Below are 57,671 nucleotides of genomic sequence, written 5' to 3'. Positions count from 1 at the left end.
AAAAATGTTGCTTGATTAACGAAGCCATCCAAAGCCCCATCGGTCTCGATAGTCGCTCATCCCCCCGATACTTCCATTGCTGAACAACTAAGCGCGCCCAATGGTTATACTCGACACAACTCATATTTACAACTCTTTCAAACTCAGGAGTCCGCAAGCAATCGTAGCAAAAGGAATCGTCAATCGAATTCGGTTTCCCACAAATCTTGCACTGTGGGTATGCTAAAATCTTGCGTTTCTCCGTACAACCTGCACATAACTGTTCCCAAATAGGATTGCCTATCACCCTAGGACGAGGAGACTGACAAAACCAACAAGATGCAGACGAATCACCCAATAATTTCGACCACCAACTCCTCATCCGCCAAACTCCTTGCATGCCTCTCGATTTAAGAGTTGTATCTCCCGAATCGCTTGGCAAATAGGTTCTGTTTTATGATTGGATAAAAACCACACTTTTCCTGCTTGGTACTGCAAACTTCTTCCAACCCTCCCTGCAATTTGGACTAAAGAAGCCCGATCATATACGAAATGATCTGCACGTAGTACGATCACGTTACATTGTGGAACGGTAATACCACGTTCTAAAATAGTAGTCGTTACGAGATGAAGAATACTTCCATTCCGAAATCGCAAAATTTTACTCGTTCGGTTTTCATCTGTACTAGAGACAAAATCCACTTTTCCCTCATCACGTGGGAATCCTCTTTTTAACCATTCTGCTACTACCTTTACATCCTCTATACGGGGCACAAACCACAATGCTTGTCCATCTGTACTCGTAATCTCACCTAAGATTCGTTGTATGGTTCCGTTCATCGTATGAGATTTGATCTGTCTCCACAGATTCGTCTCCCTTTTCCAAATCGGGCACGGCATCGGTTTGCCGTGAAATCTACATGGTAGTAGGACGGTAGGGAGTTCCCCTTTTCTCATCTTACGAATCCATGAATCCGTCGGCGTCGCAGTTAAGAGAATCATCGTACCTCCCGTTCTTTTGGATCTCTGGATCGAATATTCTAATGCCGGGTTCCCCTCGAGCGGAAAAGCATCCGCTTCATCCACGATGACTAGATCAAAGAGGTGAGCCATTCGAATCGTCTGATGTGCCGTTGCAATCATCAGCGGGCTTAGCATCCATTCGTCTGGGCTTCCTGCATAATGTTCCGAAACCAGCCCATCTGGAAACATTCTTTTCAACCGCGGGGCTAATTCCTTTACCACATCTTGTCTAGGCGTACACCATAGTACCGACTTCCCTTGCCGAATCAACAGTTCGATCACCGGGATCATCGTCTCCGTCTTACCCGCTCCCGTAACAGCCCAAAACAAGACAGTAGGCGCTTGTTGCTTCACATAAACAGATAACTTCTGCGCTGCGACCAATTGCTTCGCCGTTAATTGGATCGAAGGCGGCGTTACAATTCGAGGGATTGGCGCTCTGTCCGGCTCCTCTCGAACAAACTGGTACAATTGATGACAACTCCTTGCTCGTCCGAGTAGTAGACAATGTTTGCAGCTAGCACAAGTGTCTCGTTCACACCTCCCACAAGGAGTGAAGAAGATAAGCTCTTGATCTGCACCGCAACGAAGACACTTCCATCTCCCGCTCCGACGCTGAATAGCGGGAAACACAGAAAGCCAATTTTTCTCTCTCCATTGCTGAATCATTTCCTGCCACTCATCCTCCGATTTTTGAGGAAAATGGAGCGTTCGAAATCGTTCCACTTCCTGATCTAGTAGCAAACGTCCTTCCCAAAATGAATAAACATACTCGCTTTCCTGTTTCATGTTCACCGATCACATCACCCCACACCCAATAAAAAAACCAGACACGCACACGGAGTCTGGTGATATTACGATGCTGACCACTTTCCTTTATCTGTATCCTCTTCATACGAAACTCGTAGATCCATCACAATAAATCGCTCGCCAACCTTCTGATTGGCTTTCATCCATCGTTCGACAGCTCCATCATCAGATGGCATATGAATAAACTCCAATTCCACGTATCTACGATTTAGCTTCTCCAGTAATCGATCTGCCTCTTCTGTGTGGCCAATTAACAGGCAGCTCACCTTTCCATGACTCCCTGAAATACGACGATTCGTATAGTAAGATCGAATCCACCATTCTAATTGCTGTTCTGTATTATCTGCAATGACGACCAAGTGCGATGCTTTATTATGATAATAACTTCCGTATAGCCAATTGGATCTCTTGACTAACATCCAGACGACAAAATAGGTAATCACCCCTGCTAAACAAACCCACACCATCATAATCACAAACCCCCTTTTCCCATCTCAACTGGATTTCTATATTAATTGAACCCATCCGTATTTGATAGCAAGCAATACAGCTTGTGTACGATCTTGGACATCTAATTTATATAAGATTTTGCTTACATGATTCTTAACGGTCTTCTCACTAATAAATAAATGCTCTCCAATCGCCCTGTTATTTTTTCCTTGTGACAGCAGGCGTAAAACCTCCATCTCGCGATTGGTTAGAATCTCTTGCCAATTCACTATATGATACGAAGTATGAATTCGACTAAAAGCACCTTCTTGCCGGCTTAATCTCCGAAGTTCACTCGCCATCCTGCCTATCAATACTGGATGTATATAGGTGCCACCACAGACAATCACTCTTAAGGCCTCGATGAGTTGTTGCGGTTCCATTCCCTTTAATAGATAGCCAGTCGCTCCATTACGGATGGCTTCCACTGCATACTGATCTGCTTGATCTGTCAGGATGAGGACTTTTGTTTGAGGAGTCACTCGATTAATGTGATACGTTACCTCCACTGCATCCATTCTAGGAAGATATAGATCCATCACAACGACTTGTGGTGTAAGAGTTTCACATACATGCGCTACCTCTGATCCATCTACACAAGATGCTACAATTTGCAACTCAGGATAATAAGAAAATATATTTTTATATCTATTCAGATAAATATCACTAGAATCTGCTAATAAGACACGGATGGGGGATATATGGGAAGGCTCGCCTAATTTGGCATTTCGCTGGTGAAGAAACGGACTCTCAATCAAAACGTTCACCTCACTCCCTTGATGAATATCCAAAATCGCCTGACATCTCTTTTTATTCTATCATGAATCCTTTTTTGTTTAAACAAAAAGAGCCATCCTTTGTTGGATGACTCTTCGTGATTCGCTTATAAGCCTGCGTCTGTTTTTAACGCTTCTACTTTATCTGTACGCTCCCATGGGAGGTCGATATCCGTACGACCGAAGTGACCGTAAGCAGCAGTTTGGCGGTAGAGTGGACGACGTAGGTCTAGTTGGCGAATGATTCCGGCTGGGCGGAGGTCGAAATGTTTGTTTACCAATTCAACTAGAACCGCTTCATCAACTTTACCAGTACCAAATGTCTCAACGCGAACGGACATAGGGCGAGCTACTCCGATTGCGTAAGCCAATTGCACTTCACACTTCTCAGCAAGACCAGCAGCGACTAGGTTCTTCGCTACATAACGTGCCGCATATGCAGCAGAACGGTCTACTTTCGTAGGATCTTTACCAGAGAATGCTCCACCACCATGGCGAGCATATCCACCGTAAGTATCTACGATAATTTTACGACCCGTAAGTCCAGCATCCCCAAGAGGTCCACCGATTACGAATCGACCGGTCGGATTGATAAAGTACTTTGTATTTTCATCGATCATATCTTTTGGAACAATTGGACCAAAGACATGCTCTCGTATATCGCTCTGAATTTGTTCGAGTGTAGCATCCTCAGCGTGTTGAGTTGAGCATACAAGTGCATCAATCCGTACTGGCTTGTCGTCTTCATACTCAACTGTTACTTGGATTTTCCCGTCCGGACGTAAGTATTTGAGCGTTCCATCGACACGTACTTCATGAAGCCTTCTAGCTAGTTGATGTGCCAATGAAATGGGAAGCGGCATCAATTCTGGAGTCTCATTACAAGCAAAGCCGAACATGAGTCCTTGATCCCCTGCACCAATCGCTTCAATCTCTTCTTCCGTCATAGAACCTTCACGAGCTTCTAACGCTTGATCGACACCTTGGGCGATATCCGCAGACTGCTCATCAATCGATGTCAAAACAGCACAAGTTTGAGCATCAAAGCCAAATTTTGCACGAGTGTATCCGATATCACTTACTGTTTTACGTACAATTTTTGGGATATCAACATAGCAATTAGTTGTAATTTCACCCGCAACTAAAACCAAGCCAGTCGTAACAGAAGTTTCTGCTGCGACACGAGCATTTGGATCCTTTTCCAAAATAGCATCCAAAATAGCATCCGAAATCTGGTCACAAATCTTATCTGGATGACCCGCTGTTACGGATTCGGAAGTAAACAACGCACGCTTCTTTTCAGACATGGATTCTCCCCCTAAATAACCATTATATGTAAATAAAAAAACCTCTCCTCTCTTGGAAAGGTGTTTCTACTCTTCAGCTTGATGACAAACTTCTCGTGTGAACACCTAGTAAAAAGAGGCTACTTAATTCCAGTCAATCACTATATCACCACTAAGAATACAAGATTATACACATAAACACAAGCAATATTCGGTATTCATATAGTTGTATTTTCCGACTAAATAAATATTCCACCACCTCCCACACATATCCCAAGTCTCCATGCATTTTTGAGGATTTTGTGTACCTTGCTTACTAATAATGTTAAAAAAGTAGAAAAGGTGATAGGATGAAGTAAAAAATTATACAAATAAGTGAGGGCTAGTTATGCAAGATGGCTTTAAGCCCCTAGATTCGGATAAACAACCCACTCAGAAAAAGAGTAGGAAAAAAAAGATTCTCATCTGGACCTCTGTGATTCTCTCCTCTCTTCTTGTTACAGCTGGTATTTACGCCTATAATCTCTATACAACCGTAACCAGCAGTCAAGACTCTACCGCAGGAAAATCTTCCTTAAGAGAAGAGCAAGTCAATGTAAAGAAAGAACCTTTTACTATCCTATTCATCGGAGCGGATCAATACGACTCCAAAAAAGAATCTAGAGAAGGTTGGCGTCCTGATGTGATGATGCTCGCTGTCATCAATCCAGAAAAAAAGAACATACACATGGTAAGTATCCCTCGTGATACCTATTTTCAAATCCATGGAACGAAGACTCAAACCAAAATCAACGCTTCTGCCGCTTCCATATATACGAGTGTAAATAAGCTTACTCCAATCAACTCTGTACGCGAAACCGCTCAAGATTTTTTGAATCGACAAATCCCCATTGATTATTATGCTAAAATCAACTTTAGCGGATTTATGGACCTTGTCGACCAAGTGGGTGGAGTTGACGTAGAAGTTCCATATGACTTTAAAATGCAGACATTTGGCGGGAAATATCTCCACTTTAAAAAAGGAAACCAACATTTAAATGGGGAAGAAGCACTTGTTTTTGTACGACAACGAAAACAGGATCCTGAAGGGGATCTCGGGCGTAACAAACGACAACAACAGGCCGTAAGGCAAGTTTTAGATAAAATGCTTAGCTTCAAAAGCTTAACGCAGTTTACCGATATCACCAAAGTGATCGGGAATAACTTCCAGTACAGTTTTGGGTTTTCTGATATATTACCTCTAATGAGTATCTATGCGGATATCCCCAAAGAAAATAACCAAGTTATTAAATTAAATACTTATTCTAGAACTTTACCACCACATGGGGATTGTCAGATCACGACAGAGGGCGAACGCAAACGAGTCGTCGCAGAACTGCTAAAAGCAATGGATAAACCATACAATGCGACAGATCTCGCATACGATTTCGAACAAGATCTCAAGAACCCGGATCGTAAGCCAAAAACCACGAAGTCAAACGAGACAAATACAGCCAAACGCTAACAAATATGACTCGAGAATCATATCTGAAAGGAGCATGATGAATGAACTCTCAACGCAATCGACAACAACGAGTAGAGCGTCGTAAAAAGAAGAAGAAAAAAAGAATCATTATTATCAGTTCGATCTTAGCTCTTTTTATTGGTATAGCAGGCTATTATGCGACGAATCTTATTAGTGCATTTTCAAACTCGCATGACGAAAACCTAAAAACAGATGCCAAGAAAGTAGACGTAAAGCAAGAGCCTTTTACCATGCTTTTAGTGGGTATTGACCAGTATGATCTTGAAAATGAAAACAAAAGTGGAGGACGTCCTGACGTCTTAATGGTAGCTACCGTAAACCCAAAGGAAAAATCTGTACGAACCATGAGTATTCCTCGTGATACGTATGTGAAATTCTATAATTCGACTAGCAAGGGCAAGATTACGGAGACCTTATCTGCCCTCCACTCTGGTTCGGATGCAAAAGCAAAAAACCAACAAATCGTGAAACAGGTAGAGCAGTTCTTAGATAACAAGATCCAAATCAATTACGTAGCACAGATTAACTTCTCAGGATTTATGGATTTAGTAGATGCAGTAGGTGGCATTACGGTAGATAACAAATATAAATTCCAAGTTCCGTTCTATGGTGGAAAATTGCTGAAATACGAACCAGGACAAATCAAATTAGATGGTGAAAAAGCTCTTATGTATGTAAGGACTCGTAAAGAGCATAAAGGCACTGGCTCAAGAGTTCCTCCAGAAATGGAAGATGATAATGACCGAAATCGCCGTCAGCAAGAAGTCATTAATTTGATTTTAAATAAGATGATTGGATTTACTGGAGTTACACAGTTTAGCGACATCACCAAAGCAGTCGGCAAAAACTTCCGTTATAGCTTTGATATGGGTGAGGTACTTCCATTATTTAATGTGTATCGCGAAGCACAACACAACAAAGAATCAATAACCCTATTTAATTATGAGGTTAGAGATGGTAAGTCATATCAAACGGTTCCAGAAGGGGAGCGCCAGCGTGCCATCGCTGAGTTACTGAAACATCTAGGGAAAGACTACGACAAGCACGCACTCTTATATGATCATACTCTGGACCCTTTTCAGGCAAAAACGCTTGAGCAGATTACAACGCAAATCTCTCCAAGGGCATACCGGAATTCAGAAGGTACAGGTTCTAATCAATCCAATCAACCTAATAACAACCAGCCTAAACAACCTAATGGTCAATCTAACCATTCTCAAAACTCCTCCAACAAAGGAAACAAATCAACCACGACAACTCCATAATTTCCAAGAAAAAATACCTGATCCATTCAGGTATTTTTTCTTTTTCTCTCCTAAGCTTGATCCTAATATTTCCCAAATGATAGTATAAGAGCAATTCGTTTTCCAAAGCTTCTAATGAAATGAGGAATCATTTGGTGAAGAATCAACGCTCAGAGCAACGAGCAACTCGAAGGAAAAAGAGGAATCGGATACTCTTCGTATGCTTGGCGCTTTTCGCTCTAATTGGTAGCTTTTATATATATCAAATGTGGACTGCTCTAGCAAAAGGGCATGATTCAAATGCAACAAAGTCAGACCTCAGGCAAAAGCAGGTAGAGATTGGGAAAGAACCCTTTACCGTCCTTCTCATGGGCGTCGATTCACGCACTGCCAAAGGGGAAAAGGAGTCGTGGCGCTCGGATGTCCTCATGGTTGCCGCCATTAATCCAGAAAAAAAATCGGCATCCATCGTCAGTATCCCCCGCGATACGCAGACGACGATCTCCCATACAAATGGTCGGAAAGATAAGATTAACTCAGCGGCTACATGGGGAAGAGAAAAAGGAGTCGATCCCGTTTCTAATGTACGACTTACGGTTGAGAGCTTTCTAGGAGGCGTCCCCATCGATTACTATGCGAAGATTAACTTCCAAGGCTTTATGGATGTAGTCAATCAACTGAATGGAGTCGATGTAGATGTCAAAAGAGCTTTCACGTATCACTCCTTTAACGATAAAATCATCCACTTCCGCCTTGGACCCATGCACTTAAACGGGGAAGAAGCACTAGCCTATGTACGCATGCGAAAACAAGACCCTGAGGGAGATCACGGCCGCAATCGAAGGCAACAAGAAGTCATTAATCAGCTTTTAGACAAATTAACAGGCGTTCAAGTACTGACCAAATTTACTTCGCTCACGGAAATCGTAGGGAATAACTTTGCCTATAGCTTTAGTCCCTCTGAAATACCTACTCTAGCTAGCGTCTACCGTGGCATTCCGAAAGAATCTTTCAAACACATCACGATTCAAGCTCCTTCTGAAAGAATCAACGGAATCTGGTATGATTTAGTTAGCCAAAAAGAGCGTGATCGCGTTAGCAATCTACTTAAAAAAGAATTGGACCTTCCGTATGATCAAAATAAAATCGAGGTCCCTTCACCGAAAAAGACAAATTAACAACACCTCAAGACGGCGCCTATAGCCGTCTTTTCTTTGGGAGAGGAGCCCTCACATCATGAAGACACCATTATCGTATCTAACTATTGCTGGATATGGCGAAACGGAAATCATCATTCAAAAATCCCGTTTTATCTGCCAAGCTAGCCCTGTTAAAACCGAAGAAGAAGCCCAGAAGTTTATCGCCGACATCGCTAAAAAATACTGGGATGCGAGCCATAACTGCTCTGCCTACCTCGTCACCGATCTAATCCAAAAAGCATCCGACGATGGCGAACCCTCCGGCACAGCAGGCAAACCCATGCTTGAAGTCCTACATGTCAAGAAAGTTCAATATACCGCAGTCGTGATTACCCGATACTTCGGAGGCATCAAACTAGGGGCTGGCGGTCTCGTCCGAGCTTATAGCCAAGGAACCTCCGCCGCCCTAGAAGCCGCAGGAATCGTTCAACCCGTCCTCCATCAGTCTATCACCATCACATTTGACTACGCCCACATCGGAAAACTCGAACACGAACTACGCCAAACCCCCTACTTCCTCGACCAACCCGTGTTTACTGAGCACATAAGCTGGACTCTATGGGTACCCGTAGACGAAGTAGCACAGATCCAAGCACAGATCATTGATTGGACCCATGGTCAAGTGAAGGTAGAGCTGGGAGAGTTGGAGTATCGAGTGAAGTAGAAACAAATACGGAACCAACTTTGTTAACTCAACATGAATACCGTAATCCCACATTGTGGTCTTGTTACCGCTGTTGCAGCTAAGTTGGAAACGGTCACAAGTCCAGGAGGGCCTGCAGGCACTTCAATAATCGTTGATGCAGTGTGAGGAGCATTTGAGTTATTGGTAACTTGCGTTTGGGTTCCTTGAACCAGAGCCCCATTGAAAAGTAGGTTAAATATAAGGTTGTTCGTAACAGGACCTACTGTATAAATGACTAAGTAAAAATGTCCTCCTACTAAAGAGACCGCTCCAGTAGCGGGATCGAGAGTTATATTAGAACCTACCTGAGCTAGAACCGTATCGTAGGGTACCGTACTGTTTGCCGGAAGAACAGCAGTATTACCGGCACCGGCTATGGTAGCATATAAAAAGTTATTTGCTAGTGTTCCAGTAGCGCCTGTAGAACCTGTTACTCCATCAAGACCATCTCGCCCTCTGCCTCTACGCCCCCTGGGACCTCTAACCCCTTTAGGTCCCTGTGGTCCTTGAGGTCCACAACCAGGCTCATGTTTTCTACATCGGCTCATCTTCTCACTCCTAACTTTTGATATATAGATAGAATATGAATCTGTAACCATAATGGTATAGATAAAGAGACTATTTTGGATGCTTGTTCAAGAAAGAGGAATAAAAAACGCTCACGTATTCGCCATAGCTATCACGTGAGCGTTTTTTATTTATCTCAAATTTTTATTTATGATTCACAACTAGTTCAGAAAACCATTTCCTCCAACTCTGAGCATTATGACCGTTTGGATCTAACCCCTGATCCGTTAAGAAAGGTTCATAAGCCCAGATTTCGTTTCCTACACAGTGCAGTTTATTTAGCCTCTCTATAAAAGAATGAAATGAATCTGCTAGGTAAATAAGTTCATCTGTTTCATGATTCCAGTACACAACTGACGGTTCACCCATTACTTGCATATCAAAGGCAATAATATCTCCATTTGCCACATGCATAAATTGTAGCTTTCCGTGTAAGGGCGATCGATAATTTTCATCCTCAATTCCATAAATATGAAGAACATCCGCATCGAGGTCTCCAGCTAATTCGTCCAAATCCTCTATATCATCCATACGCCACTCAATTGTTCCAAAACCACCTTCTCTAAATTCCTTTGGCAGAGCTTGATCCAGTGGGTCTTTATAAAAATCCCATGACAGACTTACTGACTTTGAAAAATGCAACAACGTGTGTCGAAACATCGAAGGTAGCTGATAGCCAAGCCTATTTTCAATCTCTTCGATTTCTTGTTGAGTAGCAGGTTCTTTTATAATTGGTTGAGGTACAATTCCATCAGACCTTACTAAACGAACCTGTTCTAATATTGTATTCCATTCTAGAATCCACTGGTTATAATCATAGTTCATTTTGTTCATCCTCTTAGTTGTTAATAACGTGACATACATCTAAGTGTACCTTAATTCCCCTCATTCACGAGGAGACTTTTTTCAGTAGTTGATGGAGCTAACAAAACTTTCCCTTCGCTACTGATACTGGCATTAGGAGGGAGATTTTGTAGTTTTTCTTTTGTAAAACGATTCAATCCCTTCCCCAACTTTTTACTGTGAAACTCTTTTGGCATGTCTTTTATCAAATTGTTATAAAACTTCATGCCCTCTTCTCTAGCTTTTGTGTTCATATCAGATAAAAATATGGGCAGTAATTCCATTTTCCCACTATCATTCGCTTTTACGTTATTGAAGTTCCTAACTGGAATAGTAGCTAGACACACCGCAATGACACCCGATAATAATGCTTTTTTCATTAAAAACACCCTTCTACAACAAGTAGGAGAAAAGGGAATCCGCTTAACATGAATTCCTTTTTCTTACCACCAGCGATTATATTATTCCGGATCAAAAGAGTCATACAAGACAAAAACAGGGAAGAAAGAAGGATCAGTCTGCAGTCCCATACCTTCACCTTTTTCATTTTGATACATCACAAAATAATCACCGAAATGTGTATCATACTGGGCAGACTGAAATTGGAATCCTCGATTAAAATACTTAGTCGAAACATAAATATAAGTCGACCCAATCGCAATTGCTTTTTGAACGAAGTGAATCTGTGCCAGAAGGATCATCATATCAAGTTTATCCTATCATTCATGATAAAGACTGCAGTTTCTCGCAACAGAAACAGTAAAGGACTCGCTGTAGATGTTAAATGGGGAGGACGTCTTGGTAATTTTCAAGGTAGATAGTATATTATTGTACATCAACTTGAATGGAGTTTTTAAATATGGATAAATGGATGAACTATCTCTTGTTAACAGCAATATTAATAGGTCTACTGATTCTCATTTGCTTTACTATGAACCATTCTGTATTCCAAATTGTAGTAATTGTAGTCCTATCAGGAAGTATCATTGTTAACTTGGTACGTACGATCCGTGCATATTTGGGGACGAAGTAAAAACATTTTTAGTTGGATTGTAGGGGTTACTAAAGGACAAGTCTCATAGTTTAAGTGATTGATAACGAATGCTCCGCTTTATGGAGTGTTCTTTTTTAGCTTCTCGCCAGTCACCTTACATGAAAGGCTCCCACGACTTGTTGAATCGATCTATACTTACATTCAACTGCTTATGGATGAATCTTTAAATTGTTTACAACTCTGAAATAAGTCGTTTGTTACTTTGAAATAACCTCCCCCTATACTAATCCTTGTCACCAGGAGAAATAACAACAACATGTATGAATTTTGGTTGATTCACTATATTTTAGGGGGATATACAAATGAAGAAACCTGTATTTATTTTAGCGGGTGCGGTCTTATCTATCTCATTACTAGTTGGATGTAATGCACAAGCTGGTGCAAACATCCTTCCGAATAAGGGTCAACAAGTAGCGACTCAAGAGACTACACAACCTGCTACCGACAAACCAATGCAAGCCGTATTTTCATCAAATAAAGAAGAAGGTAAGCAAGGATCAAAGCCCGATACTCAAGAAGCTTTAGCGAAAAGGATACTCAGATCAGCTAAACAGGGAACTCTTCCTTATTTACCTAAAGATCTAGGGATTGGAACAAGTAATGAATTAATCTTTCAATTATGGGGAAGACCGAAGGATGGTTCATCTGGTCCAGTTCTGATGTATGAAAAATATCACACAGATATTTCGTTAGATTCCTTTGATAAAGTAGTGGAGATTACTTCTTACCGTCCTGATTACAAGAAGTTAAAAGTCGATCAGGTGATGAAAGAAATTGGAAAACCGACTAAAATCGAAGACACTTCTAAAGATGCTCCAAATACAGCTGAAGCCATCTATAACATCAAAGATCAGTTTGGAGACGAAATTCATCTCATTTTCTCGCACAATACGAAAACCAAACAAGTAATTTATGTAAGGTTATACGTTGAATCCAAAGCAGATAAAATCAAGAAATAAAAAAAAACTTGATTATACCTGCCACCTATCCAATACAGGTGGCAGGTGATTTTATTTTGTCTGGTCAGATAAGCCAAGCGATCGATGATTTGGCTTCGCGTATAATAGTTACGCTAAATAGACTATGCTGTAGAAAGAGTATATGAGAATATCGAGAAGTTGCAACTTAATATGAGGTCTTATCAACAAAGAGGGATGAGAACATGCAGGCAAAAATATTGGTAGCAGATGATGAAAAGAACATAACAAAAGCAATTGCTTATGCTCTTGAACGAGAGGGATATACGGTGGAGACTGCCTTTGATGGAGAAGAAGCATTACAAAAAATCTCCTTGTTCCATCCTCAACTGGTTATTTTAGATGTGATGATGCCGAAAAAGAATGGCTTCGATGTTTGTAAGGAACTACAGGGTTATAACGATTTAGGAATTATTTTATTGACCGCAAAGAATGATCTGGTTGATAAAATATTGGGTTTGGAGTTAGGAGCAGATGACTATGTCACTAAACCTTTTCATATCAAGGAGTTATTATCGCGAGTTAGGGTCATCTTAAGAAGACTAGATAAAAGTAAATCACTCATGAAAGACGAAGAAGAAATACAGGTCCATGATCTACGAATTCATACCAAGCAGAGAAAGGCTATTCTTTTTGGAAAACCGATAGATCTGACTTTAAAAGAGTTTGATTTGTTATTATTGCTATTTTCTAACTTAGAACGAGTATATACGAGAGAACAATTATTGAATGTAGTATGGGCGATGGATTATGCGGGAGGAACTCGTACGGTGGATATTCATATTCAACGATTGCGAAAAAAATTGGGTGATCCTTATCAAAAGCTCATCCAAACGGTATACAAAGTCGGATATAAGGCTTCTGGAGATCTAACATGAGAGTAAGTATAAAGATTAAGCTTAGTCTATTTCTTGCTATGCTTTTACTACTAACGGTAAGCGTATTAAGTATCTTAATTCTGCATGGGGTTCGAACCGATCAACAAAAGCATTATGAAGAAGAATTACGTCGGCAGGGTAAAGCTGCTAATCTATATATACGACAAGCTACTTTTACAGATCCTCGAGAGTCTAAACAGTATCTTACTGAGCGAGGAAAGGAACTAACAAGACAACTAGGATTAACAAGTGGAATGCATGTGATTTTATATGATCAAAATGGAAAAGAGATCGGTGATTCCCTTCCCACTGCTAGTAAAATCAATCTAACAAAAGTTCTACCTTACGCGTTAAAGGGGCAAACGGTTTATCAAATAACTGGAGATACTCTTTATTTTTTTACACCTCTACATGATATAAAGGAACAAATCGGTGTCATTCAGTTTCAGTATTCATTAAAAGAGAGTTTGGATTATTACAACAGAACCGAATCCCTTTTCTATCGTATAGGAAGCGGTGTTTTGATCTTTAGCTTTCTAGTAGGTTATATTTATTTTAATCGTCTAGCTGTTGGGATTTTGATGCTGGAAAAAACAACAGAACAAATTAAGATCGGTCAGTACATCTCTAAGCCACCGCTTAAAAGGAAAGATGAGTTAGGAACACTCAGTCAAGGGATTTATTTTATGAGTAACGAAATTGAAAAAAATATCTCTACCATGGAGGAAGAGCAAGAAAAACTGGAGTTAGCTGTAAACAAATTAAGAAGATTGGAAGAGCAACAAAAACAATTCATCGGTAATGTTACACATGAATTTAAAACACCTCTTACAGTGATCATGGCTTATTTAGAATTAATAGAAATGTATCCAGATGATCCAGGGTTATTGGAAGACGCTAAAAAGAACATTCAAAAAGAGACAATTCGTTTGGTTAAGATGGTCGAAAAAATCCTTCACCTAGCTACCTTAGAAAAATATGATTTTGAATCACAAATGGAACAGGTAGAGGTAAAAGAAATTCTCGAAGAGTTATGTAAACGAATTCGCATCAAAGCACAAAAGTATGGATTACGTTTGGACACCGACCTAGAGTCAGCCGTTATTTGGGCAGATCAAGAAAATCTCACTCATATTTTTATTAACTTATTAGATAACGCCATTAAATATAATGAGCCTCATGGGAAAATTGTTGTGAAAAGCTATGTAGATCATCAGAGGGTATGGATACAGGTAAGAGATACCGGAATCGGTATTCCCTTAGAGATGAAAGAAAAAGTGTTTGAGCCCTTTTATACAGTCAACAAGGATCGATCTAGGGAATTTGGAGGAACTGGGCTTGGACTGGCCTTAGTGAAAAAATTAGTAGAAAATCAAGCAGGAACGATTCACTTGATCGAAACAGAGGGAAAAGGAACGACGATTTGTGTTTCATTTCCTCTTTATACAAACGAGCACGTGCAAGGGAGTATCCACGATGAATCTTAAAAAAAGATGGCTCTATCTGATCTTTTTAGCGAGCGCATTCGCTTTTGCTGGTTGTGATATAGGAACGGCACCATCTGAGAATCAAATCAAAGTGATCGATTCTCCAGTAGATGAAAGCTCAACATCTATACAAACTGTAAAAGAGATCATTCAGTTAGCACGAATGGGAAAAGTAATCAATAGTGAATTTAGCATTCGTACGGAGAAAGCAACGATTATTCAGAAGTGGGGACAGCCCGTTACAGATCCTAATTACCCAGATGTTCTATTTTACACAAAAAGAGAGATCGAGTTTTCAGTTAACGATCAAAAGAAGGTAGTCCGGATCACTTGCGATGATCATCGCTTAGAACAGATTCCCTTGACCGATGTGATTCAAACGATGGGCAATCCTATAGATGAATATACAGAAGACGGGAAACATGTCTTATATTATCAGACAGGGAACTATCAGATTTACTTCGGCTTTGAAGTCCCGGACAAAACGGATTCAAATAATCCTCGAATGACATATTATTATATCGTTCCCATGTACGATATCAATACTCAAACAGATTTAGCGACAACCATACTCAGATCAGCTAAAAAGGGAACCCTCCCTTATTTACCTAAAGATCTAGGGATTGGAACAAGTAAAAAATTACTCTTTGAATTATGGGGAGAACCGAAAGATGGTTCGTCTGATCCATTTCTAATGTATGAAGAAAAATATCACACAGATATTTCGTTAGATTCCTTTGATAAAGTAGCGGAGATTACTTCTTACCGTCCTGATTACAAGAAGTTAAAAATCGATCAGGTGATGAAAGAAATTGGAAGACCAACTGAAATTGCAGACACTTCTAAAGATGTTCCACATACAGCTGACGCCATCTATACCATCAAAGATCAGTTTGGACAAGAAAATCATCTCATTTTCTCGCACAATACGAAAACCAAACAAATGATTTATGTACGCTTATACCATAAATCAGAAACAGATTAAATCATGAAATAAAGAAGAAAAATGGATTATACCTGCCACCTACTCAATACAGGTGGCAGGTTATTTTATTTTGTCTGGTCAGATAATCCAAGCAATCGATAATCTGTGATTTCTTATCATCCATCGTCAGCTACTTTTTTGAAACGGCTGAGTCTCTATTTTTTAGATTGTTTACAACTCTGAAATAAGTCGTTTGTTACTTTGAAATAACCTCCCCCTATACTGGTCCTTGTCACCAAGAGAAAAAACAACACCATGTATGAGTTTTAGTCGAATCGCAAGAAGAATGACTTCTGGTTGATAATGTTTCCACATGAAGGAAGTTGACGTAATGGAACGTAATATACAAAATTCATTTACTTTTTCAGACTGCATTACAGAAGAGGAATATAACGAATTTGTGAGACACCACTCTAAAAGCCACTTCCTACAAAGCGTCGAATGGGGAAAGTATAGAGAACAGAGTAGTACAGAGAAAATGTATTTAGTGGGACTTAAGGAAAATGGTCATCTGCGTGCAGCAGCTATGATTTTAGTTCGTTCTATGCCCGAACCGCTTATTTCTAAAAAAATGGCTATCTCCCCTAGAGGATTTGTAGTTGATTTTAAAAATAAAGATTACGTAAAGGCTTTTACACACTATCTTCGCTTGTTTTTAAAACGAAATCGCATTACCTTTCTTCGTATAGATCCTGATATTCGATTACATCCACGTACGATCGACGGTCATATCGAACGGGATAAGGATAATAATTATGACATAGTTGAAACGTTAAAAGGGATAGGCTATAAATCTCAAAAGATTAGGTCGTATTATAAGGGGCTTCAACCTCATTATACCTTTCGCTTAAACCTATCACGAACGGAAGAAGAGATACTGGGTCAGTTTTCTAAAAGTGCAAAATATAAGATACATCTGGCAGAAACACGGGGTATCGAAATGATAGAAGGAACAAAAGAACAACTAGACATCTATCATAAGTTACATTTGATTACCTCTCAACGGCAACATAGCTCCCCTCGTTCCTTGTCTTCCTTTCATCGTTTGTATGATTCCTTGTCTACGAATGGAAGTATAAAGATATATTTTGCTAAGTTAAATATAGATAAACACTTGAATTTTATAGTTGAGCAAATCAATAAGAAAGAGAATAGATTGTTACAGGTAAAGAAGAATGTGTTAGAAAAGAAGCTTAAGGCAAAACTTGAAAAAGTAAACTTGGAAGCGATCGAATTGAAAGAAAGCATAGATAAGCTCTTGATGCAAAAGGAAGAAATGAAAGAGTTAAAGAGTAGCAATCCAGATGGTCTTATTCTTTCAGGAGCTATTGCTATATTTCATAATCAAAAAACCTGGTATTTATATGGAGCAAGCTCTAATGAGTTCCGTCATCTCATGCCTAACTATTTAATCCAATGGCATATGATCAAAGAAGCGAAACGGAAAGGTTGTAACATGTATGATTTTTTTGGCATGCTTTCACGTGTAGCTAAATTTAAACCATTAGAGTGTCCTCTATATAGATTCAAAAGAAATTTTAACGGGGACTTTACCGAGTTTATAGGAGAATTCGATTTAGTAGCTTCTCCTCTATATTACTATATACATAAGCATCTCACTTTACATAAAAGAAGGATGCTAGCATGGAAAAGAAAGATTCATGCTGAAGAAGGATTTATAAATAAAAATCTATTATCTTTATTTAGGCGTGAGCAGAAAACAGAATTTTAGGATATCAACTTCATGAGAATAAGTCGCCAGGTTTATTGCTGATAAAGTCTATGATAAGGAGTAAGTGATCTAATTGAAAAGATGGACACGTATTGTTATGAACGGAATAATCTTATCAACTATTGCCATTGCGATAAAATCTTTACCAAATATAGATAAAAATCCTAATCTGTTCCATATGGATGTAAAAGAAAAATCGAGTGAACCCAGAACACAATACCAAATTCAAGCTGAGCTCGATCATCAACAGCATACCATTCGCGCAAGTGAAACGGTTTCACTTAAAAGTAAATCCTCTCAAGACCTGGATGATTTAGTCTTTCATTTATATCCCAATTCCTATAATCAAGTGGAGACTATGAGTAATATGCTGGCAAAACCAGATCCAAAGCTGATTGCAAAGGAGATCCAGAAGAATCCTTCACTAACAAAAAAAGACTTCCTTGGAGATATCGAAGTAAAGGATGTAAGCATTCGTGGTAAAAAAGTTACTTATACCCAAGAAAAACAAGTGCTTAAAATCCAACTACCTGATCCTATACAACCGAATGAGCATGTTGAAGTAAAAATCGATTTTGTCGTTAAAATACCCTATGGTTTTCAGCGCTTACACTACAGGGATGATTTTTATTCGATTACGAAGTGGTATCCCATTTTAGCCATGTATGATTCCAAAACAGGAAAATGGGATGAAAAGCCTTACTATCCTGATGGGGAATCCGATTTCAGTGAGTTATCCGACTATCATATGGAGCTTAAAGTTCCAAAAGAAATGACTGTCGCGGCTACAGGTACAGAAAAAGAAGATATCAATCAAAATGAAAAAATCATTCAAGTGAATGCTCCAAACGTGAGAGAATTCGTCTTTTTTGCTAGCCCACACTATGAAAAAGAAACCAGAAAAGTAGCCGGTATTACAGTGAATAGCTATTACGATAAACGAAACGCCCAGAGCAGGGAAATAGCAGTAAATGGGCTAAATATGGTAGAAAAAGCATTATCGTTTTTTAATGAAAAATTCGGACCATATGCTTACCCAGAATTTGATATTATGGAGACTCGAGTCCTTGGTGTAAATATGGAATACCCCACCATTATTCAAATGGGAGATTACTCGAACAAGGCTACAAAACTGTCATTTGTTCATGAATTAGCGCATCAGTGGTTTTATGGGATGATCGGAAATGATCCGTACCAAAATCCAGCATTAGACGAAGCATTTGCCGTTTTTGCAGATCAGTATTTTAATGAATACGACACAAAAGGCAAAAATGGATTTAAACATTATCTGTCCGATAAGAATGAGAGCATAGTCAGATTGCCAGGAGTTATCAATCGTCCACTAAATCAATATGGCCCTAATGAATACGGTAAATATATCTATGGCAAGGGTGGGATTGCGTTAATCGATTTATATTATAAAGTAGGCGAGCAAAAGTTTGATCAAATTATGAAAACTTATTTTGAGAAAAACAAGTTTACTAACGCAACCTTTGCAAACTTTTTTGATGTAGTAAGTCAAGTAGCCGGCAAAGAGAATGCAGATTATATAAAAAAGGCATTCTCTTTGCCAGATTATCATCCTACACATCTGCAAAAAAGGTAAAACAATAAAATATCCAGGATTTAACAAGACTTCGAATGGCGATAAGTTATGACGAATAGGACGCTCCACAGTAGTAAGATCAAGCCCCGTTTAGATTTGTTTAAAAAGAAGGATTCGATCTGAAATTGATAGATCGAATCCCTCATTATCCCTACGAAATCCAGTTGGTCTAAACCCATCCGAATCGTTTTACTACCCTTTTCAAATTGTAATAGATCTACTTCTTCTCCAGAGTGGCAATCACTTCTTTCGTTGCCTGTGCAATCAGCTCTTCGTTATAAGTAGCATCCTTCTGGTCTCGACTCGATAACAAAGCAATCACAATGGGCGCTCTGTTCGGAGGCCAGACAATGGCAATATCATTTCGGGTTCCGTAGCCACCTGATCCCGTTTTATCACCCACGATCCAGCCTTCCGGGACACCTGCACGAATGAGCTTATCTCCTGTCGTATTTCTCTTCATCCAATCGATCAACAAATTACGCTTGTCCGCCTGCAGGACATTCCCCAGTGTGAAAGCCTTTAGACTTGTCGCTAACGCTTTTGGTGTACTGGTATCACGAATATCTCCAGGAGTCGCCTCATTCAGCTCTGGCTCAAAGCGAGAAGGTTTCGTCGTATGATCGCCTATCTTCATTAATTCCTTTCTAGCCTCTTTCGGACCTCCAATTTTTTCAAGGATTAGATTAAGGGCAGCATTATCACTATAGCGAAGGGTAGCATCACAAAGCTCCCTAAGTGTCATTCCAGTATCTATATGCTTTTCAGTAATAGGTGCATACCCAGCTCGGGTTACGTCCTCTTTTGTATATGTAATCAACTCATTCAGCTGATCAATTGATTTTTGCTTCAACAACATACCTACGATGAGAGTCTTAAAAGTAGACGCATAGGCAAAACGCTCGTCCGATCGGTGCGTAACAGTACGCCCTGTTCCCGTATCAATTGCATAAACACCTAGCCGTGCATCAAACTTCTTCTCCAGATCGGTAAATGCTTGATTCACTCTATCATCACTTACACTGTGTTTCACTTTATTTTCTTCCGCTTGAACCATTTCACTTACACCTGTAAAACTAAAAAGACATAATCCAGCAAGCATTCCCATGGCCATTTTCATCTTCTTCAAGAGATATCATCCTTTTCTGTTATAGATTCGTAGATGGAGAATTTGGCATTCCCACATACTGCCTATTCAAATAGACACCTCCCTTAAGGGTACTTATTTCCCCTACAAAAACGAAAACAAACTCCTTTTTCCCTAGCAAAAATCCCCAATTTAGTGTCTCCCGTTTCTGGTTATGAGCATAAAAATAGTGAGCTACATTTCCCGCTCACTTATGATAAAAAGGTATGAATGAGTTCTAAACAATCTGCCACTACTTCATCCGTCACTTGCCCCTTTGTTTCAAATCTTCGTACATTCCAATCTAAACTCTTCACCTGATCCGTGAGAATTACTCCTTGAAATGGGAGCCCCTCAGGTAATTTCACTTCAAACGGATAACCTTTTTCTACACTGGTAATCGGGCAGACAACTGCAAATTTCGTGGTTTCATTAAAGATCTTCGGCGATAACACAATCGCAGGTCGTCTCCCTGCCTGCTCGTGCCCCGCTTGTGGGTTAAATTGGAGGTATACTAAGTCACCTCTCTCTGGTGCGGTCATTACAGAAGCTCAGCTCCTTCTGCTTCCCCAAAATCCACTTCATGATGTCGATTTTCCGGAGTCACTTTTGCTAATAGCTCCTCAAGTGTGGGTCTTTGCTTCATGGGAATCAATTTGATCTCTTGACCCTCTACTACCATTTCCATTTCCGATCCATTTTCAATCGATAACATCTCTGCAACGTGATTCGGAATCCGGATGGCAAGGCTGTTACCCCACTTAGACACTAATGTGGTCACGCTGATTCCTCCCTTGCTTGCCTTTGATTTCATTATATCGCCTCCCTATTTTCATGTATATACATTGTATCTACATTATGACCAAATTATTCACATTAACATCATACGGAAACCAAAATACTCCCCAGTACATCCTATTCGTTCATAGGTCTGCACTGGGGAGTTCGATTAAAACGCGGCTACTACTGCGCCTTTGTACTTCTCATCAATAAACTTTTTCACTTCTGGTGAGGTTAATACCTTCGACAATTTCTTCAGGGCGTCTTTGTTTTCGTTGCCCTGTTTTGCAGCAAGTATATTGACGTACGGTGAGTTTTTGTCCTCGATGAAAAGGGCATCCTTGATTGGATTTAGTTTTGCTTGTAATGCATAGTTTGTGTTGATAACCGCTAAATCTACCTCGCCTATGGTACGAGGGAGCATCGCAGCTTCTAGTTGCTTAAATTGAAGTTTCTTCGGATTTTCCTTGATGGATTGGAGCGTTTTCTCGCCATCTGGGCTATCTAATTTGATCAATCCTTTTGCTTCTAGCAACTGAAGGGATCGTTTGAAATTAGACGGATCATTCGGTAATGTGACCGTCGCGCCGTTTGGAATCTGTGCTACTTCTTTCCACTTCTTAGAATATGCACCCATTGGCTCAATGTGGACACCCGCAACCTTTACGATGTGGTACCCTTTTTCCTTATTGGTCGTCTCTAACCAAGGAACGTGTTGGAAGAAGTTCGCATCGAGTTGACCTTCTTCTACTGCTTTATTAGGCAATACATAGTCTTGGAATACTTTTACGTTCAGCTTTACACCTTCTTTTTCAAGTTGTGGTTTGATGTGCTCGAGAATCTCAGCATGTGGTACTTGGGACGCTCCTACTGTTAAGGTAGACTCTTCTTTCTTTCCTCCGCAAGCAACGGCAAGCAACGAAATAACCGTGATTAAGGCAACAAGCCATCTTTTTTTCATCTCTTATTCCTCCAATGTTAGATATGATTCTTTTCTTAACGGTGGTCGACTTTGCGACTGATCGCATCGCCAATCCACTGAACAACTTGAACAATCGCTACCAATATGAAGCTACATACGAGCAACATTTCATTATTAAACGACTGGAAACCTACTCGCAGAGCAACGTCTCCCAGTCCACCGCCGCCCACAATCCCAGCAAAGGCGGAGTAGCCAATGAGCGAGACACACGTTACGGTAATCCCAGAAATCATCGCTGGCATCGATTCAGCCAATAAAACTTTGCGAATGATGGTAAATCGATTCGCTCCCATCGCATGAGCGGCTTCCAAGGTGCCTCGATCCACTTCTAATAATGCTGTTTCTACCATTCGGGCAAAGAATGGTGCGGCTGCTACGGTTAATGGAATTGTGGCAGCAGTTGGTCCTAAGCTGGTGCCGATGAGAAACGTCGATAAAGGAAATAACAATAAAATAAGGACAATAAACGGTACACCCCGGAAGACATTCACTACAACGGCTAAGCTTTTATGAATCACTTGGTTCTCCCATAGATGACCACGATTCGTAATCACGAGGAGTACACCGAGCGGTAAACCCAATAGTACTGTGAACAGCGTCGAAATCCCGACCATTTGCAATGTATCTAACGTAGCTTGCCAGACAGTCACCCAGTCTACTTGATCAAGCACTGTGCCCACCTCCCAAACCTTCTGTAAAACGCTTGGTCACTTCATGTTGCGGATCCCGAAACACTTGTTGTACCTCGCCTAATTCCACAATCGATCCCGTCTCCATCACTGCTACTTTGTTACAAATCGCATCTACTACGCTCATCTCGTGTGTGATCAAGGCTACGGTAATCCCCATCTCTTGATTGATCTCTTTTACTAACTGCAAGATGGAAGTCGTCGTCTCTGGATCGAGGGCGGAAGTAGCTTCGTCACATAGTAACAAAAAGGGATCATTGGCGAGCGCACGTGCGATCCCAACACGTTGCTTTTGCCCACCGCTTAGTTCGGATGGATACGCATCTCTCCGTTCCCATAGCCCGACACGACGTAATAATTCTTCGGTTCGTTGCTCGATTTCGTGCTTTGCTTTCCCTGCTATCTCAAGTGGAAAGGCTACATTTTCTCTTACGGTACGGGACCAGAGCAGATGATAATGTTGAAAGATCATGCCAATCTTCTGTCTCAGCAACCTAAGCTCTCCATCGGACAAAACAGCTATATCTTTGCCATTCACATGGATCGAACCACTTGTTGGCTTTTCTAATCCGTTTAGTATGCGAAGTAAGGTGCTTTTACCAGCACCGCTGTAACCGACGATCCCGAAGATATCCCCCTTTTCGATCTGAAGGGTAATCTCTTGCAATGCGATGACTTCTTGCTCTCGTTGCTTGGCTGGGTATCGTTTCGTAACTTGCTCGATATGGATCAATGGGTTCACCTTCCTTATTTCAAAATAAAAAATCCCCTTTCTGCAGATGATTGCAGAAAGGGGATATGTATATAGACAAAGATCCACTTTCCTCTCATCTACCAGAACAAAAAGCTCTGCAGGAATTGGCACCTTGTTTGTATATTTACACATACAAACTGGTTGCCGAGGTATCATAGGGCCTGTCCCTCAACCTCTCTGGATAAGAGAAAATCTCAAGATATTCATTTTTAAATTTAGTATCGCAACGAACTAACGCTTATACTAGATCAATTTATTTAATATGTCAATGATTTTATTTTATCATAGCACTCGATCAATTGATTCGCATTTTGCTCCAAAGAAAAGCCACGTGAAGCTACATAGGCTTGTTTTCCTAGCTCTTCTCGCATATCGTCCATTGTTATCATTTCATGTAAACATTGCGCGATATGCTCTGCATCTTTGGGACGGGCAAGCCTTCCTGTCACACCATCTTGCAGGACTTCTTTGATTCCTCCCACGTCTGTTGCCACCATAGGTCGTCCACAACCCATTGATTCGAGCAGGATGGAGGGTAATCCCTCGCTGAGACTGGTTAACGCAATCACATCCGCACTATTCATCCATAGTGGCATTTCATCATAGGGTCTTCTGCCCATCAAATGAACCCGATTGGAGAGATTAAGCTCTTCGATCTCTTTTTCTAGGCTACTTTGAAGGGGTCCTGCTCCTACTAAATATAGATCTAGACCTTCGTGCTGATTATCCTGAACGAGGCTGTGAAATGCTTGTAGCAAATAGCCTACTCCCTTTACAGGCAGTAAATTCCCTATAAATACCATCTTTTTACCCTCGGATGGAATCCCAAGACGAAGACGAGCTTCTTCACAATCGATTGGATAAAATCGATTCGGATCAAAGCCATTATAGATCGTGGATACAGGTAATCCTGGAACCATTTGATCCACCTCATCACGAAGCCGATCGCTTACCGTGATGAGATGATCGCTTCCCTTTAATGCTTCGATCGTTCGCTCAAAAATCTTTTTATTTTTCTTTGGATAAAGCATGATATCAGAGCCATGAATCGTGCTAATAACAGGGACTCCTAGTGCCTCTTTTAACTGGCCACCTGCATATCCATCTGGAAAAATCGTGTGACAATGAAGTAGCTCATACGGGAACTCCTGCTTAATTTGGTGCAAGATCGTTTTTAGTGATCGTATATAAAACGCTCCATAGCGATGGAAAAAGAAACCACCCGGAAACATCCTTGTAGGCACATAGTAGACAGGGATTCCATCTCGTTCTGTCTGACTAGGTAAGTCTGAGTAACTTTTCCACTTTTTATACAGAGGAAAGTTTGGAATCGGTACGACTACCCGCACTTCGCATCCTGCATCTCGCAGTGCCTTTGTCTGATTATGTACAAAGATCCCTGATTGCGGATTTACGTCACTTGGGTACATATGCGATACAACCAGAACTTTTTTCGTCAATTCATTCACTTCCTTGTGCAACAGCCTGTTTCTTTCTCTCCAATTCGCCTATTCCAACCACAGCTAATCCGATTCCAATCGTAATCCACATCGGTGTATAGTGAATACAGCTACTAGGCGCCATTCCGCCAAAGAAGAAGCCGACCAAACTAGCAAGCGTAGCAAAAGCGCTCCAGCGAACCACGGGGCTCGTTGATGCTCCACGCTTTAAGGACGCAAGCTTCCATAAACGCCACAGCAACCAGAAGTATACAGCCATATACATCACAAAGATGAGAACCCCAAAGTTGACGAGAACTTCTAGCCACCAGTTGTGGATATTCTTTTTATCTACGTGTGGTGCACCTTCCATTAACGGCTCAATATTACCCGGTCCCACCCCCAAGTAGTGTGACTTATGTAAGAAATGGAATCCATTGATAATAAGAAACTTACGAACAGTAGCACTCCGCCCCGTTTCTCCTTCAATGACACCTTCTCCCTCTGCATCCCAGCCACCTTTTTGGAAATCACCTAGAAAGCCGAAGATCGAAGCCAATTTCGCATTATTTGCAGCCCTCGCCTTGTCAGATAACAGAACAAAGCCAACTGCATTAGCCAAAATAATAGCCGCTATGACCGCTATAATCGCTGTGGTTATGTTTTTCTTCGTCCATTTCTCGCGCTTCACAACGAAAAAAGCTCCTAGTAATAGCACCGCACAAGCAAGCGGCAAAGCGAACATCACATTACTCCGTGAACCGGTTGCGAAAAGAGTGTAGAGACTAAAAATACATCCAATGTAAAGGAGCCATTTATATTTTTTATGTACTGGCAACATAAAGATAGCCGTAATCAGAAATGGCAGCGCCAACGTAATAAACGTAGCTAAGTCATTTTGATTCGTAAAAACAGAAGTGACTACACTTACAAGCTCAGAATTGTAACCCCTAGAAGCGGGTAAATGGATAAAGGTCATCGACTCAAAAACAGCATAACCAATAATCATGGCATATACTGCTACAAGTACCTTTGCTGTCTTCCAAAGGGTTTCATATGTACGGATAAAAAACGGGAATGAGAACGTGAGTGCAAGCATCATTCCAAGAAAGATCAAATACCGGATGCCATCTTTCAAGCTAACCGACCAAGTGAGTGAAATGAGTGCATAGAGAAGCCAAAAGCAGAAGAAGGCTCCAACTAAGCGAACTTGATAGATGGTGGCTATCTCCCTATTTTGCTTACGATTCCTGTATTCTTTGTTCCAAACAAGTTGTACCACCGTTCCGATAGCTAAAACGAAAAAAGCGATCCGAAAAAAGGTAAGCCGAAAGTCCCCTGTACCGATTCCAAGTGTCGGACCGATCAGCGCAAATGCAATCATAAAGAAAAAAATATTTACCAATCGATCTTGTTTTCGAAACAACAATTGATCCACCAAGTCCTCACTCTTTTCATTCATCAATATCAAGCTTATGTTACTTGCAGATTACATTTTGTTAACAAGTTCGACAAATGTAACTAAAGGAGTATACCGTGGCGTATAATAAGTTTATAAAGCGAAAACGGAGGTGCCTCACATGGAATATCCAGTCGTTGGTAAATCATTTTGGATTGGTGTCATGAATGCCGCTGGGATCAGTGTACCATTTTGGTTGCTGATGTATGCAGGACTTCGTCTGGTATTCTAATGTGGGTCACGGTCATATAAAAAGAAAGCACGGATCATCATGATGAGATGGTATCCGTGTTTTCTTTTTATCTTGCGCCGCTTCCTGATAAAACAACCCAAACTGTACGTAATAAAATTCGCAGATCCATGGAAATCGACCGGTTTTGAATGTAATACATATCTTGTTCCCACTTTTCACGCGGGGTCACTTCATAACCACCTGTTACCTGCGCCCATCCAGTCAGACCTGGTTTCACTAACAAGCGTTTCTTAAATCCAGGAATCTCTTTTTCAAATTGCTCCGTAAAACAATCACGCTCGGGACGAGGTCCGATTAAGCTCATATCCCCATTTAATACGTTAAGAATCTGAGGAAGCTCATCGATTCGTGTTTTGCGAATAAATTTACCTACCTGTGTAACACGAGGATCATTTTTAGCTGCCCATTGCGGACCGTTTTTCTCAGCATCCGTACGCATGGAGCGCAACTTATAAATCCAAAATCCCTTCCCTTGTAGCCCAACTCGCTCTTGCTTATAGAAAACAGGTCCAGAGGACTCTATTTTGATCGCAATAGCTGAGAGGACGAGGACCGGTAAGGTAAAAATGAGCAAGGCTAGTGAGAAGATGATCTCAAACGCCCGTTTAACGATTGAGTAGACCATAGAAGCAGCTCCTAATTCTCCTGTCAAAACACTTGCATCGTTTTCAACTGACGCCTTCAAACGCATCCGCTATTCACTCCTGATCGTTGAAAATCATCTATGTTTGTCAACGGTTTATACTCATAGTTAGATTACAAAAGTAACAGTAACATTACAGTAATGTTTCAAGCCTATAATGTACACAGTATACTTCAGGAGGGCGTAAATAACAATAGACGTTTTGTTACAGCTTAAGCGATTTATGTATCCGCACGTAACAAGCTCTGCTTGGTCCAACATTTGGTCTATAAAAGAGTATGCTAGTACTTCTCTAAATAGTATTGATACGTTTGCTTAAGACCATCTAATAATGGGATTTTCGCTACCCATTCTAATGTATCCGTGGCTTTCTTCGCATTAAAATAACTATCCTTAATATCTCCAGCGCGCTCTGGTCCATACGTAACGACTATATCCTTGCCAGAGGCGATCCGGAAAGCTTCTATTAATTCATTTAATGAGGTTTGAACTCCCGTACCGATGTTGATAATCTCACCAGAGCCTTTTGACAACGCTTGTACATTTGCTTTGGCTACATCTTCTACATAAATATAGTCACGTGTATGTTCCCCATCCCCAAACACTGTTAGCGGCTGTTTACTCAACACTTTGTCGGTGAAGATGGATACAACGCCGCCTTCTCCTCTTGGGTCCTGACGAATGCCGTACACATTGGCATAGCGAAGGGCTGTGTACTCCACTCCAAATAGACGATAGTACACATCTAGATAATGTTCTACTGTGTATTTGGATACACCATAAGGGGAAATCGGATGCGTTGGGTGGTGTTCGTCAATCGGCAAATATTTAGGTTCTCCGTATACAGCCGCAGAAGAAGCATACACAAATTTTCTTACTCCTGTATCTTTTGCTGCTTCTAATAGATTAATAACTCCCATGATATTTACATTTGCATCATAGATAGGCTTTTCGATCGATGTGGGGACATGCGTTTGTGCCGCCTGATGAATCACCGCATCCGGTCTCACCTCTTCAAATATCTGCTGAACTTCTGGATGCGTTATATCGATCCGATAAAAGGTTGCTTTTGGATGAATCTGTTCCTCATGTCCTGTTATCAGGTTATCTAAGACAACCACTTCATGCCCTTCGCTAATCAGTTGATCCACAATATGTGACCCGATGAAGCCGGCTCCTCCCGTTACAAGAACTTTCATGTTGATACCCCCTTTGTTTTCCTACATTGAACATCTCATGATCCAATTTCTTGGTACAAGCGCAGTAATTTTTGCTCTTCAATATGCCAATTGTAGTTTTCCTCGTATGCTTTCCGTCCATTAACACTCATCGATTTAGCTAGTTCTGCATCAGTCAAGATCTGCGTTACCTTCTCCGCCATTTCCTTCGGGTCTAGCGCATTTACAGTAAACCCACAGTCACTTCCCTCTACAATCTCTTTCCATAACGGGAAATCGGTTGCGAGTACAGGCATACCGGCTGACATATATTCAAACATCTTAATGGGTAGAGATTCACGGTAGTTTTCAACCGGATGCAAGCAGACCAACCCGACTTTCCCTGATGCTAATTTCTGCTGAACCTCTGTAAAAGGAATTCTCCCATGAAGGTAGATCCGTCTTTCACTAAATCGTTCTGCTTCCTCCACACTCACTTGGATATGTTGGAGCGGACCGATAATATGTAATTCCGCTTGTAACTCTTCTGGAATATGATTCATCATTTGAATCATTTCATCATACCCACGCAGACGAGAAACCCCGCCCACATATAGGATCTGATTTTTCCCATCTTCTTCTCGTTCCATCATTGGCATGGGGAGTGGATAGTTTTTTATCACTTCCCGATGCTTCACTCCTGCAAATTGGCTGGCAATGGGTTCCGTTGCGGCGATAACGGCTGTTAGCTTTCGCGCTAGTCCCTTTTCAATGCGGTGGACCCATGTAGATAAAGGCTTGCGAATCTTGGGATTGATCCATACTTTGGTATAAATTTGTTTCGGTAAGTCTTCGTGTACATCATAGATCACGGGTTTACCTGTCCGAAGCCGCAAGAGTACTCCCCACGGAAGTAGTTCCGGATCATGAAAGTGAAATACATCTGCACCACTTTTTCTTGCCCGTTTATATAATTCATATCCCTTTAATAGCCTGCGAAAGCGGTTGGCCGCCCGTTTCACTCCCACAATCCGGACACCTTGCTCCATTTTCTCTTCCACATCCGAAATCGCATGTAGCTCTACTTCGTACCCCGTTTTTGCTAAAGAAACAGCTTGCTTATGAAAAATCCGGGAGTCATCACAAGGATGAACTGAACTAAATATCATCACTTTTTTCATTCAAGGGTCCAGCTCCTTCTGGCAACTTACTCTATATAGAAAGGGGAGGAATTACCAATTAGGCTCCCTCCGCTCATTTCGATCCACGTATAGACTTTGGTTCTATTTGTTTATTCTGATGTTCTCCTAACACTAAGACAGCTAAAGCTAAGCCATAACTAATCCACATCGGAGTGAAATGGATAGCCGTACTCATCGCCATACCACCAAAAAAGTATCCAGTCATCGCCGCTAAACTAGCCACTGCCCCGAAACGCAGATACGGAGAAAGCTGTGGAGACCTTTTTAAACTGATCAGCTTCCATAGCCGCCACAACAACCAGACGTACAAAGCCAGATAGAGCGCAAACGTGACAACACCAAAGTTGACTAAAATCTCAGCCCACCAATTATGGATATTTTCCTTGTTCACATCCTCACTCACATACTCAACTGAGGAAGGGTGCATCAATCGTTCAATATTTCCTGCTCCGACACCCATAAAATGGCTTTTTACTAAGAAATCGAATCCATGCTTCAAGAGATTGACACGTACTGTTATACTCTCCCCTGATTGACCTTCAGTGTGCGATTCTCCTCCTACAAGTTCCTCTGAAACCGCATTATGAAGGTCAGAGAGGCTTGCAGAAGTACTTCCCAGCTTATCTTCCACTACTCTTTGACCTTCTGGGGTCAACATCGTCGCCAGCATTACCTGAATCAATACGACAGCGAGAAGTAGAAAGAAACCATTTGTACGGATGCTTTTTAGACGGAAGCGACTACGATCTAAGCTTTTCCAAAAAAGGATGAGCAAAGCCACTGCAATCAATGGAAGAACGATCAACTCATTTACACGTGACCCTGTGGCAAATAAGACGTAGCCGGATAGGATGAATACCCCGTATACTGCCGCTTTCATCTTTCGAGACAACGGTAACATGATCATTGCGGCGACGATAAATGGCAGAGCCAATGTAATACAGGTCGCTAAATCGTTTTGGTTGGTAAACACAGATGTAACCGATGCACTTACTCCATCTGAAACATTTCCATCTACCGCCCGAGAAGTAGGAAGATGAATTAATGTAACCGATTCAAACACCGCAAATAAAATAATCGCCGTATATACGCCAAATAATACTTTCGTGATTTTCTGATAGTAGGATTCATTTCGGATAAAGTAAGGAAACGAAAGGGCTAAAGCGATCATATTCGTTAAGAATACAACATAACGAATCCCTCTCCCCATATCGATCACCCACGTTAACGTTAAAACGGCATACACGATCCAAAAGCATAGAAACGCGATATACCAACGAATAGGATACATATAGGATGCTTCCAAACGCTTTGTGTTTACAAAGCGAAAAATGAATCCGGCTAGTAAAACCAAAAAAGCTAAGCGGAAGAAGGTTAATGTAAAGCTAGATGTCACCGGAATACCAAAGCTAGGCCCGAGTAGAGCGAAAGCGGCCGTTAGATAAAACAACGTATCTAAACGTTTTCGTTGAGAAAGCAAAACCTCATTCACCATCTCTCACTTTTTACCTCCTAGTTTGAGCAAAAGACTACCGATTCGATTCAACATGCTCACAGGAATTAATCCTGTAATCAAAATCACGGCTACATTCCCTACAAATGCCACTACATACGTAATCCACGGATTTGGTAGATGATTTGCCTGCACATAGCTAATCCAAGCCATAGAGCCGAGGAACACCGTCATATAGAGCATCATAGCGCCGAATTTAAACTCAACTGGATAGACTTTTTGACTCGCTCGATAAATTAGAATCACCGCAACCAAATAACTAGCAGCAGTCATACTAACTGTACCCCAAATTTTAAAGTACGGCACGAGTAGAAAGTTACCAATTAAGAACATCACAGAAACTAGGATAAATATTCTTGAGATGTACTTGGTTTGCTTTTTGATGAATAGTCCAACACCAAACACTGGATGTAATACATTTAAAAGCGTTCCCAACGATAACATCCACACATAGAGATACCCACTAGAAAGATCTACCTTCGTCTCTGGGCCCGGAGTACCAATATATAAATTGTACAGTGGTTGTATAAAGAATGTGAGCACCATAATCGCTAATGTGCCAAACACCAGCAACCCTCTACCAATTAATCCATACACCTGCTGCGCATCATCACGATCCTTAATCGACATCGAAAAAGGTCGCCAAGCTAATTGAAACGGTGCCGTAATCAAAACGATAAAGCTGGCAATCCGCACAGTAGCTTCATATATGGCGTTTGCACTGTACTTGATTTCAGGGATAGTGGGTACTAAATAATTCAGAATAGGTCTGCTGATGGAAGACATGATCCAAAAAGATAATAAAGAGATCATCACAGGAGATCCATATTTGATCAGTTGGACCGTATGAGGTTTAGAAAACTTCCAAGTTAGCTCTTTTCGATACAGCCATAGCAGAATCAAGGCCACTGTACCTTGACCGATTAACTGACCGTAGAAGATCCCTAGCACAGATGGTTTCATGTAATAAGCAAGCACGACACTTAACACAGATGACCCAATCACAAACGCCATCGAAAAGATATTAAAAAACCATACTCTTCGGTTATAGCGAGCATAGGCGAGAATATGCTGAATGACAATCGCACCTAATGTCGCAACGGTGGCAATCGTCAACAGATGAGAATCATCGTAACGATGACCTCTATAGACAACGGAAGAGATGGCAGAGTCGAAGAAGAAGGATAGCACACTGAACAGAATGCACATCCCTACACTAAACAATAAGGTGTTCGTGAAGTAGACTCGACGATCTTTCTCATCTTTCGTGTCATAGAAATAGTAAGCGAGTGCAGTGTCCGTCCCTAGGATACAGAGATACGTTAAAATAAGGGTGTATGTCTGTGTCAAACCCCAGTCGCCAATTGCGTGTTGGTCCTTTTGCAAAATCCGAATATAAATAGGAGCCAACACGACTGCTGCTAGCTTGTTTCCCATCGTTGCAATCGCAAATGCAGCCGAATCTGAAAACAAACGCTTGATTAGTTGGTTCATGGATTGCTCCTACCTCAACTACTCTTGATTTTCTAATAATTCACGGGCTGGTACATCACGTAGCACACGCGCTGGCACCCCTACATACACTTTCTTTTCTTCTGTATCACGGTGTACCACTGCACCTGCCGCGATAAAGCTTTCTTCAGCTACCACTACACCTGGTAGTAAAATCGATGCTCCACCTACACGCGCGCCTTTCTTAATGTGTGCACCTTTTACAAACTGGAAGCGTTCCTTGGTACGCCCCATAAAGTTATCATTGGTAGTCGTCACAGTTGGAGCGATAAAGACCTTTTCTTCAATCGTTGTATAAGCGGTAATGTATGAATTGGTTTGAATCTTCGTAAAGGAACCGATGGAAACTTGGTTCTCAACCGCTACTCCACGTCCGATTACTACACGATCCCCAATCTCACACTTCTCTCGTACAGAAGCTTGATCGCCAATCATGCATTCTTTTCCAAAAGAAGAACCACGATATAAAACTGTGTTTGCTCCGAGGGTTGTCCCATCTCCAATCACAAGAGCAGGCAAAGAAGCATCTACCTTCACTGTTGATGCTTTCGCAGGTCTCGGCCAACGCCCTACCACGCAATTATCAGAAATAAATACATCATCACCAATCACAGTTCCTGCATGAATCGTAACATTATTACCGATCGTAACACGATCCCCTAATACAACGCCGTCTTCAATAACCGAAAAATGGCCGATGGAGACATCTGTCCCCATCGTTGCACGTTCATGTACGAAGTTGTTCATGAGCCCACACCCATTCCTTATAATTTTTCGTAGTCTGCTTGAATGTTGGAAGTAGAAATACCTACCCCTTTAAAGGCATTACGCGTATCAAAAATCACTTTTGATTCTCGTGCGATTAATTCATAATCAAAGGCACTGTGGTCTGTAGTAAGCAAGACAAGATCCGCATTTTGAAGACGGTCTGCTGTCAATTCGACAGTCTCCATCACTTTTGCATCTGCACTATGTGAAAAACGGAAAGAAGGTACATGTGGGTCAACCACTTCAACATCCGCATTGTACGTTTCGAGCAACTCTAAGATTGGAAGAACCGGAGACTCGCGCATATCGTCGATATCTTTTTTGTAAGCCACGCCAAGCACCAATACCTTAGAACCTGCGAGGGCTTTTCCATAGCGATTTAAGATTTTCATCGTACGGTCTACCACAAATTCTGGCATTGCATTATTAATTTCACCTGAACATTCGATTAAGCGTGTGTGATAATTATATTCACGTGCTTTCCAAGTCAAATAGAATGGATCGATTGGAATACAGTGTCCACCTAGCCCTGGACCTGGATAAAACGCCATAAATCCGTATGGCTTGGTCTTCGCAGCGTCGATCACTTCCCAAATGTCGATCCCCATCTTATGACAGAGAATCGCCATTTCGTTAGCAAGTCCAATGTTAATGTTACGGAATGTGTTTTCGAAAATCTTCTCCATCTCCGCTACTTTCGGACTTGATACCTCGTGAACTTCACCTTCTAATACCGCACGGTACATCGCAGCCGCTACCTTCGTACAATCTGCTGTTACACCGCCTACTACTTTCGGTGTGTTCTTAGTATTAAAGGTTTTGTTACCCGGATCGACACGCTCTGGGGAATAAGCTAGATAGAAATCTTGACCGATTTTCAATCCAGTAGCTTCTAGAATTGGACCTACTACTTCCTCTGTTGTACCTGGGTACGTGGTACTCTCTAAAACGACTAACATCCCTGGATGCAGATATTTCGCAATATCTTTACTCGATGACTCCACATAAGAGACATCTGGCTGTTGATACTTATCCAAAGGAGTTGGGACACAGATTGCCACTGCATCCACTTCCCTGATCTTGGAGTAATCCGTCGTAGCCATGATTTTACCACTAGACACAAGCTCTTTTAACTCTTCGTCAACAACATCACCGATATAGTTAATCCCTTGGTTTACTTCATCTACGCGATGTTGCAACACATCGAAGCCAATGACACGAAAGCCCGCTTTTGCTTTTTCAACTGCGAGTGGTAAGCCAACGTAGCCAAGTCCCACTACTCCGACCACAGCTGTTCGGTTCTCTAATTTCTCTAGTAATACGTTTGTCAAAGTCAATACCCCCTACTTATAGAACTTCTTAATGGTATCCACGATATAGTTCATATCCTCACGAGACAGCTCTGGGTAAAGCGGAAGAGCAAAAGTACGCTTCGATAAATATTCCGATACCGGCATACTACCTTCACCTTGACCCAAATCTTTATACACTTCTTGTAGATGAAGCGGAACTGGGTAGTAAACACCTGTGGAAATGCCATGCTCACCTAGATACTTCATCAGCTCATCACGCTTTTCAGCTTGTACAATATACAAGTGATAGATATGCTTACGATCTGGTGCTTCGAAAGGCGTCACAAGCGGAGTATCTTTCAATAACTCATTATAGATAGCCGCTTTTTCCCGACGTGCATTGTTCCACTGATCGAGATGGCGTAATTTAATACGTAGTGCAGTCGCTTGGATTTCGTCCAAACGGCTGTTATAACCAATCATGCTGTGATAATATTTCGGGCTACTACCATGAACCCGAAGGATTCGGATTTTCTGTGCTAGTTCATCGTTATTCGTTACAACCATCCCGCCGTCACCGTAACCACCAAGGTTTTTAGTTGGGAAGAATGAATAAGTTGCAGCATCGCCCCAAGAACCGATCATTTGACCTTGGAACTGGGATCCCATCGCTTGTGCCGCATCCTCTAAGATGTAGATGCCTTTTTCTTCGGCAATCTCACGAAGCTCGTCCATATTAGCAGGTTGACCAAAAATATGAACCGGGATGATTACTTTCGTTTTATCAGTGATTTTTGCTTTCAATTGTTCAATGTCTAGGTTATATGTTTTTGGATCCACGTCCACAAATACAGGCGTCCCCCCTACTTGTGATACAGTTTCCGCAGAAGCAAAGAAGGTAAACGGAGTCGTAATAACTTCATCGCCAGGTCCAACACCCATAGCATCTAACGTTAATACAAGAGCATCCGTCCCGTTCGCTACCCCAATCGCATGTTTCACTCCGATATAGTCAGCTACTTCTTTTTCCAATGCTTTTACTTCCGGTCCGAGGATATAAGCTCCACTTTCAAATACGTTTTCTACAGATGCTAACACTTCTTCGCGAATAGTAGCAAATTGTGCTTTCAAGTCTAGTAAAGGAATTTTTTTCATTTTGAAATACCCCTTTTATCATTTATTTTATTAGGATTTTCGTTCTAATGTATTCATTTTAATTGGCTTACCTGATTCAGCCGACATCTGACAAGCAACAACTAAACCGAGTGCATCACGGCCTTCTGTGCCTGAAACAATTGGAGTGCGATCTTCTGTAATCGCAAGCGTCATGTCACGAATAATACACTCATGACCTGCCATGCCCCATGGATCTTGCACGATTTGCTCTTTCAACTGCGTAACTTCTTCTGCCGTCAGACCTTCAAAATCCCACGTTTTAATCCAGTTCGCAGTTGGTCCACCGACAACAGCGCTACCTTTTTCACCGAAAATACTTAACGATTCTTCTAAGTTCTTCGGATAAATCGTAACAGCCGCTTCCAGTACGCCGAGCGCTCCATTTTTAAAGCGGATCACCGAGATGGATGTATCTTCTGCTTCAATCTGGCGTAGTCGGGTCGCGTCGTATGTATAAACTTCCTCCACGTCCCCCATCATCCATAGAAGCAAGTCCATGTTATGAATCGCTTGATTCATCAACACCCCACCATCCATGGCTTTCGTTCCACGCCAAGGTGCTTGATCATAATATGCTTGATTTCGATTCCATCGAACGGTTGCGTTGGCATGACCGATGGTCCCGAATTTTTCATTTTCAATTTGTTTTCGTAGTTCTACGATAGCTGGGCGAAAGCGGTTTGGATGGACCACAGCCATCTTCACACCATTTTCCTCACATGCGTCAATCATCCGATCAGCATCTTCGAGCGTCAATGCCATTGGTTTTTCGACAACGACATGCTTCTTCGCTTCAGCCACTTGGATCGTAAGCGCAGGGTGTAGACCACTTGGTGTACAAATCGATACAACATCGACATCTGTTTTTAACATTTCAGCCAGATCCGTATATCCGATGACTCCATCGATTGCAAATTCCTTCAAACGCTCTTCATTGGTGTCACATACTGCCACGAGTACAGCCCCAGAATCAGCTTGAATCGCTGAAACGTGCTTTTTAGCAATATGACCACAGCCTACAATACCATAGCGTACCATAGATCTCCCTCATTTCCGACAACTTGTTCCATTATAAAGACTCACTATCATTGTACCTCTAACAAATGTTGATTTACGCTTCTAATGTTACAGAAACATTACAAACTACAGTCTCACTGTAACATAACTGAAATCTTTTGGGTAGCAAACTCCGATCAGAGTGCACTTTTTCAAATATGTATATAAGTTACCCACAATCCATGGAATCTTCCATTGTACTACCGTATAAATCCCTATTCTTTATGTAACTACTCATTTAGATAAAGAAAAGGAGAGGTCGCTATGACCCCATCCTGTCCTCTAAATCTATCCTTGGTTCGCTACATCGATAATCGCAAACATTAATTCCCCTGATGCGACTACCTTTCCATCAACGCTCGCCGTGCCTTTCCCTTTACCAATACTGCCTTTAAAACGAGTTAACTCCACCTCTAAACGCACCTGATCCCCTGGAACAACTTGTCCCCGAAAACGAAATCCGTCCACTCCTGTAAGGAAGCCAGTTTTTCCTTTGTGCTCCTCTGAAGTAAGAACCGCCAATGCTCCAACTTGAGCTAACGCTTCGACGATGAGCACGCCTGGCATAACTGGATAATGGGGAAAATGTCCTTGAAAAAATGGCTCGTTTATCGAAACATTTTTGATGCCAACTGCACGTACATTCGGTTCACATTCCAACACACGATCCACTAATAAAAAAGGATATCTGTGTGGGATTGTCTCTTTAATCTTCTCGATCGCCCATTCCATAAAACAAACCTCATTTCTTATTTACTTGATTCCTCTTTCATCACAGCCATCTCCACTGCTTCTGCCACAATTTGATGTGCTCTTATATCCAGTGGATGAGGAACTAACTGACCTGGCTTGGTATGGTTTGATATTGCAGTTGCCGCTGCTACTAACATATCATGGGTAATACATTTCGCTCCAGCATTTAATGCCCCACGGAAAATACCGGGGAACCCAAGAACATTATTTACCGATCGACCATCAGCCGCAAACAAAGCCCCTGCTTTAATCGCTTCATCTGGCTCGATTTCTGGTTTTGGATTGGAAAGAGCTAGTATGACTTGTCCCTTTCGAATCCATTCTGGTTTGATTAAGTTAGGTACACCTGTCGTAGCGATCACGATATCGCATTTCTCCATGATTTCTTCCAGTGAATGAGCAGGCGTTCCGCCATACATAGCAAGTCTATCCAAAGCTGCGGGCTGACGATCCACCCCAACCATTTCTTTTACACCATAAGCCATGAACATCCGACAGATAGCTAAGCCCGCTGCGCCTAGTCCTATTTGTCCTACAACCGCTTCTTTTAAGTTAACGCCCGCACTACGACACGCAGACATAACAGCCGCTAAGGTAACAACAGCCGTTCCATGTTGATCATCATGCATCACAGGAATATCGAGTTCTTTGATCAAACGCTCTTCAATTTCAAAACAGTGCGGAGAGCCAATATCCTCTAATAAAATACCGCCAAATCCTTTTGAAATCCGTTTTACCGTTGTTACAACTTCATCCGGATCACTGGTATCTAGTAGGATCGGAATTCCGCTAATCCCTGCAAGGCGATCAAATAGGGCCGCTTTCCCCTCCATTACAGGCATTCCTGCCAATGGACCAATGTTTCCTAGACCTAATATAGCCGTTCCATCTGTGACGATTGCAACGGTATTTCCTATGCTTGTATAGTATTGAGCTAAAGATGGATCTTCTTCAATCACACGGCACACGTTGGCAACACCCGGTGTATATACTTTTCGCAAATCATCTATTGAACGTATATCAAAGCGGCTACTCATATGAATCTTACCGCCTTCATGAGCATGGAGAACATCATCAGAGATAGCTCTTACATGAATCCCTTCTCCTAGCTGTTCAACAGCCGCTATCGCTGTCTCTAATTGTTCTTCACTTTCGCACTGTACGGTAATATCTCGCACAGTCGAATAAGGTCCTATTTGTCTCGTTTTAATCTCGCCGATATCTCCACCAAACAAGCCAATGGCAGTGGTCACTTTTCCTAAATTTCCTGGTTTTGATGGTGTTTCGACAATAATGGTGCGGGTTACATTTCTTGCTCCCATGTTGCACCCTCCTAATTTTATGTATACAAGAATGAGATCGCAAAGAGAAAGAATCGGGGTTCATCGCCCCGATCCCTTTATTATTCACATTTCTTACTCGTTTACCACTTTTAGTTGGACCATATAACACAAAGCCGTGATATAGGAGAGTCCGATTACGATCCATAGCATCGTTGAAGCATATGGAGCATCAAACATCACCATAAATAACACGAGATAAGAAAGCACGGTTGTCATTTTCCCTAGAAAGTTAGCAGGCACCGTTTTTCTACCTTGAAAATGAACAATCGCTCCATAAACAATCATCCCCAAATCACGGAATAGGATTGCAAATGCTGCTTCCCATGAGATTTTATCAGACAATAATAAGGATAGAAAAATGGCCATGAGCATACACTTATCTGCAAGTGGATCTAACATAGCACCCATTTGGGTTACTTGATTATTACGCCTAGCTAGATACCCATCTACTACATCGGTAAGGCCCGCTAAGAAGATAATTCCGATCGCCCAGCAAAGACGTGCGGGTGAAGGGATGTCCGAGAAGAATATGAACAAGTAAACTGGAACTAATAGAAAACGAACCAACGTCAACAGATTGGGCACATTCAACATAGTCCCTCCTAAGCAGTGGTTTGACACGAAGAAACCCCGTCTACTTAAGCGGGATTTTAAGGGGTTACTTCTGATAAATTAAGTTATATAAGTGTTCCCAAGAACTCCAACTAAATATGTCTAAAATGGGCTTCTTACCAATAATGGTATTCCCGATCACTAGACCCGTTATTAATGCCGCTACCAATAACAGCGGAATCCAGAGAATTTTTATAGCTACTTTCAAAGGACTTCTTTTCTTATCTGGCTTTATTTCTTCAGCTACTACTTCTGGCTCTTCTTGGTCTATAGTTTCTACTAATTCTTGTTCATTATCATGCGCATCAAGTGAATTTTTCACAACTTCATCCTGCACATGCTCTTCCGTCTTGAGATCTTCTACATCATCCATCACAGTAGTGCTTTCTTCTTTTAGAGGCGTTTCAACTGCAGCAGAAGCTTCCTGAAGCTGTTCAAGATCTACTTTATACTCTTTAAAATCAAGAGGACTTAGTGTATCTTCAAAATTCGCGAGCTTGTCCGTTTTGGAATCACTGCTCCCTTGCTCTTCTTCCTCTTTTTCCGATTCTTTAAACTCGTCGTCCGCACCTTCGTCCGTCCGTTTTTCTTCTTCTTTTTGACTCCACTTTAATTTACCAACCATCACACGATCCTCTTGAGTATCTGCATGATCTTTCTCGTTAACCTCTAGCTCTTTTTCACGATCTAATTGAGTCATTTTTCTACCTCTCCAAAAGCAGATAATTTTTTGTAAACCTACTTATATCTTAATCCTGTCTATATAAAAACGAATGCTGTCTTATACAGCAACTCTTTACGATCATAAATAGAATATATCCTAGAAAAAACAGTACGTCTAGATTCATCTGTGACGACTCTGTTAGATTGTACCATAAATTTGAACACACCGGAGGATTCCTTTTATTGTCATTTCGTCAATTTTGTTACATACAAAGTACTACCCCGGTGCAGTTGATATCAGATTTTCACTGCTTCTTTCAAACGAGACTCTTTGGTATTTGGCTTTCTTTTATATTTGATCTTCGTAGCTTCTCCACCTCTAAGGTGACGAATTGATTTATGGTATTCTAATATTTCTTTTACTTGATTTGCCAAGTCAGGATTTATCTCTGGTAATCTTTCTGTTAAATCTTTATGAACCGTACTTTTGGAAACCCCAAATTCTTTGGCAATCGAGCGAACTGTATTTTTTGTTTCTACAAAGTATCTTCCAATTTTTATGGTACGTTCTTTTATATAATCATGCATCGATTCCGTCCTCCCTCCCCTCATTTCTTGATAAAGTATATGAGGCAAAAATGAGGTTATTCTTCGAATTTGGACAGGAATAGAAAAAACCCACTATTTCGTGGGCTTTTCTTATATTACTTGATAAATGGTTCTGGGTTTTGAGGTTGATTATTCTTTCTTACTTCGAAGTGTAAGTGATTTCCATCAGCTTGTTCAAACTTGTTCATACCTGCTTGCCCAATGACATCGCCCTGGTTCACAGTTTGTCCCACTTTTGCAGAAGCGGCCGCTAGGCTTTGATAAATGGTGATTAGACCATTTTCATGTTTTACTTCCACTTGCAAGCCTACTACTGGATTGGTTTCCACTCTGGTTACGGTACCGCCCAACGCAGCTACCACATCAAATGACTTGCCATCTTTTCGTGAAAAATTCACGCCTGTATTACGATAGAAAGTACCTTGATAATTTACAAGGGCTAGCTCTTTATCCTTGCTAGTCATTTTTTCATCATAAAACTTCTTGGTGATGGTCACTTCGGAATTAGATGCTACAGGCAGTACCATCGTTTCAGCAGTGGATGGTTTTTCTACGGGTAAGATGGTATCAATCGATGGCATATTTTTGCTTACGTCTTTGCTGACTGTCCCCTGTATCAACCATACTCCGCCTAGTACGAGCGCGACGACTGTTAAGTACACAGCGGGAAAGAACCATTTTTTCGTAAGGAGTCTTTTCCACGCAAGTTGACGTTTGTTTTGATTCAAAAAGGATACCTTCGTTTTTGGATCCTCTATTTTCATAAGTTTCTCACCTCTGACTACATTGTCGACGTGAAAAACTCATTTTATACCTAAGTTGTTAAATTTTTGGTATATTGCGAGTGGATGAAAATCATTATAGTTTGTTGATAGTTGTGAGAGGTTGATCTGATCTATCAGAACGACCGGAAAAGATTTGAAGAGCTTAGGGCTGTTGGATAATAGGTTGTCCCGGGGCATGTATCTAAGCAGGTATCGAACAGACTCTCCTGCCCTCGATCACCCAATAGCTAATCAAATTGTTTTTAATCATTGAGAACTAGAACACACCCCCAACAACCAACACCACTACTTCTTCTCAAAATCGCTAATCTGCACACCCTGATAATAATGCTTAACGATTTTATCAGCCTTTGCACCCGTCTGTGCCATAAGATTAGCCCCCCATTGACTGAGGCCTACTCCGTGACCAGAACCGTATGTAGTAAATGTGATTTTGTCTCCGTTTTGTTTCCAAGTAAAGTCAGAGGAAGCTAGTCCAAGGGCTTCTCGCACTTCTCTACCTGAGAAACTCTTGCCACCGATACTCATACTAGCCACACGGTTCCCCGTAGTTTTCTTCGCGATTTTCATTTGATTTCCGGCTTGAAATCCCGATACCGGCACATCTAAAGTCTTTTTCGTTTGTTTCTCTAGTTTAGCGAACACTTCTGATAGAGGGAATGTGGCTTCCCGCTCAAACTTAGGGGAGGAACGATCCCATGATGAGTCAACGCTGACGAGATACGGGTACTTAGCAGTAAAGTATTCCTCGGAGTTTTCTGTTCTCCCATTACTGGTAGAGAAAAACGCCGCATAGATTGGCTTTCCTTGATAGGTTAAAATTTGTCCTCTTGTATCCTCGATAGCCTGCTTTATCTTCGCTTTATACTCTTGATAGTGATCTTTCCACTGAGTTTTTAACTTAGCATCTGTTGAATATGCTTGATGCTGCACCGTATCGGTTACGTCTGCTAATTGGTTGGGAAGTCCATATGGTTTCAGACTCACAGTAGAACCTTTTTCTAAGCGATTGACCACAAAAGTTCGTGCCGCCATTGCTTGTGCTTTGATTGCTTCCATCTCAAATGTAATCGGCATCTCCGCGGCAACGACTCCCTCCAAATACGTCTCCAACGGAAGTGAGACGACTTTCTTCTCTTTGGATAAATAGACCCGTACATTTGGATTATAGGTATTTGCTTTCTTAGAGTCTGATACCTGTGTTTTCTCTACCTCAGGACTTGTTTGCCTATCATGGTTACTACCTTGCCCAACTGCTGGTGCCGCATTCGAGCCTATTCCTACCAGAACCGCAGGAATAGCTAGTAGCAAAAGAAACCCTGCGATGAAGAGGAGGAGCATCTTTCCTTTGAAAAAGAGTCTCTTATTTCCTCGTATACGTCTCCATTTAGACAACCATGTTTCCTTAAACGATTTCATCTTCATCCCCCTCATCTATCTGTCTACACTACTCTATGGGTTTCCTCATGACTCTAGAACTGAGTTTGATAGATTTCAAAATTGGGAATAGACAGAGGAGATTGTATAAACCATAAAAAACACGCCGCTCTCTAGCGACGTGTTTTAAAGAGAAACAAATTTATGCAAACGTTACTTGTTGTACGGTTTCTGCCTCTTCACCGATTTTTACTCGGGAGATGGTAGCACCTAGTTTTTGTAACTTCCCTACTAAATCTACATAACCACGATCAATATGCTTTAGCTCAGTCACTTCAGTAATTCCATCAGCAACTAATCCTGTGAGTACTAGAGAGGCACCTGCACGCAAATCGGTTGATTTAACCTCAGCTCCAGATAGTTTGTGACCACCTTCAATGACAGAGGAACGACCATCGATTTTGATATGTGCATTCATACGCTTAAATTCTTCTACATGCATGAAGCGATTCTCAAACACCGTTTCCGTAATCATGCTCGTTCCTTTTGCAGTTAACTGAAGCGCCATCATCTGCGATTGTAAGTCGGTTGGGAACCCAGGATATGGTAGAGTCTTCACATCAACTGGCTTCAGATCTCCTTTTGCACTTACATGGATGCCGTTATCTCCATCTAGCACACTTACTCCCATCTCTCGCAACTTAGCGATTAGCGGTACTAAGTGCTCGGAGATCGCTCCCTCTACAAATACATCACCACGCGTGATTGCTGCAGCAACCATATACGTGCCAGCTTCAATGCGATCTGGAATAACGGTATGCTCCGTGCCACGTAAGAAGTCAACTCCATCAATCCGAATCTCATCCGTACCCGCACCACGCACTCTCGCTCCCATCGCATTGAGAAGGTTCGCTAAGTCTACGATTTCTGGTTCACATGCTGCATTTCCGATCACAGTGCGCCCCTCAGCCAATGTGGCCGCCATCATGAGATTTTGAGTCGCTCCTACACTCGGAAAATCTAGATAGATATTCGCACCTTTTAAGCGATCTGCCACAAATCCTTCGACACAACCATGGGAAACTTCAAATTGAACCCCCATCGCTTCAAAGCCTTTAAGGTGAAGATCAATTGGACGAGAACCAATCGCGCAACCACCAGGTAAGGGGATACTAGCATGTTTTTTACGAGCCAAAAGCGGTCCCATCACTAAGATAGAAGCTCGCATTTTCCGAACTAACTCGTATGGAGCGGCTGTATTCGATAAATTCTCTGCATTAATCGTTACAGAATCCTCTCCTAAACTTGCTTCTACTCCTAGACTGTTCAATGTTTCGGTAATGGTTTTTACATCTTCCAATAACGGAACATCTTCAATATGGACGCTTCCTCTTGATGCTAAAAGTGATGCCGTGATGAGTGGCAATACTGCATTTTTAGCCCCATGAACTTTTACTCTACCTTTCAGTCTAGCGCCACCCTGTACAACGATTTTCTCCAATGATCTTCCCTCCGCTTGATCTAATATTCTATGGTGATAATCGGTGTCCCCATTGTAAGGACCGCCCGATTGGTCTGGTAATTCCAGCGCGCAGAAACTTGTAAATTCATTTCGCCGCCTTTTGTAACAATGCCAGATCCCCATCTCGGTATAAAATAGGAGATACTAACCGTTTTTTCTGTTGTCATTTCTTCCATTTGAGTTGCTCCAAAAGACTTCGTTGTAGATTGAATCAAGCTTTTTAATTCGCTAGCTTCCTTTAAATCCACATCTCCTTGAATCGAAAAGTGAAGACTTGGAGTCATCCCAAACGCTTGGCATATTTGCCGAAATTGCTCTTGAAATTGTTTCAAACGGGCATCGGGTGCACCCGTTCCCCTTAGTTCCAATGATACATATGGCTTTTTCTTCGTTTGTGTTGGTCTATCATCTACCACTCGGATTGCTACTTTTAAAGAAGGTGAAAGTAGATGGTCGCCTTGGTAACGGACACCATCTGCGCTTTTATATGTTTGGAGATTTTCTCCATGAAATTGATCATTCAGTCGCTTCGCTAGTTCTTCCACCTCTTGGGATGTTAACAGCTGGTTGGTTCGACTTCCATGATGTAGGACAAATAAGGATGGAGTCGCTCTAGTAGTCTGGTAATGATCCAAGATTTCTTGAATCGAATCATTTTGAGCTTGGGTATTTCCCATCAACAAGACACAAAGTACAATCCAAACCAGAAACTTTCCCCACTTGACCATTATGACTCAAGCCCCTCACGTACACAGAATTTTCTTACTACCATTGTGTACATGAAATCTCGAAACTATACCCATACTAAGTCGGTAAAAGGCTAGAAAGCCAACGTGACCAAGTCAAATAATCCAAGATAAACCGTGCTAGTAAATGCCCTAGTACAACGGATAAAAAAAGCATCATCAGTTTCACTTGATACGCTTGTTTCACTCGTAAAATAGCCTCAATCCGGACATTTAGCAGGAGACGCCACGCAAGTGCAATACAACCGAGCGATACGAAAATAGATAATAAGGACTGAAAACCAATTGATGCCGCTCCGCTCATGTTATGCACTCCTTTCACGTCTTGTTCTCCCAGCAATAAACCTATGTTATCGCAAATTCCAATTGGAATCAAAGGAATCCTACGTTTGACTTAATTTTGCTATATTTCGAAGTTTCCTTTTTAAAAACCAACTACTAGTTTAATCTTTTTTCAACTACGACGCAAACGGATAATAAATTGGCGCACCATACAAATTTTGTAAATAAAAATTTGTATGGTGCGCCAAATCGTTTTCGAAACAGAATCAATTTTTCAATTGCTGAATCCCCTCTAACGGTATCAGGCCATATCCCCATTTTACTGTTTCTAGCTTACTTAATAAGATATCTGGCATAATTCCAAACCCGATGGTTCCCAGTACGACTAAGAGAATGGCGAGAGCTGGAAAAATGGAGACGGATACCTTTTGATCCGAAGTCGCTTTTCCGACAAACATCCGCTGTACAATCCGGAAGTAGTAATAATACGAAATGACAGTGGTAACGAACAAAGTACTCAGTAATAACCACAAATGGCTTGAAGCAAATGCATTTATTGACAAACTTACTTTCCCAATAAAGCCTGCTGTAAGCGGTATACCAGCTAGCGAGAATAAGAAGAGCGTCATCGCCATCGCGAGTGCTGGAGATCGCCGATACAAGCCATCAAAACTAGTAAGTCCATCATTGCCTGTGTCTTTCGATACAACATGTACGATTGCAAATGCACCGATCGTCATTAGCATATAAACGACTAAGTAAAAGCTCACGCTAACAAAGATTAAGTTAGACTGTAAGCTCGGAAATATAATGAACAGATAGCCCGCTTGAGCAATACCGGAATAAGCCAGAATCCGTTTCACATTCTGCTGTCTCAAGGCAACAGTATTGCCCACAATCATGGAAACAGCTGCTAAAATCGCCAAGACCCACATCATATTCTCTCCCCAGACTTCAGAGCGGAGAAGAGGGTACATGGCAATTAATAAAAAGCGAATCAGGAAAAGAATGCCTGCTGCTTTTGATACGACCGCTAAGAACGATGCAACAGGGGAAGAAGCACCCTGATACACATCTGGTGACCACATGTGAAAGGGAGCTAGCGAAATTTTAAAAGCGAATCCAACTAGCATCAGACAAAGCCCTGCTACAATGAATAGGTCCGATTGAGTACTCTGCACCACTTCTGCCAGTCTTTGCCCCAAAGCAAACAAATTCGTCGTCCCCGATAATCCATAGAGAAACGAGTATCCATATAAGAAGAAGGCTGAGGAGACTCCTCCATATATAACATATTTCCATGCAGCTTCTGTAGCAAGGCGCTCGTGCTTTCTCATCCCCACCAAGATATAAGATGAAATACTTAGCAACTCTAATCCAATAAACAACGTAATAACATCGACAGAGGATGCTAAGAACATCGCACCTAGTAAGGCTGAGAGCATTAAGATATATTCTTCTGCGATATAGCGATCGGTCTTATCTGCCTTTTTTCGATCCATCGCAACAAGCAAGATCAAAGCTGTCGATGTTAAGAAAAGAAGCTTAAAAACGAGAGACATCGGATCTAAGCGGTATGTTCCAAATAGGATTTCTGCTGGTTTTAGCGGTAATTGACTTATTACAAACGCTAAGGACCCCAGAACACTAGCTAAACCAATCAAGCCAAACCATCTGCGCGATATGGATGCAGGAAGAAGCAAGTCCATCAAGAGAAGCAGGACAATCCCAGCGATAATGGTTGTTTCAGGTGTCAAAAGAGACCACTCTATCTGTGCAAATACCTTATTCATCCTCCTTAGCCCCCTATCTGAATGGTCTGATGAAGTTGATTTCCAATCCAGTCTGGATCAATCCCCATCCAAATCGATAAAATGACTAGTAACAACATCGGTAGCCATTCCCTCACTTGGATATCTTGTAAATGTTGAAAGCGAGTTACAGCCTGACCGTAGGTTACTTTTAACAAAGCCCGTAAGGTGTAAGCAGCCGCGATAATAAATCCAAGAGAACCGATAATCGCAATCTGTGGATTTACTTGATACACCCCTAAGAAAGCAATAAATTCACTCACAAAGCCTGACAATCCTGGGAGACCCAATAATCCCATCGCCCCCACCATAAACAAGCCGGATAGAATCGGAAGTTGCTTCGCTAGCCCTCCTAATTCAATCAATTCCGTCGTACGTGTACGCTCTACTAAACTGGTAATGAGAAAGAAGAGTAGCGCCGATATGATCCCGTGGGAAACAGCCTGATAGATCGCCCCTTGCATCCCTGCTTCAGTTAAAGAAGCTAAACCGATTACGAGAATCCCCATGTGACTAACACTTGAATACGCAATCACACTTTTTAACTCTTTTTGGGAGAAAGCAAGAACCGCTCCGTATAAAATACCGATTAAACCTAGAATCATGAGCCCCGTTGCGATTTTCGCAAAAAACGCCGGGAATAATCCCACCCCGAAACGAATCATGCCGTATGCGCCCATCTTTAGCAGAACACCTGCATGAACCATCACCACAGGCGGCGGTGCCTCCACATGAACTTTTAGCATCCATGTGTGAAACGGGAAGACAGGTAATTTAATGGCAAATGCAATCATGAAGCTGAGAAAGATTGCCCATACAAATGTAGTAGCTTCTGGAGGAAGTCCTCCTAAATCAACTTGTGCAAAAACAGCTTTGATTTGATCTACTTCAAGCGTACTTGTAAAAGCTAACAAACCGATAATGGCGAAAAGGAGAAAAGCAGAGCCAAGCCCGTTATACAGCAGGAACATGTATGATGCTTTTTTCTTTTCCAAACCACCCCAACCACTGATGAGAAGGAATAACGTAACCAGTGTCATTTCAAAAAACAAGAAGAATAGAAGTAGGTTTTGGGAAGCAAATACACCTAGAACACCCACTTCTAACAACAAAATCAAGGAATAATATAGTTTCGTCTTCGTTGTAATATATAGTGAAGCGATCCCAGCAAATAGTGTAATCCCCGCAGTAAGCAACAGCATCATAACCGATAAACCATCTACTCCTAAATGGTAAAACAGCTTCATCTCACCTATGTGGAACCATTCCAGTTGTTGTTTCCATTGAAGAGGGTCCGCCCCACTATTCAATCGTTGATAGAGATAGATGCTGAGGGCAAGCGAAGGAAGCATACTAAGTAAACCAATCGTACGATGCCAAGACGCTTTCGCATTAGGTAAAACAGCTAATATCAGCAAGCCAATCAAAGGAGCAAAGACAATAAAACTCAGGAGCCAGTGCTGTAGAGCATTCATCCGATCAACCTCCCGAACGCCAAACTAACAAACAAAATTAGGAATGCAATGAGACTTACCAATACATAGGTTTGAATCTGCCCATTTTGCATCATAGAACCCAACCTACCTATAGACATCGTCCCCCAGCCCACAAAACGGACAATCCCACCTACCACAAAGCGGTCAAATCCGTTCAAGAACCACGCAACTGCTTTCAATGATGAGACAAACATCATCTGGTAAAGCTCATCAATCCAATATTTCCGATACGATACTTGATAGAGCCAAGAAAGTCGTTTCGCCAATCCGTCAGCTGATCCTTGTCTCCACACATATAGAAAAGTAGCCAACAGGATTCCTAACAAGGAAGCGCCTACAGCAGAGCCGATTAGCCAAAGAGGTGCATGACCCTGTAATTTCGTTATCTGAGTGATCGTTTCAGCGTTTGCACTCGTCGTTGGAAAAGAAAAGAATCCCCCAACGATCGAAAATACCGCTAAAACAGCTAAACTAACCTTCATACTCCTAGAAATCGAATGGACTTTTTGATCCCCTCGGGATTTCTTGGCAAACACCAGATAAAAGAGACGGAACATATAAAAAGCTGTAAAAAAGGTTGTGAGTAACCCAATCGCTAGCAAATCTTTCTTACCTGATAACTGGATCGCATACAGGATTTCGTCCTTTGAGAAAAAACCTGAGAACGGCGGGATTCCAGAGATCGATAAACATCCAATTAAGAAAGGAATGCTAAGCCACTTCGATTGCTTCCATAACCCGCCCATTTTGCGTATGTCTTGCTCATGGTGCAAGGCAACAATCACCGCACCCGCTGCTAAGAAGAGAAGGGCTTTAAAAAATCCATGCATGAGAAGGTGAAAGCTACTTGCATAAACAGAGCCTACACCCATCCCCAGCATCATAAAGCCTAGTTGGCTAACGGTCGAGTATGCGAGAACCCGTTTGATATCGTTCTGTGTAACCGCGATCGTCGCCGCAAATAAAGCTGTAAATCCACCGATATAGGCCACAGTTGTAAGAGCCACCTCGGAACCCTCAAACAAGAAGAATAGATTCCCTACTAAGTAAACTCCTGCCGCAACCATTGTAGCCGCATGGATGAGAGCACTTACTGGGGTCGGCCCTTCCATCGCATCAGGCAACCAAGTATGTAAAGGAAACTGGCCCGATTTCCCCACGGCCCCCACGAAGATGAGAATCGCCACAGTGGTTAATGCTCCACCCGTCAATACACCTGAGTCAACCGCATGTTGAATCACTCGTAGATCAAAACTGCCTACTTTTTGAAAGATCATAAAGATCGCGATCAACAAACCAATGTCACCAATTCTCGTAATGATAAACGCCTTTTTCGCCGCTTCCTTTGCTTCCGGTTTAAAATACCAAAATCCTACTAGTAAGAAGGAACACAAACCTACTAGTTCCCAGAAGAAATAAATTTGTAGCAAATTAGCTGAGATTACGAGCCCTAACATCGAGCTAGTAAACAAAGATAGATATGCATAAAACGTGGTAATACGAGCATCACCCTTCATATATCCCATTGAATAAATTTGTACCAATAAACTAACCAATGACACTAAAAAGATCATCACAATATTTAATGGCTCTAACATAAAATCAAGGTACAGTGGTTTGCCTGCTATCGAAAACCACTGGTACTTTGTGGTTTGAATCACACTTTGTTGAAAAATTCCCATCCACGTTAGATAGACAGCAAAACCGAATGAAACGCCAATCCCAATCAAGCTTACTATAACTGCAAGCTTTTTCTTCATTACATCACGTAAGGCAATGAGAAGAACGAACGCAATCAATGGAAAAAGAGGGTAAACCCATGCCCATGTAAACATCATGCTTCATACCACCTCTATCCCTTCAACAAATTAAGTTTCTCCGCATCGATTGTTTCTCGATTACGATAAATAGCAAACAAAATAGCCAGACCCACCGCCGCTTCTGCCGCAGCAACCACCACATTAAATAACGCAAATACTTGCCCATTCAAATTAGGCACGAGACCCATTTTTGAAAATGTCACGAAATTGATATTGGCGGCATTTAGCATTAATTCCAGTGAGAACAGCACGATCACTGCATTCCGTTTGGTTAACACGCCAATCAGTCCAATGACAAATAAGATGGCTGCCAGCGCTAGATAAGAAGCTATTAACATTACTCCTGCCCCTCTTTCTTAGCCATGATGATCGATCCAATCAGAGCAACCAGTAGTAAGATCGAAGCAAGCTCAAATGGAATCATATACGTCCCAAAGAACAGTTCACCGATCTTCGCAATCCCGTATCCTTTCGTATCAACAGAGTCCGAGACAAATGTAGCTCCCCGTGATAACAAGACCAAACTCACTAGTAAAACGCCAGCACCTGCTATACTTAGCCAATAATGAATCGGACGATTTAACTTCTCTTCCGTCTCTTTATGTCTCGTCATCATAATTCCAAATAACATCAAAATGGAAATAGCACCGGTGTACACCATAATTTGAATAACAGCAAGGAAATCAGCGTTTAGTAAAAAGTAGATGCCCGCAATACTGAGGAAGGTAAATGCCATCGATACTCCCATATGAACAACGTTTGTGAAGAAGATCATAAAGACGGCTCCGCAAATCGCTAAAACAGATAGAATAAAAAACGCAATAAATTCGCCCGTAATCTCCATTACTTCGCCCCCCCTGCAGCACCAGGCGGTTTGCTAGACATGTTTTCTTGACGAATATTTTGATTGTTATCATGAAGCCACTGCATATTCTTGAATAGATCATCGCGGCTATAAGTCGCTAATTCAAAGTTATTGGTCATCACAATCGCTTCTGTGGGACAAACTTCTGTACACAAGTCGCACAAAATACAAATTTCAAAATTTATATCGTAGATTTCAATTACTTTTCCTTTTTTCTCAGGATCTGGATTTCTCTTTCCTGTGAGCGTAATACAATCGGTTGGACAAACCAACGCACATTGATTACAAACGATGCATTTCTCCGCATCAAAGTGCTGAATCCCTCGAAATCGATCTGGAACGGGAATGGGTTCCGCAGGGTAATTATAGGTAACTTTCGGCTTCGTCATGTTTTTCAGAGTTACACCAAGCCCTTTTACCAATCCAAACATTCTGTTCCACCTACCTTGTCTCAATCAAATCAATAGAATGAAGAAAGAACGGGTATTTCTTTAAAAATCGCTGTTAAGAAAATATTGAGAAGCGATAATGGAAGTAGCACTTTCCAAGCAAACTGCATGAGTTGGTCTACACGTAGTCGCGGCATTGTTGCCCGAATCCAAAATAACGAAAATACCACTAGCGAGAACTTTAGTAGGAACCACAAGATCCCAGGAATCATCGTCAATCCAAACAATGGAAGCCAGCCGCCTAAAAAGAGACACGTGGTAAGCGATGCCATCGCAAAAACGTACACATACTCCGCGAGCATAAAAAAAGCAAAACGAAAGCCTGTATATTCCACGTGATACCCAGCTACTAACTCTGACTCTGCTTCTGGCAAATCAAAGGGGGTTCGATTTAGCTCTGCCAATGAAGCGATCAGAAAGATCAGAAACGCTAAAAATTGCGGAACGATAAACCAAACTTTTTTCTGCGCTAGGACAATATCGTTTAGATCGAGAGACCCCGTTGTCATCACAATTCCGACCACTGAAAGCACAAGTGGAATCTCATAGCTAATCATCTGTGCAGCTGAGCGCATCCCACCGAGTAGAGAATATTTATTATTAGAAGCCCAAGCCCCTGTCAAAATCCCGATAATCGTAATACTAGAGATCGCGATGTAATATAAAAGCCCCACCGCAAAATCGCCAAACTGCCATGTTTCTGTAAATGGAATCACTGCCAATATAGCAAATGCCGGTACAAACGCAATAATCGGTGCTAATTTGAACAAGGAGCGATCTGCTTTCCCTGGTACTACATCTTCTTTTAGCAATAGCTTTAATACGTCTGCAATGGTTTGAAATAATCCCCATGGACCGACTTGGTTTGGACCAGGTCGATTTTGAATCCATCCGATGACTTTCCGCTCAAACAAAATGGCATATGTCACAAAACCTAGTAATAGAAGCATTAAGATGATCGGACCGAGATAGAAGAATACATCCATTACCCATCAACCTCTCCCAGAATAATATCAATCCCACCTAAAATCGCAACCAAGTTTGAAATATTCTCTCCCTTTAGCAAATCTGGCAAGATTTGAAGGTTGTAAAAGGATGGGCGACGGAATTTCAAACGCCACGGCTTGTTTTTTCCATTGCTAACGATGTGACAGCCTAACTCTCCCCGTGGGGACTCTACACCTGTATAAAACTCCCCTTCTGGAACACGTAGTACTTTCGGCACTTTCCCCATGATCGGTCCTTCTTTAATCACACCAAGAACTTGCTTCACAATTTTTAATGATTCAGCTATCTCCTGCATTCGAAGATGATATTTATCTAATACATCTCCCTTTTCGCCAATCGGAATCTCAAACTGAAACTGATGATACAACGAATACGACTGATGTTGCCTTAAATCCCAAGGAACTCCTGTCACACGAAGATTACTTCCTGATAACGCATAGGAGAGAGCCTGCTCCTTTGTATAAATCCCAATCCCCCTCGTCCGCTGAAGGAAAATATCATTGCCTGAGATCAGGTCATGATAAGTAGCCAATTCCTTTTGCATATAGAGGACAAATTCTTCCACTTTCTGAAGCCATCCATCTGGGGCATCCCACTTCACCCCACCCACGCGCATGTAGTTATATGTTAAACGTGCACCACAAAGCTCATTAAATAGGTTCAAGATGGTTTCACGATCCTGAAAGCAGTAAAGGAATGGACTCATGGCACCTAAATCAAGTAGATAGGTCCCCACCCAAACTAAGTGGCTCGCAACCCGATTTAGTTCCATCGTAATCATCCGGAGATACTCAGCACGCTCTGGGATTTCAAGACCCATCAACTTCTCCGTCGCATGAACCACCGCATAGTTATTTGTCATCGCCGATACATAGTCGAGGCGATCTGTATAGGGGATGATCTGTGTGTACGTTAAATCCTCAGCTAACTTTTCTGTCCCACGATGCAGATAACCTATCACTGGATCAACCTCACGGATAATCTCTCCATCAATTTTGATGACCAGACGTAAAACACCGTGGGTACTAGGGTGCTGTGGACCCATATTTAACAACATTTCCTCTGTACGTAGCATGCTCACACCCCCTCATCATACGGAACATAATCTTTACGCAGCGGATGCCCTACCCACTGATCCGTCAACATAATTCTGCGCAAATCTGGATGTCCCTCAAATGTGATTCCCATCAAATCATACGCTTCTCGTTCATTCCAATTGGCTGCAGCCCAGATATCAGCCACTGAATCTACTTTTGCTTCTGTTCGATCTACTTTCACTCGCACTCCTAGACGTTCTTTATATGGAAATGAAAAGAGATGTACGACCACTTCCAAATGGGTTTCATAATCCACAGATGAAAAGTTCTGTACATAATGAAACTGACAATCCGGATGATTCCGTAAATATAGAGCAAGATAACGCCACCACTCACTTTTGACGACTAGCGTTGGCAAATCACTATTCGCTCGATTAATAAAAGCATCCTCTAAATACTCTGATCCTTCCAGATCCTTTAGCTTGACCACAAACTTATCCAACCAAGGTTGCTTGCGAGAAGGCTCTAAGGGCTTCTCCTCCACTGGTTTCTTCGCCGCTGGACGTGGTGTAGCCGCTGGTTTCTTAGGGGGAACAGATGCCGCCTGAGGCTTCGTTACTGTGTTCTCTACGTCCACTCCTGTACTTACTGAATCATTCTTTACAGATCCCTCATCCGTCACCTCTTGAGACGGCGGGGCATCTGGCTTTTGAATACCTTGCTCTTCACTTGCTGATTCATTCTTTACAGATCCCTCATCCTTTAATTCTTGAGATAGAGCATCTGGCTTTTGAACATCTTGCTCTTTACTTGCTGATTTAATCTCTACAGTTTCTTCACTCATCACATTAGCAGCCTTTGTTTCTGTAGTGAGCTCTTTTTCTTGTTCTTTTTCTTGATCACTCACGGATTGTCACTCGCTTTCCGTGCTTCGCTTCATAGCGAATCTTTTCTTGTAATTTGTGGATTCCATATATTAATGCGGCTGGATTAGGGGGACAACCAGGTATATACACATCAACAGGCACAATTTGGTCGACACCTTTTACTACCGAGTATGACTTAATATAAGGTCCGCCTGCTGTCGCACATGAACCCATCGCGATAACCCATTTAGGCTCCGGCATTTGATCATATAATCTACGTAAAAGCGGTGCCATTTTCTTTGTCACCGTACCTGCTACAATCATCACATCTGACTGACGAGGAGAAGCACGGAAAATCACTCCAAAGCGGTCCAGATCATAGTGAGAGCCACCTGTCCCCATCATTTCAATTGCACAGCAAGCAAGTCCAAATGTTAGCGGCCACAATGAATTGCTACGAATGAGGGATTTCATTTGCTCTAGATTCGTAGTGAGTACATTTCGCTGTAGCTCTTGTTCCTCGAATGGAGAAAAATCCTCAAAATTTACTCCCATTTCAACACCTTCTTTTTCCAAGCGTAGGCGAGGCCTAATACCAAAAGCCCTATAAAGATAAGCATTTCATACAAAACCCATACACCTAATGTAGCCCGTAAGGAGTCATATGCGACTGCCCATGGATAGAGAAAAATAGTCTCCACATCGAAAATAACAAAGAGAAGAGCAAACAAATAATAACGAACATGGAACTGCACCCATCCCTCTCCTGTTGGGTCTACACCACTTTCGTACGTGATTGCTTTGCGAGAAGATGGTTTATTCGGTCTTATCCACTTCCCAACTGTCAATGCTACTACAGGTAGAAATATCCCAAGTGCAATAAACCAAGCAATCGTTAGAAAACTAGCCTCTAACTCCATGCAAAAGCCCCCCTAGCCCAAATAGCCTATACTTCTAACAAACTATGCGTGTAACCTGATTCTCAACAACAAAATCAAAAAACATTAATGACAAACTAGAACCAATAGAATGATTTTATATATTGTTTTGAATCATTAATAATGATTATAGCAAAAGGCGAAAATAGTGTCTAACTTGTTGACATAATGTATCTAAAAAAAGTAGATTTCTTTTTGGGAAAAAACGTGATAGTTCAGTAGTTAGTTCGATTCAACCCTATTAATTATTGGGTAATCGAAGGCAGGATCGTCTATTCAAACACTGCTTAAATACCGATCAAGTGAATGTGTCCGTTTTCACGCTCTTCGCTAGGGCGAGCAGTTGCAAAATCGCAAAGAACACTCAGACATTGTACCAAGAAAGCCCTATGCTATGGGTTGCTACGCTAAGCAAATCAATAACATGCAATAATCGACCAGACTCTCCATTTCCTACAACCTAATTTAGCTCATCCCTTTATTGTTTAGTATTGCTAGAAATTTTCAACATAAGTCTACCTTTCACATCTTCTACTTTTTACTATTACGATCACAGTCTAATTCATTTGATTCACCAGACTAGACGCCCTGTTTTAAACAATAATTGATGGATAATTTAAAATAATTTATAGACACAGTTTTTTAACATATGGTATATTCGAGAAGGTTTCTTTCCAGCTATTTAGATATCTTTACAAACCGACACGCTAAATGGAATGATACGAAACAACCTAATCAGAAAGAAGGAATGTAAAATGAAAAAAGTAATTATGGCAACATTAGGTTCTCTCCTCCTACTATCGCAAACGGCTCATGCCAGTGAAGAAATGATGCTTGGCAAGCAGGATCGTATAGTGTTCTCTCAAACATATAATCTTGATAAGTACACCTACTTTGGTTGGGACGTACAGGCTAGTCAAGATACCCGTTACTATATTCAATATGAGATCGTGAAAAATGGGAAAGTAGTTAAAACAGGTTATCTGAGAAAAGGGGAGACAGCACACGGAATGGAGCCAAAAGGTCCAGGTGAGTACCTACTCGTTTTGAAATGCCAAAACGGATATAGTCAAGGGTGCTCAGCAACAGGCAATGTTGTTCTCGCTATGGAGTAAACCAAATTGTAAATACTTTTGTATAACTATTCTTGCATAACGATATTAGAAAAACACCCTCTAGGTATTGGTATTAACCATAATTGTATCCACTAGCGATCCCGACTCTTCAAGCAGGTAGATTCCTCATTCACAAGCACCTAGCCTAGCTAGAGATAAAACACTTTCTATTAGATGAAGCTGTAATACCTAAGGGCTTAAACCATAAAAAGAGTTACGCTTTCGCATCACAAAATCATTTAGCCCAAGTTGTTTGAGATAACAAAAAAAGAAGCATCTAGTCCAATTGGATAAGCTAGATGCTTTTTCTTTATGTATATGCCTGGCGACGTCCTACTCTTCCAGGACCCTGCGGTCCAAGTACCATCGGCGCTGGAGGGCTTAACGGTCGTGTTCGGGATGGGAACGAGTGGATCCCCTCCGCCATCATCACCAGACGCATATATATTTGGCTGAAAGTGCGTGGGTAAAGCATGTCTTAGGTCACCCATAAGACTCTCTTTTCTAAGCAAAGAGGATTGATCTTTCCAATTACACCTTCAAAATTAGATCAGAAATGAGAGAAAGAGAGTTGCATCTCGAAAGAGATGATTGATTTGTAGGATAAGCCCTCGACCGATTCGTATCT

General features: G+C 41.5%; 58 protein-coding genes, 1 rRNA gene, 1 pseudogene and 1 riboswitch (1 of these 61 running past the window's edge). Of the genes and pseudogenes, 12 read left to right on the top strand and 48 right to left on the bottom strand.

Annotation, left to right across the window (positions count from 1 at the left end; translation table 11 throughout):
- From J2Z48_RS00300 to metK, 5 genes are all read right to left on the bottom strand, one after another.
- Positions 1 to 361, bottom strand: the beginning of a protein-coding gene (locus tag J2Z48_RS00300) for a ComFC family protein (RefSeq protein WP_307249868.1). It extends 377 nt beyond the left edge of the window; only the first 361 of its 738 coding nucleotides appear in the window; its start codon is at positions 359 to 361; the stop codon falls past the left edge of the window.
- A complete protein-coding gene (locus J2Z48_RS00295) occupies positions 358 to 1,791 on the bottom strand; it encodes a helicase-related protein (protein ID WP_307250398.1) in 1,434 nt (477 codons plus the stop codon). Before J2Z48_RS00295 ends, J2Z48_RS00300 begins: the two co-directional genes overlap by 4 nt.
- 65 nt (positions 1,792 to 1,856) lie before the next feature.
- On the bottom strand, positions 1,857 to 2,282 hold the full coding sequence (locus J2Z48_RS00290) for a hypothetical protein (RefSeq protein ID WP_307249866.1): 426 nt from the start codon (positions 2,280 to 2,282) through the stop codon (positions 1,857 to 1,859).
- 36 nt (positions 2,283 to 2,318) lie between these two features.
- Entirely contained in the window at positions 2,319 to 3,092 is a 774-nt protein-coding gene (locus tag J2Z48_RS00285) for a LuxR C-terminal-related transcriptional regulator (RefSeq protein WP_307249865.1), read from the bottom strand.
- A 92-nt stretch (positions 3,093 to 3,184) separates the two neighbouring features.
- Positions 3,185 to 4,384 (bottom strand): methionine adenosyltransferase, encoded by a 1,200-nt coding sequence (gene metK, locus J2Z48_RS00280; RefSeq protein ID WP_307249863.1) that lies wholly within the window; start codon positions 4,382 to 4,384, stop codon positions 3,185 to 3,187.
- Between the two features lie 367 nt (positions 4,385 to 4,751).
- On the opposite strand from metK, the gene J2Z48_RS00275 reads away from it, so the two are divergent.
- The 4 genes from J2Z48_RS00275 (at position 4,752) to J2Z48_RS00260 (ending at position 8,995) form a co-directional block, all read left to right on the top strand.
- Positions 4,752 to 5,867: an LCP family protein gene (locus tag J2Z48_RS00275; protein ID WP_307249861.1), complete on the top strand. Its 1,116-nt coding sequence runs from the start codon at positions 4,752 to 4,754 to the stop codon at positions 5,865 to 5,867.
- Positions 5,868 to 5,908: 41 nt separating this feature from the next.
- Positions 5,909 to 7,153, top strand: coding sequence for an LCP family protein (locus tag J2Z48_RS00270; protein WP_307249859.1), 1,245 nt, complete (start codon positions 5,909 to 5,911; stop codon positions 7,151 to 7,153).
- Between the two features lie 134 nt (positions 7,154 to 7,287).
- The gene (locus J2Z48_RS00265; RefSeq protein WP_307249857.1) at positions 7,288 to 8,310 is read left to right on the top strand and encodes an LCP family protein; all 1,023 of its coding nucleotides are present in this window, start codon (positions 7,288 to 7,290) and stop codon (positions 8,308 to 8,310) included.
- 58 nt (positions 8,311 to 8,368) lie between these two features.
- Entirely contained in the window at positions 8,369 to 8,995 is a 627-nt protein-coding gene (locus J2Z48_RS00260; protein WP_307249854.1) for a YigZ family protein, read from the top strand.
- Between the two features lie 23 nt (positions 8,996 to 9,018).
- Here J2Z48_RS00260 and J2Z48_RS00255 read toward each other — a convergent pair whose 3' ends face one another.
- The 4 genes from J2Z48_RS00255 to J2Z48_RS00240 form a co-directional block, all read right to left on the bottom strand.
- Positions 9,019 to 9,564 carry a hypothetical protein gene (locus tag J2Z48_RS00255; protein WP_307249852.1) on the bottom strand — a complete coding sequence of 182 codons (546 nt, stop codon included), beginning with the start codon at positions 9,562 to 9,564 and terminating at the stop codon, positions 9,019 to 9,021.
- Between the two features lie 163 nt (positions 9,565 to 9,727).
- Positions 9,728 to 10,408 (bottom strand): SMI1/KNR4 family protein, encoded by a 681-nt coding sequence (locus J2Z48_RS00250; RefSeq protein WP_307249850.1) that lies wholly within the window; start codon positions 10,406 to 10,408, stop codon positions 9,728 to 9,730.
- Positions 10,409 to 10,458: 50 nt separating this feature from the next.
- Complete coding sequence (locus tag J2Z48_RS00245; protein WP_307249848.1) at positions 10,459 to 10,806, bottom strand: hypothetical protein; 348 nt, start codon at positions 10,804 to 10,806, stop codon at positions 10,459 to 10,461.
- An 81-nt stretch (positions 10,807 to 10,887) separates the two neighbouring features.
- Entirely contained in the window at positions 10,888 to 11,130 is a 243-nt protein-coding gene (locus tag J2Z48_RS00240; RefSeq protein ID WP_307249846.1) for a hypothetical protein, read from the bottom strand.
- A 155-nt stretch (positions 11,131 to 11,285) separates the two neighbouring features.
- On the opposite strand from J2Z48_RS00240, the gene J2Z48_RS00235 reads away from it, so the two are divergent.
- The 7 genes from J2Z48_RS00235 to J2Z48_RS00205 all read left to right on the top strand — a co-directional run bounded on the left by J2Z48_RS00235 (position 11,286) and on the right by J2Z48_RS00205 (position 19,145).
- The gene (locus J2Z48_RS00235) at positions 11,286 to 11,459 is read left to right on the top strand and encodes a hypothetical protein (RefSeq protein WP_307249844.1); all 174 of its coding nucleotides are present in this window, start codon (positions 11,286 to 11,288) and stop codon (positions 11,457 to 11,459) included.
- Positions 11,460 to 11,782: 323 nt separating this feature from the next.
- Positions 11,783 to 12,439 carry a DUF4309 domain-containing protein gene (locus tag J2Z48_RS00230; RefSeq protein WP_307249842.1) on the top strand — a complete coding sequence of 219 codons (657 nt, stop codon included), beginning with the start codon at positions 11,783 to 11,785 and terminating at the stop codon, positions 12,437 to 12,439.
- Between the two features lie 203 nt (positions 12,440 to 12,642).
- Complete coding sequence (locus J2Z48_RS00225) at positions 12,643 to 13,335, top strand: response regulator transcription factor (RefSeq protein ID WP_307249840.1); 693 nt, start codon at positions 12,643 to 12,645, stop codon at positions 13,333 to 13,335.
- The gene (locus J2Z48_RS00220; RefSeq protein ID WP_307249838.1) at positions 13,332 to 14,822 is read left to right on the top strand and encodes a sensor histidine kinase; all 1,491 of its coding nucleotides are present in this window, start codon (positions 13,332 to 13,334) and stop codon (positions 14,820 to 14,822) included. The genes J2Z48_RS00225 and J2Z48_RS00220 overlap by 4 nt, the downstream gene beginning before the upstream one ends.
- A complete protein-coding gene (locus tag J2Z48_RS00215) occupies positions 14,812 to 15,807 on the top strand; it encodes a DUF4309 domain-containing protein (RefSeq protein WP_307249836.1) in 996 nt (331 codons plus the stop codon). The genes J2Z48_RS00220 and J2Z48_RS00215 overlap by 11 nt, the downstream gene beginning before the upstream one ends.
- A gap of 331 nt (positions 15,808 to 16,138) precedes the next feature.
- Positions 16,139 to 17,539, top strand: coding sequence for a lipid II:glycine glycyltransferase FemX (locus J2Z48_RS00210; protein ID WP_307249834.1), 1,401 nt, complete (start codon positions 16,139 to 16,141; stop codon positions 17,537 to 17,539).
- Between the two features lie 73 nt (positions 17,540 to 17,612).
- Entirely contained in the window at positions 17,613 to 19,145 is a 1,533-nt protein-coding gene (locus tag J2Z48_RS00205; RefSeq protein ID WP_307249832.1) for a M1 family metallopeptidase, read from the top strand.
- Positions 19,146 to 19,362: 217 nt separating this feature from the next.
- Here J2Z48_RS00205 and bla read toward each other — a convergent pair whose 3' ends face one another.
- The 38 genes and pseudogenes from bla to J2Z48_RS00015 form a co-directional block, all read right to left on the bottom strand.
- Positions 19,363 to 20,265 (bottom strand): class A beta-lactamase, encoded by a 903-nt coding sequence (bla, locus tag J2Z48_RS00200; protein ID WP_307250396.1) that lies wholly within the window; start codon positions 20,263 to 20,265, stop codon positions 19,363 to 19,365.
- A 218-nt stretch (positions 20,266 to 20,483) separates the two neighbouring features.
- The gene (locus J2Z48_RS00195) at positions 20,484 to 20,813 is read right to left on the bottom strand and encodes a type II toxin-antitoxin system PemK/MazF family toxin (RefSeq protein ID WP_307249830.1); all 330 of its coding nucleotides are present in this window, start codon (positions 20,811 to 20,813) and stop codon (positions 20,484 to 20,486) included.
- Positions 20,813 to 21,085, bottom strand: coding sequence for an AbrB/MazE/SpoVT family DNA-binding domain-containing protein (locus tag J2Z48_RS00190; RefSeq protein WP_307249828.1), 273 nt, complete (start codon positions 21,083 to 21,085; stop codon positions 20,813 to 20,815). The genes J2Z48_RS00195 and J2Z48_RS00190 overlap by 1 nt, the downstream gene beginning before the upstream one ends.
- Positions 21,086 to 21,220: 135 nt before the next feature.
- On the bottom strand, positions 21,221 to 22,012 hold the full coding sequence (locus J2Z48_RS00185) for a MetQ/NlpA family ABC transporter substrate-binding protein (protein ID WP_307249826.1): 792 nt from the start codon (positions 22,010 to 22,012) through the stop codon (positions 21,221 to 21,223).
- Positions 22,013 to 22,047: 35 nt separating this feature from the next.
- Positions 22,048 to 22,704 carry a methionine ABC transporter permease gene (locus tag J2Z48_RS00180; RefSeq protein WP_370872826.1) on the bottom strand — a complete coding sequence of 219 codons (657 nt, stop codon included), beginning with the start codon at positions 22,702 to 22,704 and terminating at the stop codon, positions 22,048 to 22,050.
- A gap of 13 nt (positions 22,705 to 22,717) precedes the next feature.
- A pseudogene (locus J2Z48_RS00175) lies at positions 22,718 to 23,455 on the bottom strand (methionine ABC transporter ATP-binding protein); the annotation flags it as partial.
- A 91-nt stretch (positions 23,456 to 23,546) separates the two neighbouring features.
- Positions 23,547 to 23,664: riboswitch (SAM riboswitch) on the bottom strand.
- A gap of 69 nt (positions 23,665 to 23,733) precedes the next feature.
- A complete protein-coding gene (locus J2Z48_RS00170; RefSeq protein ID WP_307249824.1) occupies positions 23,734 to 24,936 on the bottom strand; it encodes a glycosyltransferase family 4 protein in 1,203 nt (400 codons plus the stop codon).
- Between the two features lies 1 nt (position 24,937).
- Positions 24,938 to 26,341, bottom strand: a complete 1,404-nt coding sequence (locus J2Z48_RS00165; protein ID WP_307249823.1) for an O-antigen ligase family protein — start codon at positions 26,339 to 26,341, stop codon at positions 24,938 to 24,940.
- Between the two features lie 332 nt (positions 26,342 to 26,673).
- Positions 26,674 to 27,318 carry a sugar transferase gene (locus tag J2Z48_RS00160; RefSeq protein ID WP_307249822.1) on the bottom strand — a complete coding sequence of 215 codons (645 nt, stop codon included), beginning with the start codon at positions 27,316 to 27,318 and terminating at the stop codon, positions 26,674 to 26,676.
- Between the two features lie 233 nt (positions 27,319 to 27,551).
- A complete protein-coding gene (locus J2Z48_RS00155; RefSeq protein ID WP_307249821.1) occupies positions 27,552 to 28,469 on the bottom strand; it encodes an SDR family oxidoreductase in 918 nt (305 codons plus the stop codon).
- 35 nt (positions 28,470 to 28,504) lie between these two features.
- On the bottom strand, positions 28,505 to 29,608 hold the full coding sequence (locus tag J2Z48_RS00150; protein WP_307249819.1) for a glycosyltransferase family 4 protein: 1,104 nt from the start codon (positions 29,606 to 29,608) through the stop codon (positions 28,505 to 28,507).
- Positions 29,609 to 29,681: 73 nt separating this feature from the next.
- Positions 29,682 to 31,124, bottom strand: coding sequence for an O-antigen ligase family protein (locus tag J2Z48_RS00145; RefSeq protein WP_307249817.1), 1,443 nt, complete (start codon positions 31,122 to 31,124; stop codon positions 29,682 to 29,684).
- A gap of 3 nt (positions 31,125 to 31,127) precedes the next feature.
- The gene (locus J2Z48_RS00140) at positions 31,128 to 32,636 is read right to left on the bottom strand and encodes a lipopolysaccharide biosynthesis protein (RefSeq protein WP_307249815.1); all 1,509 of its coding nucleotides are present in this window, start codon (positions 32,634 to 32,636) and stop codon (positions 31,128 to 31,130) included.
- Positions 32,637 to 32,654: 18 nt separating this feature from the next.
- Positions 32,655 to 33,401 carry an N-acetyltransferase gene (locus tag J2Z48_RS00135; RefSeq protein WP_307249813.1) on the bottom strand — a complete coding sequence of 249 codons (747 nt, stop codon included), beginning with the start codon at positions 33,399 to 33,401 and terminating at the stop codon, positions 32,655 to 32,657.
- A 17-nt stretch (positions 33,402 to 33,418) separates the two neighbouring features.
- Positions 33,419 to 34,753: a nucleotide sugar dehydrogenase gene (locus J2Z48_RS00130; RefSeq protein ID WP_307249811.1), complete on the bottom strand. Its 1,335-nt coding sequence runs from the start codon at positions 34,751 to 34,753 to the stop codon at positions 33,419 to 33,421.
- A gap of 12 nt (positions 34,754 to 34,765) precedes the next feature.
- Entirely contained in the window at positions 34,766 to 35,869 is a 1,104-nt protein-coding gene (locus tag J2Z48_RS00125; protein WP_307249809.1) for a DegT/DnrJ/EryC1/StrS family aminotransferase, read from the bottom strand.
- Positions 35,870 to 35,899: 30 nt separating this feature from the next.
- Complete coding sequence (locus tag J2Z48_RS00120; RefSeq protein ID WP_307249807.1) at positions 35,900 to 36,928, bottom strand: Gfo/Idh/MocA family protein; 1,029 nt, start codon at positions 36,926 to 36,928, stop codon at positions 35,900 to 35,902.
- A 306-nt stretch (positions 36,929 to 37,234) separates the two neighbouring features.
- Positions 37,235 to 37,678: a 3-hydroxyacyl-ACP dehydratase FabZ gene (fabZ, locus tag J2Z48_RS00115; protein ID WP_307249805.1), complete on the bottom strand. Its 444-nt coding sequence runs from the start codon at positions 37,676 to 37,678 to the stop codon at positions 37,235 to 37,237.
- A gap of 17 nt (positions 37,679 to 37,695) precedes the next feature.
- Positions 37,696 to 39,021, bottom strand: a complete 1,326-nt coding sequence (locus tag J2Z48_RS00110) for an NAD-dependent malic enzyme (RefSeq protein WP_307249803.1) — start codon at positions 39,019 to 39,021, stop codon at positions 37,696 to 37,698.
- 93 nt (positions 39,022 to 39,114) lie between these two features.
- Positions 39,115 to 39,636, bottom strand: coding sequence for a CDP-alcohol phosphatidyltransferase family protein (locus J2Z48_RS00105; RefSeq protein WP_307249801.1), 522 nt, complete (start codon positions 39,634 to 39,636; stop codon positions 39,115 to 39,117).
- A 64-nt stretch (positions 39,637 to 39,700) separates the two neighbouring features.
- Positions 39,701 to 40,354 (bottom strand): DNA-directed RNA polymerase subunit beta, encoded by a 654-nt coding sequence (locus J2Z48_RS00100; RefSeq protein WP_307249799.1) that lies wholly within the window; start codon positions 40,352 to 40,354, stop codon positions 39,701 to 39,703.
- A 260-nt stretch (positions 40,355 to 40,614) separates the two neighbouring features.
- Positions 40,615 to 40,905, bottom strand: a complete 291-nt coding sequence (spoIIID, locus tag J2Z48_RS00095; RefSeq protein ID WP_307249797.1) for a sporulation transcriptional regulator SpoIIID — start codon at positions 40,903 to 40,905, stop codon at positions 40,615 to 40,617.
- Between the two features lie 116 nt (positions 40,906 to 41,021).
- Positions 41,022 to 41,690, bottom strand: a complete 669-nt coding sequence (locus J2Z48_RS00090) for a peptidoglycan DD-metalloendopeptidase family protein (protein WP_307249795.1) — start codon at positions 41,688 to 41,690, stop codon at positions 41,022 to 41,024.
- A 306-nt stretch (positions 41,691 to 41,996) separates the two neighbouring features.
- The gene (spoIID, locus tag J2Z48_RS00085) at positions 41,997 to 43,088 is read right to left on the bottom strand and encodes a stage II sporulation protein D (RefSeq protein WP_370872840.1); all 1,092 of its coding nucleotides are present in this window, start codon (positions 43,086 to 43,088) and stop codon (positions 41,997 to 41,999) included.
- Positions 43,089 to 43,290: 202 nt separating this feature from the next.
- Positions 43,291 to 44,589 (bottom strand): UDP-N-acetylglucosamine 1-carboxyvinyltransferase, encoded by a 1,299-nt coding sequence (gene murA, locus J2Z48_RS00080; protein ID WP_307249792.1) that lies wholly within the window; start codon positions 44,587 to 44,589, stop codon positions 43,291 to 43,293.
- A 20-nt stretch (positions 44,590 to 44,609) separates the two neighbouring features.
- On the bottom strand, positions 44,610 to 45,338 hold the full coding sequence (locus J2Z48_RS00075) for a YwmB family TATA-box binding protein (protein WP_307249790.1): 729 nt from the start codon (positions 45,336 to 45,338) through the stop codon (positions 44,610 to 44,612).
- 76 nt (positions 45,339 to 45,414) lie between these two features.
- Positions 45,415 to 45,660 (bottom strand): DUF1146 domain-containing protein, encoded by a 246-nt coding sequence (locus tag J2Z48_RS00070; protein WP_307249788.1) that lies wholly within the window; start codon positions 45,658 to 45,660, stop codon positions 45,415 to 45,417.
- A 244-nt stretch (positions 45,661 to 45,904) separates the two neighbouring features.
- Positions 45,905 to 47,431 carry an NADH-quinone oxidoreductase subunit N gene (locus J2Z48_RS00065; protein ID WP_307249786.1) on the bottom strand — a complete coding sequence of 509 codons (1,527 nt, stop codon included), beginning with the start codon at positions 47,429 to 47,431 and terminating at the stop codon, positions 45,905 to 45,907.
- Between the two features lie 5 nt (positions 47,432 to 47,436).
- Complete coding sequence (locus J2Z48_RS00060) at positions 47,437 to 48,924, bottom strand: complex I subunit 4 family protein (RefSeq protein WP_307249783.1); 1,488 nt, start codon at positions 48,922 to 48,924, stop codon at positions 47,437 to 47,439.
- Complete coding sequence (gene nuoL, locus J2Z48_RS00055; RefSeq protein ID WP_442342005.1) at positions 48,921 to 50,783, bottom strand: NADH-quinone oxidoreductase subunit L; 1,863 nt, start codon at positions 50,781 to 50,783, stop codon at positions 48,921 to 48,923. The genes J2Z48_RS00060 and nuoL overlap by 4 nt, the downstream gene beginning before the upstream one ends.
- A gap of 14 nt (positions 50,784 to 50,797) precedes the next feature.
- On the bottom strand, positions 50,798 to 51,103 hold the full coding sequence (nuoK, locus tag J2Z48_RS00050) for an NADH-quinone oxidoreductase subunit NuoK (protein ID WP_307249782.1): 306 nt from the start codon (positions 51,101 to 51,103) through the stop codon (positions 50,798 to 50,800).
- A complete protein-coding gene (locus tag J2Z48_RS00045; RefSeq protein WP_307249780.1) occupies positions 51,103 to 51,609 on the bottom strand; it encodes an NADH-quinone oxidoreductase subunit J in 507 nt (168 codons plus the stop codon). The genes nuoK and J2Z48_RS00045 overlap by 1 nt, the downstream gene beginning before the upstream one ends.
- On the bottom strand, positions 51,609 to 52,061 hold the full coding sequence (gene nuoI, locus J2Z48_RS00040; protein ID WP_307249777.1) for an NADH-quinone oxidoreductase subunit NuoI: 453 nt from the start codon (positions 52,059 to 52,061) through the stop codon (positions 51,609 to 51,611). Before nuoI ends, J2Z48_RS00045 begins: the two co-directional genes overlap by 1 nt.
- 29 nt (positions 52,062 to 52,090) lie before the next feature.
- Positions 52,091 to 53,065, bottom strand: a complete 975-nt coding sequence (gene nuoH, locus J2Z48_RS00035; protein ID WP_307249775.1) for an NADH-quinone oxidoreductase subunit NuoH — start codon at positions 53,063 to 53,065, stop codon at positions 52,091 to 52,093.
- On the bottom strand, positions 53,065 to 54,162 hold the full coding sequence (locus tag J2Z48_RS00030) for an NADH-quinone oxidoreductase subunit D (protein ID WP_307249773.1): 1,098 nt from the start codon (positions 54,160 to 54,162) through the stop codon (positions 53,065 to 53,067). The genes nuoH and J2Z48_RS00030 overlap by 1 nt, the downstream gene beginning before the upstream one ends.
- A 2-nt stretch (positions 54,163 to 54,164) precedes the next feature.
- Complete coding sequence (locus tag J2Z48_RS00025) at positions 54,165 to 55,031, bottom strand: NADH-quinone oxidoreductase subunit C (RefSeq protein ID WP_307249770.1); 867 nt, start codon at positions 55,029 to 55,031, stop codon at positions 54,165 to 54,167.
- The gene (locus J2Z48_RS00020; RefSeq protein ID WP_072331468.1) at positions 55,024 to 55,545 is read right to left on the bottom strand and encodes a NuoB/complex I 20 kDa subunit family protein; all 522 of its coding nucleotides are present in this window, start codon (positions 55,543 to 55,545) and stop codon (positions 55,024 to 55,026) included. Before J2Z48_RS00020 ends, J2Z48_RS00025 begins: the two co-directional genes overlap by 8 nt.
- Complete coding sequence (locus tag J2Z48_RS00015) at positions 55,536 to 55,910, bottom strand: NADH-quinone oxidoreductase subunit A (protein ID WP_307249766.1); 375 nt, start codon at positions 55,908 to 55,910, stop codon at positions 55,536 to 55,538. The genes J2Z48_RS00020 and J2Z48_RS00015 overlap by 10 nt, the downstream gene beginning before the upstream one ends.
- Before the next feature lie 773 nt (positions 55,911 to 56,683).
- Here J2Z48_RS00015 and J2Z48_RS00010 point away from each other — a divergent pair.
- On the top strand, positions 56,684 to 57,043 hold the full coding sequence (locus J2Z48_RS00010) for a hypothetical protein (RefSeq protein ID WP_307249763.1): 360 nt from the start codon (positions 56,684 to 56,686) through the stop codon (positions 57,041 to 57,043).
- 320 nt (positions 57,044 to 57,363) lie between these two features.
- On the opposite strand, the gene rrf is transcribed toward J2Z48_RS00010, so the two are convergent.
- A 5S ribosomal RNA gene (gene rrf, locus J2Z48_RS00005) occupies positions 57,364 to 57,480 on the bottom strand.
- Positions 57,481 to 57,671 lie beyond the last annotated feature (191 nt).

Origin of the sequence: Croceifilum oryzae (genome assembly GCF_030814315.1) — a bacterium.
In the GTDB taxonomy this organism is placed as follows: domain Bacteria; phylum Bacillota; class Bacilli; order Thermoactinomycetales; family Thermoactinomycetaceae; genus Baia; species Baia oryzae.
The sequence above is the reverse complement of the archived record's forward strand: the minus strand, read 5'-3'. Positions and strand labels throughout refer to the sequence as shown.

Coding starts and splice junctions, on each gene's coding strand:
- J2Z48_RS00030 (WP_307249773.1), bottom strand. CDS start 54,162: ATGCTACGTACAGAGGAAATGTTGTTAAATATGGGTCCACAGCACCCT.
- J2Z48_RS00245 (WP_307249848.1), bottom strand. CDS start 10,806: ATGAAAAAAGCATTATTATCGGGTGTCATTGCGGTGTGTCTAGCTACT.
- J2Z48_RS00220 (WP_307249838.1), top strand. CDS start 13,332: ATGAGAGTAAGTATAAAGATTAAGCTTAGTCTATTTCTTGCTATGCTT.
- J2Z48_RS00240 (WP_307249846.1), bottom strand. CDS start 11,130: ATGATGATCCTTCTGGCACAGATTCACTTCGTTCAAAAAGCAATTGCG.
- J2Z48_RS00160 (WP_307249822.1), bottom strand. CDS start 27,318: ATGCGTTTGAAGGCGTCAGTTGAAAACGATGCAAGTGTTTTGACAGGA.
- J2Z48_RS00045 (WP_307249780.1), bottom strand. CDS start 51,609: ATGGAGATTACGGGCGAATTTATTGCGTTTTTTATTCTATCTGTTTTA.
- bla (WP_307250396.1), bottom strand. CDS start 20,265: ATGAAAATGGCCATGGGAATGCTTGCTGGATTATGTCTTTTTAGTTTT.
- nuoH (WP_307249775.1), bottom strand. CDS start 53,065: ATGGATGTATTCTTCTATCTCGGTCCGATCATCTTAATGCTTCTATTA.
- nuoL (WP_442342005.1), bottom strand. CDS start 50,783: ATGATGTTTACATGGGCATGGGTTTACCCTCTTTTTCCATTGATTGCG.
- J2Z48_RS00275 (WP_307249861.1), top strand. CDS start 4,752: ATGCAAGATGGCTTTAAGCCCCTAGATTCGGATAAACAACCCACTCAG.
- J2Z48_RS00125 (WP_307249809.1), bottom strand. CDS start 35,869: ATGAAAAAAATTCCTTTACTAGACTTGAAAGCACAATTTGCTACTATT.
- J2Z48_RS00225 (WP_307249840.1), top strand. CDS start 12,643: ATGCAGGCAAAAATATTGGTAGCAGATGATGAAAAGAACATAACAAAA.
- J2Z48_RS00070 (WP_307249788.1), bottom strand. CDS start 45,660: ATGAGCGGAGCGGCATCAATTGGTTTTCAGTCCTTATTATCTATTTTC.
- J2Z48_RS00065 (WP_307249786.1), bottom strand. CDS start 47,431: ATGAATAAGGTATTTGCACAGATAGAGTGGTCTCTTTTGACACCTGAA.
- J2Z48_RS00015 (WP_307249766.1), bottom strand. CDS start 55,910: ATGGAGTTAGAGGCTAGTTTTCTAACGATTGCTTGGTTTATTGCACTT.
- J2Z48_RS00190 (WP_307249828.1), bottom strand. CDS start 21,085: ATGAAATCAAAGGCAAGCAAGGGAGGAATCAGCGTGACCACATTAGTG.
- J2Z48_RS00090 (WP_307249795.1), bottom strand. CDS start 41,690: ATGAAAATAGAGGATCCAAAAACGAAGGTATCCTTTTTGAATCAAAAC.
- J2Z48_RS00290 (WP_307249866.1), bottom strand. CDS start 2,282: ATGATGGTGTGGGTTTGTTTAGCAGGGGTGATTACCTATTTTGTCGTC.
- J2Z48_RS00135 (WP_307249813.1), bottom strand. CDS start 33,401: ATGAACAACTTCGTACATGAACGTGCAACGATGGGGACAGATGTCTCC.
- J2Z48_RS00210 (WP_307249834.1), top strand. CDS start 16,139: ATGGAACGTAATATACAAAATTCATTTACTTTTTCAGACTGCATTACA.
- J2Z48_RS00215 (WP_307249836.1), top strand. CDS start 14,812: ATGAATCTTAAAAAAAGATGGCTCTATCTGATCTTTTTAGCGAGCGCA.
- fabZ (WP_307249805.1), bottom strand. CDS start 37,678: ATGGAATGGGCGATCGAGAAGATTAAAGAGACAATCCCACACAGATAT.
- metK (WP_307249863.1), bottom strand. CDS start 4,384: ATGTCTGAAAAGAAGCGTGCGTTGTTTACTTCCGAATCCGTAACAGCG.
- J2Z48_RS00100 (WP_307249799.1), bottom strand. CDS start 40,354: ATGACTCAATTAGATCGTGAAAAAGAGCTAGAGGTTAACGAGAAAGAT.
- nuoK (WP_307249782.1), bottom strand. CDS start 51,103: ATGTTAATAGCTTCTTATCTAGCGCTGGCAGCCATCTTATTTGTCATT.
- J2Z48_RS00260 (WP_307249854.1), top strand. CDS start 8,369: ATGAAGACACCATTATCGTATCTAACTATTGCTGGATATGGCGAAACG.
- nuoI (WP_307249777.1), bottom strand. CDS start 52,061: ATGTTTGGATTGGTAAAAGGGCTTGGTGTAACTCTGAAAAACATGACG.
- J2Z48_RS00230 (WP_307249842.1), top strand. CDS start 11,783: ATGAAGAAACCTGTATTTATTTTAGCGGGTGCGGTCTTATCTATCTCA.
- J2Z48_RS00150 (WP_307249819.1), bottom strand. CDS start 29,608: ATGAAAAAAGTGATGATATTTAGTTCAGTTCATCCTTGTGATGACTCC.
- J2Z48_RS00255 (WP_307249852.1), bottom strand. CDS start 9,564: ATGAGCCGATGTAGAAAACATGAGCCTGGTTGTGGACCTCAAGGACCA.
- J2Z48_RS00185 (WP_307249826.1), bottom strand. CDS start 22,012: ATGAAAAAAAGATGGCTTGTTGCCTTAATCACGGTTATTTCGTTGCTT.
- J2Z48_RS00010 (WP_307249763.1), top strand. CDS start 56,684: ATGAAAAAAGTAATTATGGCAACATTAGGTTCTCTCCTCCTACTATCG.
- J2Z48_RS00145 (WP_307249817.1), bottom strand. CDS start 31,124: ATGGTGAATGAGGTTTTGCTTTCTCAACGAAAACGTTTAGATACGTTG.
- J2Z48_RS00295 (WP_307250398.1), bottom strand. CDS start 1,791: ATGAAACAGGAAAGCGAGTATGTTTATTCATTTTGGGAAGGACGTTTG.
- J2Z48_RS00140 (WP_307249815.1), bottom strand. CDS start 32,636: ATGAACCAACTAATCAAGCGTTTGTTTTCAGATTCGGCTGCATTTGCG.
- J2Z48_RS00195 (WP_307249830.1), bottom strand. CDS start 20,813: ATGACCGCACCAGAGAGAGGTGACTTAGTATACCTCCAATTTAACCCA.
- J2Z48_RS00110 (WP_307249803.1), bottom strand. CDS start 39,021: ATGGGAGCAAGAAATGTAACCCGCACCATTATTGTCGAAACACCATCA.
- J2Z48_RS00235 (WP_307249844.1), top strand. CDS start 11,286: ATGGATAAATGGATGAACTATCTCTTGTTAACAGCAATATTAATAGGT.
- J2Z48_RS00075 (WP_307249790.1), bottom strand. CDS start 45,338: ATGGTCAAGTGGGGAAAGTTTCTGGTTTGGATTGTACTTTGTGTCTTG.
- spoIIID (WP_307249797.1), bottom strand. CDS start 40,905: ATGCATGATTATATAAAAGAACGTACCATAAAAATTGGAAGATACTTT.
- J2Z48_RS00020 (WP_072331468.1), bottom strand. CDS start 55,545: ATGGGAGTAAATTTTGAGGATTTTTCTCCATTCGAGGAACAAGAGCTA.
- J2Z48_RS00155 (WP_307249821.1), bottom strand. CDS start 28,469: ATGAAAGTTCTTGTAACGGGAGGAGCCGGCTTCATCGGGTCACATATT.
- J2Z48_RS00250 (WP_307249850.1), bottom strand. CDS start 10,408: ATGAACTATGATTATAACCAGTGGATTCTAGAATGGAATACAATATTA.
- J2Z48_RS00105 (WP_307249801.1), bottom strand. CDS start 39,636: ATGTTGAATGTGCCCAATCTGTTGACGTTGGTTCGTTTTCTATTAGTT.
- J2Z48_RS00060 (WP_307249783.1), bottom strand. CDS start 48,924: ATGAATGCTCTACAGCACTGGCTCCTGAGTTTTATTGTCTTTGCTCCT.
- J2Z48_RS00270 (WP_307249859.1), top strand. CDS start 5,909: ATGAACTCTCAACGCAATCGACAACAACGAGTAGAGCGTCGTAAAAAG.
- J2Z48_RS00120 (WP_307249807.1), bottom strand. CDS start 36,928: ATGGTACGCTATGGTATTGTAGGCTGTGGTCATATTGCTAAAAAGCAC.